The sequence below is a fragment of the Gordonia sp. B8661-1 genome (assembly GCF_059427765.1).
On sequence record NZ_JCAHRL010000004.1, the window covers coordinates 227,363 to 283,966 of the forward strand.

A 56,604-nucleotide genomic window follows, 5' to 3' on the forward strand; every position below is an offset into this window, starting at 1 on the left:
GGTACCGGGGAACCGGCCGGACGCGCGCGTGGCCGCCAACGACACCCCAGTCAGCGCTCCGCTCATCCGAGCGCTGAAAGTGCTGGCGTGCAACGGCATTCGCGCGACGGGCAGCTGGGGCATCCCAACACCGACGGCTTCGGGCAGGAGCCCGCGCAGGTCATGCCGATCAACGACAACGTCCGGCTGGGCGAACGGCTCGGGGTGGAACACGTCGGGCCGTCGCGGACCAGCCCGTTGTTCTCCCTGTCCGGGATCCGGGGTGCCGTCGCGGATTCGCTGACGGCCACGGCCGGCTTCATCCGGGAGCGGATGACCGGCGACTACGAGGTCGACGAATTCGGATTCGATCCGCACTTCACCGAGACGGTGTGGTTGCCCGCCGTCCGCCAGGTCTACGACAAGTGGTTCCGGGTGGAGGTGACAGGTGTCGAGAACCTGCCCGTCGAGGGTGGTGCACTACTGGTCGCCAATCACGCGGGGACGATCCCGATCGACGCCATCATGACCTCGGTCGCGGTCCGCGACCATCATCCGACCAACCGCCATCTGCGAATCCTGGCGGCCGACATGGCTTTTGACACACCGGGTATCTCCGAGGTGGCACGCCGCATCGGCGCCACCCTCGCATGCACCGGTGACGCCGATCGTCTGCTGCGCGCCGGTGAGTTGACCGCAGTCTGGCCGGAGGGCTTCAAGGGCATCGGCAAGCTGTACAAGGACCGCTACAAGCTGCAGCGGTTCGGCCGTGGCGGTTTCGTGACCACCGCACTGCGCAACGCGGTGCCGATCGTCCCGGTGTCCATCGTGGGTTCCGAGGAGATCTATCCGATGCTCGCGGACCTGAAGCCGCTCGCCAAAGTGCTTGGGCTGCCGTACTTTCCGGTGACACCGACGTTCCCGTGGCTGGGTCCGCTCGGCGCCATTCCGCTGCCGTCGAAGTGGCATATCCATTTCGGGCGGCCCATCGAGACCGGGTCCTACGACGAGTCATCCGCCGACGACCCGATGGTGGTCTTCGACCTCACCGACCACGTACGCGAAGAGATCCAGCAGACACTCTTCCGGATGCTGAGCCGGCGGGGCAGCGTGTACTTCGGCTGAGCGCTCACCCCGCTGAGTGGAGTAACGGCGGTCTCGATACGGCTGCTCGCTGCGCTCGCGGCCTACTCGACCAGCGGGTGAGTAGCGGCCGAGCCGCCAGGCGAGGTCGTGTATCGAGATCTCTGGTGAGGCGGCGATAGAGTGGCGTCCAACGATCCTCGACAGAGATGAAGGGATGCTTGATGCGCGCCGTCACCTGTCAAGCCGGAGAACTCGAAGTCGCCGAACGTCCGACCCCGACCCCCGGTCCCGGTGACGTCCTCATCCGGGTGATCCGCGCCGGTATCTGCGGTTCCGACCTGCACGCGCGCTCGCACGCCGACGCGAGTGCGGATGTCGCCGCGGAGGTCGGCTACGACGGTTTCATGCGGGCGGCCGAGTCGGTCGTCATGGGGCATGAGTTCAGCGGCGAGGTGGTGGCCTACGGCCCGCGCTGCCGCGAGCGCTGGCGGCCCGGTACGCCGGTGGTCGCGGTGCCGATGATCAAGCACGGCGAAGACGCACACCTGACCGGGCTGTCCGCGCAGGCCCCGGGCGCCTTCGCCGAGTACATGCTGGTGTCCGAAGACCTGACCATGCCGGTGCCCGACGGCCTCGATCCGGAACTCGCCGCACTGACCGAACCGCTCGCCGTCGCCCATCACGCGGTGCGTCGCGGCGAGATCGGGCGGGGCGACGTCGCGGTGGTCGTCGGCTGCGGCCCCATCGGCCTCGCGGTGATCCTGATGCTGAAGGCCTCCGGGGTGAAGTCGGTGGTGGCGAGCGATCTGTCGGCGGCCCGCCGGGAGCTTGCCAGTGCCTGCGGCGCCGACATCGTCGTCGACCCGAGGGTCGAATCGCCCTGGGATGCAACGGATCGGCTGAAGAACTACGTGCGCGGGGCGGACGCGCTCTTCGACACCGTGTTCTCGTCGATGCATCTGCTCCGCCGGGTGCCCGGACTGCCCTGGGCTCGCCTGATCCGGCTCGCGGAGAAGGTCGGCGCCACCCCGCGCGGACCCGTCGTCTTCGAATGTGTCGGGGTGCCCGGAATGATCGAGGACATCGCCGCGCACGCGCCGTTCCGGTCCCGCGTGGTGGTCGTCGGCGTGTGCATGGAACCCGATACCTTCCGGCCCGCGATGGCGATCAACAAGGAGACCGAACTGCGCTTCGTCTTCGCCTATGACCCCGGCGAGTTCCACGACACCCTGCACATGATCGCCGACGGCACCGTCGATCCCGCCCCGCTCATCACCGCCACCGTCGGCCTCGACGGCGTTGAGGCCGCTTTCGACGCCCTCGGTGCCGCCGACCGGCACGCCAAGGTACTCATCGACCCGTCGTCGACGGTGGCCGATCTTTAGGGGCGAACCTCCAGCGGCCGACCTCCAGGGGCCGGGCTCGCTCAGCCGCGGCGCATTTGTCGGAGGAGATGACCGGCGGCGCCGGCGCTCGCCGCTCCCGCGCCGATGACCAATGCGGTTCCGGCGCCGTACTTCGCCGCCTTACGGGCGGTGCGGAAGTCATAGGATTCCCAGCCGCGCACCTTCGCCACATCCCGCAGATCCGAGTCGGGGTTGATGGCGACCGCGGTCCCGACGAGCGACAGCATCGGGACATCGTTGTGCGAATCGGAGTACGCGGTGCAGCGCTTGAGGTTCAGCCCCTCACGAATGGCCAGGGCGCGCACCGCATGTGCCTTACCCGGGCCGTGCAGGATGTCGCCGACCAGACGTCCGGTGAAGACCCCGTCGACACTTTCGGCGACGGTGCCCAGCGCGCCGGTCAGTCCGAGCCGGGTGGCGATGGTCTGCGCCAATTCGACCGGAGTGGCGGTCACCAGCCACACCTGCTGCCCCGCATCGAGGTGGCGTTGCGCCAATGCCGCGGTGCCCGGCCAGATCTTGTCGGCGATGTAGTCGTCGAAGATCTCCTCGCCGAGTTCGATGAGTTCCGAGGTCGGGCGCCCCGCGATGAAGGAGAGCGCCTTCTCCCGGCCCTCGGCGACGTCGGCCGCGTTCTCCTTGCCGGTGATCCGGAACTTCGCCTGTGTCCACGCGAAGTCCAGGACGTCGCTGTAGGAGAAGTACTTGCGAGCCGCCAGACCGCGGGCGAAATGCACGATCGACGCGCCCTGCACGAGCGTGTTGTCGACGTCGAAGAAGGCCGCGGCCGTCAGGTCGCGCGGCACCTCGGGCACATCCTCGTCCTCGTCGACGAGGGTGCGTGTCCGCAGATTGTCGACGGCCACCCGGGCGCTGGCCTCACCCGCCAGCGCCTGCCGCAGTTCCTGTGCGGTCTGCCGGAAGCGGCCACCGGTCGCCCGTGCCCGCTCCGACACCCAGGTCGCGACGCGGGAGGCATCGTCCTCGAGGTCTTCTTCCTCGTCCGCGGCGTCGGCGTCGTCCGGGTCGCCGCCGGACGGGTCCATGCGGTTGGCGTGGGCTTCCCAGTCCTCGGCGAGATCGGGCTCATCGCCGGCGGCCGCGATGACGACATCGTCGCCGTCGACGTCGGAATCGGCTGTCGCGCCGATGGATTCGGTATCCGAATCCGCTATGGGCTCCTCATCCGGCGAGTCGGGTCCGCCCGGGTGCTCGACCACTGGTCACCTCCGCACTTCACGTTCCCGCGTCACATCCGTATCGGATGTCAACAGTAGCCACGCACCAGGGTAATCGGTTCGGAATGCGAGGGGTGACACACTGATCGGCGAACGCCGATGAGGAGTCCGATATGTCGCTGACACTGCTGACCCGCGCCCGTTGCTCGATGTGCGACACCGCGAAGGCCGATCTGGCCCGGATCTGCGACGACCTCGGCCTCGGCTTCGAGGAGGTCGACGTGGACCGGGTGGCGGAGTCAGGCGAACCCGCCCTCCGCGCCGAATACGGCGATCGGCTGCCGGTGCTGCTCGTCGACGGCACCGAGCACAGTTACTGGGAGATCGACGAGCCGCGGCTGCGCGACGATCTCGCCTCACGCGCCCCATGATCACCGCTCCGGTGGCGGATCGGGTTTTTGTGCGGTATACGCTGAAACCCATCTCAGACCGCCGGAGCACAGGGAGGGGTGGGTCGTCGTGGTCGATCGAACCGGCCCTGCCCCCGCGGCGACGCTGACGCCCCTGATCGCCGGATCGGCGGACATCCCCGGGCCCGCGGTCACCCGTCTCGCCACCTATCTGCACATCCTGCGGTCGTTCAGCGAACGCGGTGTGCTCGTCGCCTCCAGCGTGCAGCTGGCGACCGCGGCCGGCGTGAATTCGGCCATCCTCCGCAAGGACCTCACCCACGTCGGGGCCAACGGGGTGCGCGGCGTCGGCTACGACGTGGCCCGCCTGACCGCCCGCATCGCCCTGGCCCTGCGCACCGACACCACGCACGATGTCGCCATCGCGGGCGTGTGCGGTCTCGCCCACGCGCTTCTCGGAAGCGCGGGCATCGGCCGGGGATTCCGGGTGGTCGCCATGTTCGACTCCGATCCGGACCTCATCGGCACCCGGGTGGAGGACGAGGGGCCGATGGTCGCCGACCTCTCCCGCATCACCGAGGTCTGCACAGGTCCGGCGGTTGCGCCGGTGGCGATCGGGGTCGTCGCCACGGCTGAGGCGGACGCTCAGCGCGCGGCGGACGCGTTCGTCGCCGCCGGGGTGCGGCAGCTCCTGAACATCACGCCCGCGACGCTCTCGGCGGAGTCCGATGTCGTCGTCCGGCACGTTGATCTAGCCTTGGAGTTGCAAGTGTTGGCCTTCAACGCCATGAGGAGACGGTGACGGCGTGAGTGTTCTGTTGTTCGGGGTCTCCCATCGCAGCGCCCCGGTCGAGGTGCTCGAGCGCCTGGCCGTGTCGGAGCACGACCGTCCGAAACTCGTCGACGAACTGCTGTCGTCACGCTCGATCTCCGAGGCGATGCTCGTCTCCACCTGCAACCGCATCGAGATCTACGCGGTCGTCGACGCCTTCCACCCGGCACTCGAATCGGTCGGCAAGGTCCTCGGTGAGCACTCGGGACTGTCCATCAACGACATGACCCAGCACGCCTACGTGCGGTACTCGGAGGCCGCGGTCGAGCACCTGTTCACGGTGTCCGCCGGCCTAGATTCACTGGTCGTGGGCGAACAGCAGATCCTCGGCCAGATCCGCAACGCCTATCTCAACGCCGATGCCAACCAGTCGGCCGGGCGGGTGCTGCACGAGCTCGCGCAGCAGGCCCTGCGGGTCGGCAAACGCGTCCACTCCGAGACCGGCATCGACCGGGCGGGTGCGTCCGTCGTCTCGGTGGCCCTGCATCGAGCGCAGGCCGTCCTCGGCGGGCAGGCCGCACCGATGCGATCGGCCGTGGTCGTCGGTGCCGGTGCGATGGGCGGACTGGCCACCGCCAACCTGGCGCGCGAGGGCGTGCAGGAGCTGGTCGTCGTCAACCGGACGGTCGCCAACGCCCAGCACCTCGCCGCCAACGTCGCCGCCAATCACGGCATCCGTGTCCGGGGCGTCGGCTTCGACGATCTGCCCGCCGCCATGGCCGAGGCCGACGTGGTGGTCGCGTGCACCGGTTCGATCGCCTCGGTGGTCGGCGTCGGTGCCGTGCACTCGGCGCTGGCAGCCCGTGCCGCCGGACGTCCGCTGGTGCTGTGCGATCTCGGACTGCCCCGCAACGTCGATCCGGCCGCGGCGCGTCTGCCCGGCGTGCACATCGTCGACATCGAGGGCCTGCGCGGCGATTCGGAGACCCAGGCCGCGGAGAACGACGCGGTCGCCGCGCGCTCGATCGTCGCGGGGGAGCTCGCCGACTACCTGACCCACCAGCGGCAGGCGGAGGTCACGCCGACCGTCGCCGCGCTGCGCCAGCGTGCCGCCGACGTCGTCGAGGCGGAGATCCTGCGCCTCGAGACACGACTGCCCGACCTCGACGATCCGCAGCGCGACGAGGTCGCCAAGACGGTGCGCCGCGTCGTCGACAAACTGCTGCATGCGCCGACGGTCCGGGTGAAGCAACTCGCGTCGACGCCCAACGGAGATCACTACGCGGAGGCATTGCGCGAATTGTTCGAACTGAAGCCCGGTGCCGCGGAATCGGTGTCCGCGCCCGAGACCACCGGAATCGCAGGAGACGGATCGTCCGAGCGGGCTGATCGGTGACGGCCCCCGCGGAGCGGGGCGTGATCCGGGTCGGAACCCGCGGATCGCTGCTCGCGACGACCCAGGCCCAGGGCATCGCCGATGCTCTCACCGCCGCCGGTCATCCGGCCGAACTGGTGATCATCAAGACCGCGGGCGATGTCTCGGCCGCCCCGGTCGCCGAAATCGGCGTCGGCGTCTTCACCACCGCGATCCGGATCGCGCTGCGCGAGGACGAGGTGGACGTCGCGGTGCACTCGTTCAAGGATCTGCCCACCGCACCCGAGCCGGACCTGACGATCGCCGCGATCCCGCCCCGCGTGGATCCGCGGGATGCGCTGGTCAGCCGGGACGGACTGGTCCTCGGTGAACTGCCGCCGGGGTCGACGGTCGGCACCTCCGCCCCGCGACGGGCGGCACAGCTTAAAGCATTGGGTCTCGGTTTGGAAATCCGCCCCCTACGAGGCAACCTAGATTCTCGGTTGGGCAAAGTCGCCAGCGGTGAACTCGACGCAGTCGTGGTCGCCCGGGCCGGACTGGTACGGATCGGCAGGACCGAAGCCGTCACCGAGGCACTCGACCCGGTGGTGCTGTTACCGGCGCCGGCACAGGGGGCCTTGGCCGTGGAGTGCCGCTCCGACGATGCCGAACTGGTGAGAATACTCGCCGAGTTGGACGACGAATCGACCCGTGCGTCGATCACCGCCGAACGTGAAGTGCTCGCGACCCTGGAGGCCGGGTGCACCGCACCGATCGGGGCGATCGCCGAGGTGGTCGAGTCGATCGACGAGGACGGGCGCATCTTCGCCGAACTGTCGCTGCGCGCGGCGGTGGCGGCCGAGGACGGATCCGACGTGATCCGCGCTTCGGTGGTGGGCCCGGTCGATCGTGCCGCACAACTCGGCAGTGAACTCGCCGCCGAACTGCTGGATCTGGGAGCGGGAGCGCTCGTCGGTCGCGGTTCGTAAGCCTAGCGGCGCGTGATGCGCCCTCGGTGAGCGGGCCGGTGTATCGCGGGCCTGCCACCTTCGGACTCCGGTGCAGAGAACTGCAGCTCCCCAGCGGAGCAGGAGAGTGCGAACACATGAGCCGTACGAAAAAGGTCAATCCGGGGCGGATCCTGTTCGTCGGATCGGGTCCCGGGGATCCCGAGCTGTTGACCGTGCGCGCACGAAACGTCATCGAGAAGGCCACCGTCGCCTACATCGACCCCGATGTGCCCGCCGGTGTGGTCGAGATGATCGGTGCCGTCCATCTGCCGCCACCCGAGGACACCGCGCGCTCGACGAAGCGCGCCGCCAAGAGCGCCGAACCCGCCGACGCGGATGCCTCCGCCGATGCCGAGGACGACGCCCAGGCGTCGATCGTGCATCCCGCGCTCGGGGATCCCGCCGAGGTCGCCAAGACCCTCGTCGCCGCCGCCAAGGCGGGCGACGACGTCGTGCGGATCGTCGCCGGTGACCCGATGACCACAGATTCCGTGCTGGCCGAGGTGACCGCCGTGGCGCGGTCGTCGGTGCAGTTCGAGGTGCTGCCCGGCCTGCCGGCCGCGTCGGTGGTGCCCAGCTACGCGGGTATGCCGCTCGGCTCGGGACACACCGAGGCCGATGTGCGCGGCGAGGTTGACTGGGCCGCGCTCGCGGCCGCGCCCGGACCGCTGGCACTGCACGCCACGTCCGGACATCTCGCCGAGACGGCCAGCGCACTCACCGAGCACGGACTGGCCCCGCAGACCCCCGTCGCCATCACCGTCAACGGCACCACGTGCGCCCAGCGCACCATCGAGGCCACCCTCGCCACCCTCAACGAGCAGGGCAACGCTCTGGTCGGACCGCTGATCCTGACCGTCGGCAAGGTCGTCGCCCAGCGCGGCAAGCTGTCCTGGTGGGAGTCCCGCGCCCTGTACGGCTGGACCGTGCTGGTGCCGCGCACCAAGGATCAGGCAGGCGACATGAGCGATCGTCTGCGGTCGCACGGCGCCATCCCCAAGGAGGTGCCGACCATCGCCGTCGAGCCGCCCCGGAGCCCGGCGCAGATGGAGCGTGCGGTCAAGGGACTCGTCGACGGTCGCTACCAGTGGGTGGTGTTCACCTCCACCAACGCGGTCCGCGCCGTCTGGGAGAAGTTCGCCGAGTTCGGTCTCGACGCACGTGCGTTCTCCGGCGTGAAGATCGCCTGCGTCGGCGAGGCCACCGCGGACAAGGTGCGCACCTTCGGCATCAAGCCGGAACTCATCCCGTCCGGGGAACAGAGCTCCCTCGGTCTGCTCGACGACTTCCCGCCCTACGACGATGTGTTCGATCCGGTCAACCGCATCCTGCTGCCGCGCGCCGACATCGCCACCGAGACGCTGTCCGAGGGGCTGCGGGAACGTGGCTGGGAGATCGACGACGTCACCGCGTACCGCACCGTGCGTGCGGCTCCGCCGCCCGCCGAGACCCGCGAGATGATCAAGACCGGCGGCTTCGACGCGGTCTGCTTCACCTCCAGCTCCACCGTCCGCAATCTCGTCGGCATCGCCGGGAAGCCGCACGCGCGCACCATCGTCGCGTGCATCGGCCCCAAGACCGCCGAGACGGCAACGGAATTCGGCTTGCGGGTGGATGTGCAGCCGGAGGCGGCGTCGGTGCCCGAACTCGTGGACGCGCTCGCCGAGCACGCCGCACGACTCCGCGCCGAGGGAGCACTTCCCCCGCCGCGCAAGAAGTCTCGCCGTTCCCGCTCCTGATGTCGTGCCGAGGATCGAGGTGATCGTATGGGGCCACTGATCCGTCCGCGTCGTCTGCGGACGACGCCCGCCATGCGACGACTGGTCGCCGAGACCGTCCTGACGCCGAGCGACCTGGTGCTGCCGATGTTCGTCGCCGACGGCATCGACGATCCGCGGGAGATCTCGTCGATGCCCGGCGTCGTCCAGCACACGATGGAGTCGGTGCGGACCGCAGCGGACGAGGCGGTCCGTTCCGGTGTCGGCGGACTGATGATCTTCGGTGTGCCCGCGCCCGCCGACAAGGACGGAATCGGTTCGGGCGCCGACGATCCCGAGGGTGTGCTGAACCGGGCGCTCCGCGTGCTGCGTGACGATCTGGGTGACTCGACGGTGCTGATGGCCGACACCTGCCTCGACGAGTTCACCGACCACGGTCACTGCGGGGTGCTGACCGACGACGGCCGCGTCGACAACGACGCGAGTCTCGAGCGATACGTCTCGATGGCGCTGGCCCAGGCCCGCGCCGGGGCGCACCTGCTCGGGCCCAGCGGCATGATGGACGGTCAGGTCGCCGCGATCCGGGCCGGACTCGATGCCGAGGGATTCACCGACACCGGCATCCTGGCGTACGCCGCCAAGTACGCGTCGGCCTTCTACGGCCCGTTCCGGGAAGCGGTCGGCTCCACGTTGCAGGGGGATCGCCGCACCTACCAACAGGATTCGGCGAACCGGGTCGAAGCCCTCCGCGAGGTGCAGCTCGATCTCGACGAGGGCGCCGACATCGTCATGGTCAAACCCGCGATGAGCTACCTCGACATCGTCCGTGACATCGCGGAGATGGCCGATGTCCCGGTGGCCGCCTATCAGATCAGCGGCGAGTACTCGATGATCACCGCCGCCGCCGAACGCGGGTGGATCGACCGCGACGCCGCGATCCTCGAATCGTTGGTGTCGATCCGCCGGGCGGGCGCATCGATCATCCTCAGCTACTTCGCGACTGAGGTCGCACAGAGGTTGTCGTGAGCCGGTCGAGCTGCTGAAAACATCCTCGAGAGAGGTCTTCGAGGGCAATATGCCCTCGGTGACCCCTGACGACGACGTTTTCAGCAGAGGAGTGCAAACGCCACGATGTGCCGGTCGCGCACGGCCTTCATTACCCTGGTGACCATGTCCGTACCGTTCGATCCGACCGCTTCGCAGGCCCCCGAGCCGCGGGAACGCCCCCAGCGACCGGATGCGCTGTCCATCGCCGGCGAACTCTGGGTTCTGGTGGTCATCACGCAGATCGTCGCGCTGTTCGGCCAGTACCCGACGCTGCGCGACAGCTGGGACGAACGTGTACGCGGCCTGCCCACCGATTCGCAGGAACAGCGCGACCAGGTCGACATGCTGTCGTCGGGCGGTGTGCTGATCGGATCGCTGGTGTTCATGGTCGTGGTGCTGACCGCACTGACGATCGCGGTCATGTTTTTTACGCGTAACGGTTACAACGCCGCCCGTATGGTGCTGGCCGCGGCGGGATTCTTCATCGCGTTCAACCTGCTCTTCGGCCTGTTCGGATCGGTGGAACCGGCGTGGGTGATGATCCCGATGATCGTCAGCGGAGTCGCTGCCGGTGGTGCATCGGTGCTGCTCATGCGCCGAGAATCGGAGCAGTACTGCCGCGATATGGCCGAATTCCGTCGCTCGTCGAAGTCGCCGTCGTGGCCGCCGTACGGTCCGGGCGGTCCCGGACAGCCGTACGCACCGGGTTCCGCGTACTCCCCGGGATCGACGCCGCAATGGTCGTATGGTGACCCACAGCAGTCCGTTCCACCACGACAGCCCGCCGATCGGCCGCACACCGAAGGAGACGATGCGCGGTGACGACTCCCAAGAAGCGCGACGCGGACAGGCCCGCCCCGGATACCGCCGTCCGCCCGAAACTCGTCGTGTGGGCGTATCGCTGCTGGGCCGCCTCCGGCGTACTCCTCATCGCTCTCGGCGTGGCCACGATCGTTCTGGGTGCCATCTCGACGACCGGCCCCGTTCTCGAACCGATCGGCTTCGGCGTGATCATCGTGGTCGTCGGCGCCGCCTATCTGCTTCTCGGCGGCAAGGCGTTCCTCGGTGACATCCGATGGCGGTCGTCGCTGTCCGCGCTCACCCTGGTGGCGGTGATCCTGTTGCTGATCCTGAGCTTCGGCGATTCCGTCATCGCCTTCGCGCTGCTGGCCGCGTTGATCGGCCTGTTCGGCTCGCTGCTGGCCTATCGGCCCGAGGCCGAACAGTGGTACAACGGCGCCCCCACATGACCGAGCGGGGCGACGAGAGCGCAGTGGAGCCCACCGACGGCGACCGCTCCGCCGAGCGATTCGGGGAATCCGCCACCGAGGAATCCGGCACCGAGGAATCCGGCACCGAGGAATCCGCCACGGAGGAATCTGGCACCGAGGAACCCACCACCCACGAACCCGCCGATGAGGCGGCCGGTGATGAGTCCGGCGACGAATCCGAGGACGCCGCGACCGACGAGGTCACCGAACCCGTCGACGAGGGCGAACTCTTGTTCTACGAACCCGGTGGCAGCTGGTGGGTCGTCGCCATCGGGCCGGTGCTGGTCGGCGCGGTGCTGACGATGGAGATCCTCGGCCCCGGCCGCGTGCACTGGCTGGTGCTGGGGATCTTCGCGGTCCTGCTGATCGGTTTCTCGGTCGTGCAGGTGCACGCCGCGCGGACGCATGTGACCGTGCGTCTCACCGAGGGGACACTTCGGCAGGGCACCCGTGTGCTGCCGCTCTCCGAGATCGCGACGGTCTACCCGGAGAACACCGGCGGCGAGGCGAAGACGTGGGAGAGTGCCCGCGCCCTCGGTGAATTGCCCGCGGTCCCGAGACGCCGCAAGGGCGTCGGCGTGAAGCTCGCCGACGGCACCATCGCCCAGGCCTGGGCACGCGACGTGGACCGCTTCCGGCAGGAACTCACCGAGGCGCACCAGGCGGTGGCGATGGGCCTGCCGCCTCGTGGGGGCCGCGCCGCGGATCAGTGAGCGGGGTCTCATACCCGACGGGCTCGCTGCGCCCATCAACCATCACACTGAGACCAGCGAGTCGGGCCGGGTTGGTCGTTGCGCTCGTTCGTCGCTACTCGACCGGCGGGTCGGGGTGGTCGGTGCGTGCGCGCTCGCCGTGAGGTGCCGAGCGTTCGGCCATCGCGGCGAAGATCTGCGTCCAGTGCTCACGCAGGGCGCGGTGTCCCATGAACAGCCCGAGGTGTCCGGCCTCGCACAGTTCCTGACGGATGTCCGCCTCGGGGGTGCCGACGTGATCGGCGAGTGCGAACATCTGCACGGGCGGGGTGATGTGATCGTTGGTGCCGGCGAGCAGGTACAGCGGGCAGGTGATGCGCTCGAGGTGCACGTTCTCGCCGTCGACGACGAGATCGCCGCTGATGAGCTCGTTCCGGACGAACAGATGCTCGACGATCCACAGGTAGAACGCGCCCGGCACATCCTGGGCCCATTCGAACCAGTTGGTGAAATCGATGTGGCGCTGCACGTACTGCTCATCGCCGATGTTGCTCCACAACTGAGCCAGGCGGTTGTACTCCTGCCCGGGTTCGAGCATCTTGAACCCGATGATCTGGTTGCGGCCCAGGTGATTTCCCTGTCCGGCGGCGACCAGTCCGCGATAGAACGCCATCTCCTCCCGCGGTGCCAGACGATGGAGCCATTCCTGGATCGCGGACACGCCGGCGTGGAAATCGATCGGCGCACCACCGGCCGCGAGGACGTTCACCGCGTCCGGACGCAGCGCCGCGTAGATCGTCGCCAGCCAGCCGCCCTGACAGTCGCCGACGAGGTTCACACGACCGCCGAGTTCGGCCACGGCGTCGTCGATGATGTGGATGTAGTCATCGATGGACGAACCGCTCGTTTCGTCGGTCGCGGGCAACCAGTCGAAGCAGTAGAGCCGGCTCAGCCCGCTCTCGCGCGCGGTGTCGAGCTGGCTCTGATCGGTCGAGTAGTCGACGATCGTCGAGGCGTGACCGGCCTGCGGCGGAAGCACGATGGTCGGTACGAGTGCGGGGTCGGCGTCGTCGGCGGAGGCGTCGAGGAGTCGCGCCTGCGGCCACTCGCGCACGACGCGGTGCTTCGTGGCCCACGTCGGGGGTGTGCGGGTGGTGGTCGCGCGCAGGAACTCGGCGGCGTCCTCGGCGAACGTCAACGGGGTGAGGCCGCGGGGGCTGCTGCTCGCGGCGCGAAGGTAACCGGCCCAGCCGCTCACCGTCGACGACCAGAGGTCGACGGGCAGGTTGAACCATTGCAGTGTCTGGCTCGCGGCGGTGGGATCGGTGGGCGGGGTGTTGACGAAGGCCATGGATATCCGTCTCGGTCGGAGTGTCACAACGCAAAGTCCCGAACCCCGTCCGGGCGCCCGTTGTCGGGGCCGGAACGACGGTCCGGGATTCTGCTTGTGCGGTCGGGTGCCGCGTGGGCGACTTACTTGAGGGCGTCGCGGGCCGCGGTGGTGAAGGCGGTGCTGACCTCGGTGATGAACGAGGTGTGCGCCTTGGCCAGGGCGGAAACCCAGTCGAGCTGGCTGGCGTCGGCGGCCTTCTGCTCCAGGTCGACGAGGTTCGCGAGGGTCTTCTCGTAGGCGTCGAGCGTCGCGGTGCCGTTCTGCTTGGCGGCGTCGATCAGCTTCTCGTTGAGGGCGCGAATCCGCTCGGCGGACTCTTCGACGTTGGTGCTGAAAGCAGCGGTGGTCTTCTCGAACTGTGCGGCGGTGTCGGACATCGACTTCCTCTTCTGTCGGGGTCTGTGCGGTACGTTAGCTAGGTTAGCACGCATCAGCTAGCGCTAGCAAGGGGTAGCTATCACAGCTAACAGCTATCGCAGCTAACAGACGGAATCGCCGGTCGGGGCTCACGCCGTCTGCCGGACGTAGATGCCCGGGGCGTCCTCGAGTGGTGGGAAGTCGGCCGAGCCCATCGGCGGCGGTGCGACCATGTCGCCCGCGCGTTCGCCCGACCATCGGGCCCAATCCGACCACCACGAGCCCTGGTGATGCTCGGCGACCTCGCGCCAGCGCACCGGATCGCCGGGGTAGGCGGTCACCTCGCTCACGTCGTACCACGCCTTCTTCGACGGCGGATTGACGATTCCGGCGATGTGGCCGCCCGAGGACAGCACGTACCGCACCTCGCCGCCGAGTAGACCGGTGGCCGCGTACGACGCCATCCACGGCACGATGTGATCGTTGATCGCGCCCACCACGTAGGTGTCGTTGGTGACCGCGCCCAGATCCAGCTGGACATCGTCGATGACGAAATCGCCGGAGGCCAAGAGGTTTCGCCCGTACAGACGATTCAGATAGTCGCCGTGCATGGCCGCGGGCATGCGGGTGGCGTCGTCGTTCCACGCCAGGATGTCGAATGCGGTCGGCGCCTCGCCCATCAGCCACCGGGTCGGGATGTACCGGAAGATGAGATCGCGGGCGCGCAGCAGATCGAAGGTCAGCGCCATGTCCTGTGCCTTCAGGAATCCGGTCTCCCGCATCCGCAGACCGATACGGTCCAGGGACGGTGCGTCGACGAATCCGCTCAGCTCACCGGGATTCGAGTAATCGAGCATCGTATTGAACAGCGTCAACGATCCGAGTCGCGGGTCGTCGACGGCCGCGAGATAGGCGGCACACATGGTGGCCATGGCACCGCCCAGACACAGACCGGCCACGTCGATGGTCTCGGCCCCGGTGATGTCGCCGACGACCTCGAGGGCCGATTCGATGCCCTGCGTGAAGTAGTCGTCCATGGTGAGATCGCGCATCGACTCGTCGGGATTGCGGTAGCTGATCATGAACACGGTGTGTCCCTCGCGGATGGCCATCTCCACGAAGCTCCGGTTCTGCGCCAGGTCCATGACGTAGAACTTGTTGATCCACGGCGGACTGCACAGCAACGGATTCCGGTGTACCTGTTCGGTTTGCGGCGAGTACTGGATCAGCTCCATCAACTCGTTGCGGAAGACCACGCGGCCCGGCGTGCAGGCCATGTTCTCGCCCAGCGTGAAGGCGTCGCGATCGACCTTCAGTGGGGTTCCGCCCCGTTCGCGCACATCCGACCACGCGAGTTTCGCGCCTTCGACCAAACTCTTGCCGCCGGTCTGGAAGGCGCGCACCGCGACGTCCGGGTTGGTCAACGGGTAGTTGGTCGGGGCCAGTGCGTCGAGCATCAGGTGCACGGCGGTTTTCGCCTTGAGGTCGGCCAGATCGCCGCGTGATCCGGCGGCCAGCACGTCGTCGACGAACCGGGTCGTCACGCCGTAGGTCTGCTGGATACCGAAGTACAGCGGATTCTGTTGCCACGCATCGGATCCGAACCGGCGGTCGGCGGCGGCGGGTTCAGGGCCGCCGGCGCTCACCACCCGGGCGGCGGTGGCCAGCGGGATCTGCGCGGCCGATGACACGGCGCGGGCGGTCGCGGCGCCGAGCGCCACCGGATTGGTCAGTGCCCGGCCGAGTGTGGTGACCGTTGCCGATCCCCAGCCGAGCGGATCCCACTTGGACAGTGCGCGCTGCCCGAGCGCAGGCAGGACGTTCGCCGGTGCGGCAACCGCCTTGGCCGCGCGCTTCGGCGCCGACCGCTTGGTCCTCGACCGGGACTTCGTCGGTTCGGCCGATCGGGGTGCGGACATTTCCGTCGCGTCACCGTTCGGCGCTTCCGGCGACGGATCAGGCTGCGGCGGTGTGTTTGTCGCGCCGTGCGCAGTGGTGGAGCGGCGTGGGCGTCGTGACGATGCCGACGACGGCGTGCGACGTACGCGTCCGGCGGCGGGTTCTTCGGTGGTGGTCATCTCATTCCCCTCCTCGGTAGTAGCGGAGCAGTCCTTCGGCGACGCAGACGGGGCGCTCCTGCCCGTCGACCGTGAAGGTGCCGCGATAGGCGAGTTGCAGTCCGCCGGAGACCTCGTCCACCGAGGCGATCTCGGCCGTCATCCGGACCTGGGAATCGACCGGGACGGGTGCGGGGAAGCGGACCTTGTTCAGGCCGTAGTTCACCACCGACGCGGCGTCGCTGACGTCGAGGAGTTGCCAGAGCAGGGCGGGACCGAGTGACAGGGTCAGATATCCGTGGGCGATGGTGGTGCCGAACGGCCCGGTGGCGGCTCTCTCGGGATCGACGTGAATCCACTGATGATCGTCGGTGGCGTCGGCGAAGGTGTTGATCCGGTCCTGCGACATCAGCACCGGCCCGGAGGGGCCGAGGGTGTGGCCCACGAGTCCGGTCAGTTCATCCAGCGTCACAACGGTTTTCGTGACGGAGGCGTCGGTGTCGGTCATGCTGTCCTCCCACTGTCGGGGGCGGATGCGGTGGCATCGGCCCGTTCCTTGAGCACGTTCTTGCGCACCTTGCCGGTGGCGGTCTTCGGTAGATCGGTGACGAACATGATCGAGTCCGGCGCCTTGAACTTGGCGATGTGTTCCTTGACGTGATCGATCAGTTCGTCGGCGGTGGTGTCGCTGCCCGCGGCGCGCACCACATAGGCCATCGGCCGTTCACCCCAGCGTTCGTGCGGGACCCCGATCACGGCGGCGTCGGTGACCGCGGGGTGGCGCATCAGGGTCTGCTCGACCTCGACGCTGGAGATGTTCTCGCCGCCGGAGATGACGACGTCCTTGGCCCGGTCGACGAGTTGCACGTAGCCGTCCGGATGCCGCACACCGAGGTCGCCGGTGTGGAACCAGCCGCCGTCGAATGCGGCCGCGGTCGCCTCATCGTCCTTGAAATAGCCTGCCATCACGGTGTTTCCGCACATCACGATCTCGCCCTGGGTGGTTCCGTCGGCCGGGACGTCGACCAGTGGGGAGCCGGGCTCACGTTCGGTTTCGACGACCCGCATGTCCATCGCGGTGAGCATCCCGATGCCCTGCCGGGACAACTGTGCGGACAACTCGGTCGGCGGCAACTCCGACCAGCCGGGCTGCCATTCGCAGATGGAATAGGGGCCGTACACCTCGGTGAGCCCGTAGACATGGATGATCCGGGCGTGCAGCCGATGGAAGCGCTCGATGACGGCCGGATTGGGCGGGGCGCCCGAGGTCACCACGGTCACCGGCGGGTCGAGCGGATGCGCCTGTTCGGCGGATCCCATGATCGCGAGCACCGTCGGGGCGCCGGCCAGATGGGTGATGTGTTCGGTGTCGAGTAGATGCCACAGGTCGGGTCCCCGGACCGCGGGCATGCACACCTGTGTGCCGCCGACGGCAACGACGGCCCACGCGCTGCACCATCCGTTGCAGTGGAACATCGGCAGCGTCCACAGGTAGCGGGTGTCGACGGTGAACTCCTGGTGGACGACCTGCCCGAGAGAGTTCAGATATGCGCCGCGGTGGGTGTAGACGACGCCCTTGGGATTGCCGGTGGTGCCGGAGGTGTAGTTGAGCGAATACATCGACGTCTCGTCGTCAACGGTCCAGGGCAGCGGGTCGTCGGAGCCGCGTGCCAGGAAGTCGCTGTACGACGTCGTCGGAATGGCATCGACGACCGGCTGCGAGCCGTCCTGCTCGGGCAGCACGATGACCTCCGCGCCGTGCTCACGCAGCGCTTCGCCGTGTGATTCGACGAGGTCGGCGTGCGCGAACACGGTCGCCGCCTCGGCGTGGTCGAGGATGTAGGCCACCTCCTCGGGGGACAGGCGCGTATTGATCGTGACGAGGACGCCGCCACCGAGTGCGACCGAGAAGTGTGCGAGCGATACCTCCGCGGAGTTGAGCGCCAGATACGCGACACGGTCGCCCGGCCCCACGCCGGATGCGCGCAGTGCGTGCGCGTACCGGGTGGCCGCGTCGGCCATCTCGCGATAGGTGAACCGGCGTGGCCCGTCGATCAGCGCGTCCTTGTCGGGGTGGGCGAGAGCGGCGCGTTCGAGGAATCTCAACGGCGTCAGCGAGGTGTCGAGACCGGTCATCACAACTCCTGTCGAAAGTGAGGTGTATCACATTCGACTATGGACGCGATCGACGAAGGTCGGCAACGTGACGAACCCGAAAGCCGTACGAAAGTAGGGGGTGCGCCCGCCCAAGGGCGGGCGCGACCTGCGGTCAGACGGCTCCGCGTTCTCCTGCGATGATCACCGCCTGCCAGCGGGAACGCGCGCCGAGCTTCTCCATCAGCTTGCGCACATGCCATTTCACCGTCGACTCGGCGACGTTCAGGCGGGCGCCGATCTCCCGGTTCGACAGGCCCTCCGCGACGAGTGCCAGGATCTCGGTCTCCCGGTTGGTCAGCGTGATCTCCGGACGATCCGCACGGTCGACCCGGCGGGCGGCGAGGCTGCGCCGGACGCGGGGATCGATCACCTCGTGCCCGCGCAGCGCGCGGCGCAGTCCGGCGGCCACCGCCGCGGTGGAGGTGTCCTTCAGCAGGCATCCGGCGGCACCGGCGGCCAGGCATTCCTCGATGAGCACGTCGTCCTCGTGGGCGGTGAACAACACCACCGGTCCGCCCACTCCGCGGTCGCGCAACTGCCGGCAGGTCTCCGCGGCCGACGGCGGCTCGGGAAGATGCAGATCCAGCAGCGTCAGGTCCGGCCGGATGCGGACGGCCAGCGTGATCGCCTCGCGGGTGCGCCCCGAGGTCCACACGTCGCAGCCCGGGAACACCGACGTCAGGATCGCGGTGATACCCGTCAGGGCGACGGGATGGTCGTCGACGGTGAGGATCTTCATCGCGGCAGGTCCAGTCGTACGACGGCGACGGCCTGCTCCTCGTCGGGCAGGAGGCTGACCCGCACGGTGCCGCCGGCATGGGCGGCGCGCGCGGCCAGCAGATCCACACCGGATCCGGGTTCGGGGGTGATGGAGGCATCGGACGGTGCCGGAGACTGCACGCTGAGCACCACGCGCCGGTCGTCGACGATCAGCGCGGCCGCGACGTCACGTGCACCCCCGTGCCGGACCGCGTTGCGGACCGCTTCCCGGGCGACGTCCGCGACGAGACCGACGGTGTCCGGACCGAGTTCCGACACCGGCCCGCGTACCGCCCAGTGCACGGTGGTGCCGGGATCCTCGGCGGCACGACGGATCTCGTCGAGGACGTCGGCGCCATCCGGGACCGCGGTATCGGTACGGTCCGCGAGGTCGGCGAAGGTCCGGCGCAGATCGACCCGTCCGGAGCGGGCGAGCCCGACGATCCGGGCCAGGGCGGCATCGGCCTGCCCGGCGTCGGCCAGTGTCGTCTCGGCGTCAGAGGCGATGGCGAACAACACCTGGGCGACCGTGTCGTGCAGGCGAACCGCGAGGCGACGGCGTTCGTCGGCGACGGCCGCACCGGCCGACGTATGCGGGGCGACGCCGAGTTCATGCTCCAGCGTTGCGGCGATGCCCTCCAGCCGCCCGAGCAGGCGATCGTCCAGGGCGCCCGGGGTCCGATTGCCCGCATAGACCAGGAGTGTGGTGCCCGACGGGCCGACCACCGGTACGCACGCCAACCCTCGCAGTCCTTCGGCGCCCACCTCGCGGCGATAGTCGTCGGAGATCTGATCGGACAGCAGATAGTTGCCCAGCCGTATCGGCTCGCCACCGGCCACCACCAGCGCGGCCATGCCGGAGCCGGGCCGGATGCGCAGTGAGCGGAAGTCGGCCGAACGGGCGCCCGCGTGTCCGGCCATCACGAAGTCCCCGGACGGATCGAGCCGGGCCACCGACACCACATCGACGCCGAGGGCGTCGCGTACCCGTGCCGCCACCGCATCGAGCGCACGGGAATCGGGCGTTGCCGCCCCGCTCGCCGAACCCACCCCGTTCGTCGATCTCACCGCCACTCACCTTCCACCCCGAATGACCAGTCTTTCGCACTCACGGGCGGCGCGTCATCAAGTCGGACGGAATCGGCGAGACCCGATTCATGGTGCACGCGGACCCGTCGCGGCGGGACCCTACGATGAGGGGTATGTCCGAGCCGACGCACGACCTGCCCCGATCACTCGGCGCGATCATCCGGCGCCAGCGGGAATTGGGGGAGCTGTCGATGCGGCAGCTCGCCTCGATGGTCGGCATCTCCAATCCCTATCTGTCCCAGATCGAGAACGGTTTGCGCGCACCGAGCGATCAGGTGCTGCGCAACATCGCGATGTCGCTGGGAGTGCCGGTCGAGGACCTCACCGAGGAGGGGTCGGGCGACGACGAATCCGCCGAACTGATGTATGCGACGATCCGCGCCGACCCGTCACTCAGTGCCCGGCAGCGCCGCGCACTGATCGAGGTGTACGACGCCATGGTGACCGCCACGCGAGCGGAACGCGACGCGGACTGAGTCTCGAGTAGCGGCGGGCTCGCTGCGCTCGCTCGCCGCTACTCGACCGCCGGAATAGGCGGGCTCGCCGGCCAACCGCCGATCGAGTAGCGTGCGAGCGCAGCGAGCCCGCGTATCGAGATCAGCCCGCGTATCGAGATCAGAAGTCTCAGCCGTGCTCGAGCATCGGTGCGACCATCAGGTTCTCGGGAACACCGAAGGCGTCGACGAGCACACGGGCGTGCGGGCGCAGTTCCTGGCAGAGTTCGTTGACCCCGCGCCGGATCGCCTTGGCGCGCTCCACCGAGATGTGCCGGTGCATCAGGAACCAGGAGAGGTCGTTCTCGAGCGCGGAGTACACGTACAGGTCGCACACCTTGCCGAGAAGTTCTGCCGCGGAGCGCGAATCGCAGTCCTCGATCGCCTCGATGAAGGCCTCCAGGACGAGGCGTTCGGTGCGGGCGTGACCGACCGCCAACAGGTGATCCTGGGCGTTGTTGAACACCTCGAAGGCGTCGCTGTCGTCATCGTCGTCCGCGGCCCGGCGCAGGCGCTGCGCGCATGTCCGCACCAGGTGATCCTCGCGGTTGCGGAACAGTCGGACCTGGGTGGCGCGGTCGGTGAGGCTGGAGTTCTCCGGATCCTCGTCGGAGTCGTCGAGGAGACTCTGGATGACCTGACGCACCGCGGTCTTCTCGGCGACGACGTCCTTGGCCATGTTCGCGAAGAACCGCACCCAGCCGCCGGCCGAGAGGCCGCGCAGATCCTCGGAGTAGGCGCCCAGCGTCTCCTTGCCGACGAGCTGGGTGAGCACGGTGTTGTCACCCTCGAAGGTGGTGAACACGTCGATGTCGCCGCGCATGATGGGCAACTGATTCTCGTCCATGTAGCCGGCGCCGCCGCATGCCTCGCGGCACACGTTGATGGTGTGCGAGCCGTGCCATGTCGCGTACGCCTTCAATCCTGCTGCGGCGCTTTCCAGGAGACGCTGGCGGGCGTCGTCGTGTTCGGCGGCCGACTGCACCTCGTCGAGTTCGGCGGTGAGCTCGTTCTGTGCGAAGGCGATCGCGTACGACTTCGCGATGAGCGGGAACAGCTTTCGCTGCTGTGCGAGGTAATCGAGGATGAGGACCTCGCCCTTCTCGCCGGGGGCGTCGAACTGATGGCGGATCAGGCCGTAGCGGGTGGCCAGCGTCAGCGCCTTGCGTGCGGCGACGTTGGCGGTGCCGCCGATGCTGATGCGGCCGCGAATGAGGGTGCCCAGCATGGTGAAGAACCGCTTGTTGGGGTTCTCGATGGGGGACGAGTAGGTGCCGTCGGGGGCGACGTCGGCGTACCGGTTGAGCAGGTTCTCACGCGGGATGCGCACCTGATCGAAGATGATGCGGCCGTTGTCGACTCCGCGTAGCCCGCCCTTGTATCCGCAGTCGCTGGTCGTGACACCCGGCAGGTCGGCGCCCGCCTCGTCGCGGATGGGGACCACCAGGCAGTGCACGCCGTGACCGGTCTGCTCCTCGTCGGGGCCGCCGGTGATCAGCTGCGCGAACACCGCCGCGTAGCGGGCATCCTGTGCGGCGCCGCCGATGTAGTCCTTGCGGGCCGACGGTTTGGGGGTGTTGATGACGAATTCCTGCGTGGCCGCGTCATAGGTGGCGGTGGTCTCCAAAGCCTGCACATTGGAGCCGTGACCGGTCTCGGTCATCGCGAAGCAGCCGAGCAGTTCGAGGTCGATGGTCGGCCGCACGTACTTCTCGTGATGTCGTTCGGTGCCGAGGTTCTCGACCGCGCCACCCCACAGTCCCCACTGGACGCCGGCCTTCACCATCAGCGAGAGATCGGCGAAACCGAGCATCTCGATGCCGGTCACCGAACCACCGATGTCCCCGTCGCCACCGTGGTCGGCCCCGAAACCTGCTGCGGCGAAATGCTCTTTGGCGAGTTCGCGCATCACACCCATGACGCGGGCGCGGTCCTCGGCGATGTCCAGTGCGGGGTCGGGCAGCAGATCCGAGCGATCGGTCAGTGCGCGTACCTTGTCGCGGACGGCCCGCCACGGCCCGTCGAGGCTGTAGCGGAGATTGTCGACGAGGAGCGCGCGGTCCTCCGCGGACAGCTCCTGGAGATCGTCGGGAACCTTGGTATCCGGATCGTCGGTGACGTGGTCGGCGGGAGTCTCGGCAGAAGTGGCCATGACCCCACCGTAGAGGAACTACGGTGACCGGCGCCCCCACTTCCGGGGGTGGTGCATCGCACTCGCGCTTTCTAGTGTGGCGAGCGACGTCGGTTTCGTGGCGTCTGCTCGTCGGCCCCACCGGAGGAACCCATGTCCGTCACCATGCCCGGCGCCGTCATCGGCACCGCCAATCGCAGCGAGAACAGCCCCCTGCGTTTCCTGGAACGGTCTGCCGAGGTGTTCCCCGACAAGGAGGCGATCGTCTACGGCGGTCGTCGCTGGACCTACGCGGAATTCGCCGACGAGGCACAGCGTATGGCAAAGCTGTTGCGCACGCACATATCTGAGGGCGATCGCGTCGCGTTCCTGACGCCGAACGTGCCGGAGATGCTCATCGCGCACTTCGCGGTGCCGCTCGCGGGCGGCGTGCTCGTCGCTCTCAACTCGCGTCTCGCCGGACCCGAGTTGGTCTACATCCTCGAGCATTCCGAATCCGTCGCCCTGTTCTTCGACTCCGAGTTCCGCGACACCGTCGCCGGCATCGCCGATCAGGTGCCCGGCGTCACGCAGTTCGTCGAGATCGTCGACGACGAATTCGGTTCCCCTGTCGGCGATGTCGAGGCTTCCGGCATCGACGGGCTGGTCGACTACCGCGACTATCTGCGCCGCGCCGACGACCTCGATGCCGCCCCGCTGCCGTGGACCGTCGACGACGAGAACCGGGTCATCGCACTCAACTACACCTCGGGCACGACCGGAAAACCCAAGGGCGTCATGTACACCCACCGCGGTGCGTACCTGAACTCCTTCGGCGAGACCTTCCACAATCAGTTCACCAACTCCACGCGCTACCTCTGGACGCTGCCGATGTTCCACTGCAACGGCTGGTGCACGCCGTGGGCCGTCACGCAGGCGGCCGGCACCCACGTCTGTCTGCGCGCCGTGCGTGCCGAAGCCGTGTGGGACGCCATCGACGACCTCGGCGTCACGCACATGTGCGGCGCTCCGACGGTCTGTACGACCATCGCGGGATCGCCGCGCGCGCATCGGGTGGACCGGCCGCTGCGCATCACCACCGCCGGTGCGCCGCCGTCGCCGACGGTCATCGGACAGCTGGAGGCCCTCGGCGTCACGGTCGTGCACGTCTACGGCCTCACCGAGGTCTACGGCCCGTACACGATCTGCGACTACCAGGAGGCCTGGGACGATCTGCCCGCCGCCGAACGCGCCGCCAAGCTCTCCCGGCAGGGCGTCGGCATGGTGCAGGCCGAGCCTGCGCGGGTCGTCGACGAGCAGATGCGCGACGTGCCCGCCGACGCGGAGACGATGGGCGAGATCGTCCTGCGCGGTAACAACGTGATGGCCGGTTACTACAAGGATCCGGAGGCCACCGAGCAGGCCTTCGCGGGAGGCTGGTTCCACACCGGCGATCTCGGCGTCATGCACCCCGACGGCTACATCCAGCTCAAGGACCGCGCCAAGGACATCATCATCTCCGGTGGCGAGAACATCTCCACGGTCGAGGTGGAACAGGCTCTGGTGAGCCATGATTCGGTGCTCGACGTCGCCGTGATCGGCGTCCCGGACGAGAAGTGGGGGGAGCGGCCGCGTGCGTACGTCCTCCTGCAGCAGGGCGAGACGCTGACTGCCGACGAACTCATCGACCACGCACGAAAGCTGTTGGCGGGTTACAAGATCCCGCGGGACATCGTCTTCGCCGACGATCTGCCGCGCACGCCCACCGGCAAGGTCCTGAAGTTCGAGCTGCGCCAGCAGGTGAAAGGGCAGCCCTCCGCCTAATCGGGTTCGGCCGACTGCCGGTGGTAACCACGATCTCAGCACTGTCGATGACGGTATCGCGGAGGTTGCTGGTGGAACGGCCGGACTCCGGGGCGATACTGAACGCATGGCACCCAGTGACTCCGGCGCACAGGATCGGACCGACTTCCGGCTCCGCGTGGTCACCGAATCGATCCGGTTGTTCACCGAACAGGGTTACGAGTCGACGACGGTCGATCAGATCGCGGCGGCGGCGGGGATCTCCCGGCGCACCTTCTTCCGTCAGTTCGGGTCCAAGGAGGACGTGATCTTCGCCGATCACGAGGCCCTGCTGGCGATGGTGGCGGAGCGATTGCCCGCGCAGGAGCCGGCGGACGGTCATGACCAGGGCGATCCATGGGCGGAGGTGTGCGCGGCGACGGAGATCGTGTTCACGCATTTCCTCGACACCCGGGAGCTCGCCGTCAGCCGTCTGCAGGTGGTGCAGAAGGTGCCGGCATTGCGTGAGCGTGAGCTCGTCACCACCTACCGCTACCAGCGGATCTTCGAGGATTATCTGCGGCGACGCGTGCCCGGCGAGTCCCGGGTGCGCGTCGTGGCGTTCGCCGCCGCCATCACGTCGGCGCACAACTATCTGCTGAGGTCGATGGTCCGCGGCGACGAAGGTGCGACGCTCGACCGCCTGCGTGCGGAGACCGGTCGCATCAGACTGGCACTGAGTGCCGAGTCGGGCTCGCCGGAGAGCGCCGTGTCGGTGCTGAGTTATCCGCCGGGAACACCTCCTGACGCGATTGTCCGTGCAGTTGCCGCAGAACTCGGCGTGGCGCCACCCCTTGGCACCGAGTGCCGTGATCGGCTAGACTGAGGCTCGAAGGGCGGTCACACCGCGTCCTCGACACGTCGTCAAAGGAGTTCCCTCATGGGTTTCGGTAACCCGGATTTCGATCTGTTCCAGCTGCCCGAAGAGCACGTCGCGCTGCGCGAGGCGATCCGTTCGCTCTCCGAGAAGGAGATCGAACCGTACGCGGCCGACGTGGACGAGAATGCCCGCTTCCCCGAGGAGGCCCTGAAGGCGCTCGTCGGATCCGGGTTCAACGCGATCCACGTGCCCGAGGAGTACGGCGGCCAGGGGGCCGACTCCGTCGCAGCCTGCATCGTCATCGAAGAGGTCGCACGTGTCGACGCGTCGTCGTCGCTGATCCCGGCCGTCAACAAGCTCGGCACGATGGGGCTGATCCTCAACGGTTCCGAAGAACTCAAGCAGCAGGTCCTCCCGGGCATCGCCTCGGGCGAGGCCATGGCGTCCTACGCGCTGTCGGAGCGCGAGGCCGGCTCGGATGCGGCGTCGATGAAGACCCGCGCCCGCAAGGAGGGTGACAACTGGGTGCTCAACGGCACCAAGTGCTGGATCACCAACGGCGGCAAGTCGACCTGGTACACCGTGATGGCCGTGACCGATCCGGAGAAGGGTGCCAACGGCATCTCCGCGTTCATGGTCCACAAGGACGATCCGGGCTTCACCGTCGGCCCGCTGGAGAAGAAGCTCGGCATCAAGGGGTCGCCGACCGCCGAGCTGTACTTCGAGGACTGCACCATCCCGGCCGATCGCATCATCGGCGACGAGGGCACCGGTTTCAAGACTGCGCTGCAGACCCTCGATCACACCCGTCCGACCATCGGCGCACAGGCCGTCGGCATCGCACAGGGCGCACTCGATCAGGCCATCGCCTACGTCAAGGACCGCAAGCAGTTCGGCAAGCCGATCAGCTCGTTCCAGGGCGTCGAGTTCATGATCGCCGACATGGCGATGAAGGTCGAGGCTGCACGGCTGATGGTCTACACCTCGGCGGCCCGCGCCGAGCGCGGTGAGAAGAACCTCGGTTTCATCTCGTCGGCCTCGAAGTGCCTCGCGTCCGACGTCGCGATGGAGGTCACCACCGACGCCGTGCAGCTCTTCGGCGGCGCGGGCTATACGCGTGACTTCCCGGTCGAGCGCATGATGCGCGACGCCAAGATCACCCAGATCTACGAGGGCACCAACCAGATTCAGCGTGTCGTCATGAGCCGCGCACTGCTGCGCTGATCTCGATACGCCGCCTCGCTGCGCTCGGTGGCTACTCGATCGGCGGTGGGACGCGGTTTCCTCTGATCGAGTAGCGCGCGAGCGTAGCGAGACCATGCTCAACGATTTCGGCCCCGCTCATCCAATCGGGTGAGCGGGGCCGAAATGTTTGCGCGTATGTGTCAGGCGTAGGCCGGGACGAACTCCAGGCGGGCGCCCTGCTGCTTCGCGGCGGCACGGAAATTGCCCATGGCCCGCTGCATGTGGAAGCCGTTGGTGACGATCACGGCACCGGTCGCGCCGAGGCCCTTGAGCATCTTCACCGTGTTCGCGGCGTTCTGCACCGTGCTCATCGACTTGCCCTCGTTGAGCATCTGCCAGATCGGCACACCGCGGTTGATGAGTCCGATGTTCATGAACTGGGCCTCCGACACCGGCAGCCACCAGCTCTCGCCGCCGGAGACGATGACGCGGTTGAACGGATGCTGCCGGGCGAGCTTGGCGCCGACGTTCATACGCGCCTTGAGAATGTCCGGAGCCTGTCCGAGGGTGCCCACCTTGGCACCGAGCACCACGATGTAGCGGGTGGGCGGGCTCGCCCAGAGGAACAGGCTCTCGCGCTTCATCAGGTCGCCGGCCGACGATCCGAAATCGACGCTGCCGGTGCTGCTGCCCGCCGAGGGAGCGGCCTGTGCGGCGCTCCCGATCCCGAAGGTGGTGACCAGTGCGGCCGTGACGGCGATGACGGTGGAACGGAAACTCAGACGCATGAGTCCCGAGTGTACTGACCGTGGCAAACCACACCAGTCCCTCCCGTGGCACGGAGTCACGGGAGGGTGGGGCACGATCAGGTCAGCGCCACATACTTGGTGATGAGGTATTCGTGGATGCCCTCCGAGCCGCCCTCGCGCCCGAGGCCGGACTGCTTGATCCCGCCGAAGGGCGCCGCGACGTCGGAGATGACTCCCCGATTGACCCCCACCATGCCGGATTCCAGACGTTCCGCGACCCGCATGCACCGGTCGAGGCTGCGGCTGTAGAAGTACGCCGCCAGGCCGAACTCGGTGGAATTGGCCGCGGCGATCGCATCCTCCTCGGAGTCGATGCTGCTGATGATCGCGACCGGACCGAAGATCTCGCCCCGGGTGACCTCCGCGTACGGGTCGACTCCGCCGACGACGGTCGGCGGGTAGAAGTAACCCTTGCCGTCGGGCACGGTGCCGCCGAGCAGGAGTTTCCCGCCGTCGGCCACCGCCTGCTCCACGGCCGCGGCCACCTTGTCCCGCTGATCGGCGTTCACCAACGGCCCGAGTGTCACACCCGGCTCGTGGCCGGGGCCCATCCGGACCTCGGACATCTTCGCGGTGAGCTTCGAGGTGAACTCCTCGACGACCCCGGACTGCACCAGGAACCGGTTCGCGGCCGTGCACGCCTCGCCGCCGTTGCGCATCTTGGCCGCGAAGGCCCCCTCGACCGCGGCATCGACGTCCGCGTCGTCGAAGACCAGGAAGGGTGCGTTGCCGCCGAGTTCCATCGAGGTGCGCTGCACCTGATCGGCGGCCTGTGCCAGCAGCTTGCGTCCGACCGGGGTGGAACCGGTGAAGGACAGCTTGCGGACGCGGTCGTCGGTGAGGATGGTGGTCGACACGTCGCCGGCATGGCTCGTCGGCAGCACGGACAGCACACCGGGCGGCAGTCCCGCCTCGGCGAAGATCCCGGCGAGCGCGAGCATCGTCAACGGTGTCTCCGAGGCGGGCTTCACCAGCATCACGTTGCCCGCGGCGAGTGCCGGGCCGATCTTGCGTGTTCCCATCGCGAGCGGGAAGTTCCAGGGCGTGATCGCCAGACAGGGGCCGACCGGCTGATGCGCGACGAGAACCCGTCCGTTGCCCGACGGCGCGGTGGTGAACCGGCCGTCGATGCGGACCGCCTCCTCGGCGAACCAGCGGATGAACTCCGAGCCGTAGGTCACCTCGGCGGTGCTGTCCGGCAGTGCCCGGCCGAGTTCGAGGGTCATCAGGAGGGCCAGGTCGTCGGCGCGGTCGACGATCAGTTCATAGGCGGAGCGGAGGATCTCGCCACGTTCCCGCGGAGCGGTGTCCGCCCAGGCGGGAGCCGCCGCGACGGCCGCATCGAGGGCGGTCCGCGCATCCTCCTCGCCCGCGTCGGCAACCGACGTCAGGGTCTCCTCGGTGGCCGGATCACGCACCTCGAAGGTCTGCCCCGAGGCCGCCGGGGTCGAACGGCCGTTGATCCAGAGTCCGGTCGGGACACCGTCGAGAACGGCCTGTGGATCGAGAATCTTCTTGTCGCTCATGGATATTCACATCCTTGGATCGCGAGAGCGCGCCGGGGGTCCACCCGGGCAGGGGCCGCATGCCCCGATGACCAGTCTTCGCCAGGATGATGTGACGCGCAACGAACGACCGTCTCCGGCCCGGCGCGCTAGCCTCGATGAGATGAGAGGACCCGGGCAGATGCTGCATCCCGCGGGTGTGGTGTCGGGGATCGTCGCGGCGATCCTGATCCTGACCACCGGCTGTGCGACCGGGGGACCGGAGGGCGGTACGACGGCCACCCCGGCCGGTACGTCCGTGTCGACGACGAGTACCGATGCGAACGCCCCGAAGCTCCTGGTGAACCTCGGTGACAGTTTTGCCGCCGCGGTCGGGGTACGTCCGCTGGTGGCGGATTCGCCGGTGCTGTGCCAGCGATCGGCGTCGAACTACGGTCATCTGCTCGCCGACCGGCACGGCCTGCGACTGCGGGACGTCACCTGCGGCGGCGCGGCCACCTCCGACTTCGTCGATGCCCAATACGACGGTGTGCCACCGCAACTGGATGCCGTGACACCCGACGCGGACATCGTCACGGTGATGGTCGGCGGCAACGACGGCGACGTGTACACCCGTGCGATCACCGAGTGTGCCGATGCGCGCGCCGACGATCCGGACGGCGCCCCCTGCCGGGACCGCCACGGCAGCGAGTTCACCGACCTGGTCGTCGGTGAGACGGCGCCGGCGCTGCGCCGCACGCTCGAGGCGATCCGGGCACGCGCACCGAAGGCCCGGATACTGGCCGTCGGCTACCCGTGGATCCTCCCGCCGACGACCGGGTGCGCGCCGGAGATGCCGGTCGCCGGCGGTGACATCGGATATCTGCGCGACCTGCAGGCCACCCTGAACCGGGTGGTCGCCGACGCGGCACGCGCCGTGGACGCCGACTTCGTCGACATGGCGGGGCGGTCGGTCGGCCACGACGCCTGCGCGGGTCCGGGGCGTCGCTGGATCGAACCCCGGCAGGGGGCGACCGGTGCGGCGCCGGTGCACCCGAACGCCGACGGTCAGCGCGCCATCGCCGATGCCGTCGACGCGGCGCTGTAGGTGGCCGAGCCCACAGCGGTGCTGACCGATTGGTTGATCGGCCCACGGATTTGGAACACTGGATGACGTGACCCCACCCGATACCGCCGCCGCGACGTCCGCAGAACTCTTCGCCCGCGCCGCACAGGTGACCCCGGGGGGAGTGAACTCGCCGGTCCGCGCGTTTTCCGCGGTCGGTGGGACCCCACGATTCATCGCCTCGGCGCAGGGCTGTCACCTGACCGACGTGGACGGCAACGACTACGTCGATCTCGTCTCCTCCTGGGGGCCGATGATCCTCGGCCATGCACACCCGGCCGTCGTCGACGCCGTGCAGAAGGCGGCGGCCGGCGGACTGTCCTTCGGGGCGCCGACCGAGGCCGAGATCGAGCTCGCCGAGGAGATCATCGCCCGCGTCGACCCGGTGGAGCGGGTCCGCCTGGTGAACTCGGGCACCGAGGCCACGATGTCGGCGATCCGGCTGGCGCGCGGCTACACCGGGCGCAGCAAGATCATCAAGTTCTCCGGGTGCTATCACGGGCATGTCGATGCCCTGCTCGCCGACGCCGGATCGGGCGTCGCGACGCTCGGGCTGCCGACCTCGCCCGGTGTCACCGGCGCCTCCGCGCACGACACCCTGGTGTTGCCGTACAACGACCTCGCCGCGGTGGCCGCGGCCTTCGACGAGCACGGCGACGACATCGCGGCGGTGATCACCGAGGCCGCGGCGGGCAATATGGGTGCCGTCGCACCGGTCGACGGATTCAATGCCGGACTGCGCGACCTGACCCGCAAACACGGCGCGCTGCTCATCATCGACGAGGTGATGACGGGATTCCGCGTGAGCCCGGCAGGCTGGTACGGCATCGACGGGGTCGGCGGAGATCTGTACACCTTCGGCAAGGTCATGAGCGGTGGTCTACCCGCCGCGGCGTTCGGCGGCCGCGCCGACGTGATGGAGCGACTGGCGCCGACCGGCCCGGTGTATCAGGCGGGCACCCTGTCGGGTAACCCGGTGGCGGTCGCGGCCGGACTGGCCACGCTGCGCCACGCCGACGCCGACGTGTATCACCGCCTCGACGCCAACTCCGACCGCCTGGCCGGGTTACTCGGCGAGGCGCTGTCCACGGCCGGGGTCGCCCATCGGGTGCAGCAGGCGGGAAACCTGCTGAGCGTGTTCTTCACCGACCAACCCGGACCGGTCACCGACTACGACGGCGTCAAGGCCACCGAGACCTGGCGTTTCGCACCGTTCTTTCACGCACTTCTCGAGCGGGGGGTGTACGCGCCGCCGAGTGCGTTCGAGGCGTGGTTCGTCTCGGCCGCCCTCGATGACGACGCCTTCACCCGTATCGCCGATGCACTCCCGGCCGCAGCCGCGGCCGCCGGAGCAGCCACCAACACTTCCGCAGGGGCGTGAGACCACCGATGACCACCAACACGATCGTCCACATGATGCGTCACGGCGAGGTGCACAATCCAGACGGCATCCTGTACGGACGTCTGCCCGGATTCCATCTGTCGGGAACCGGCCGCAAACAGGCCAAGCAGGTCGCGGACGCACTCGCCGATCACGACATCACCGCCGTGTTCGCGTCGCCGCTGCAGCGGGCGCAGGAGACCGCGACGCCGATCGCCGCGGCCCACGAACTCTCGATTCTGACCAACGACGAACTCATCGAGGCCGACAACGTCTTCGAAGGTCTCAAGGTGTCGGTCGGTGACGGGGCGCTGTCCCGGCCGCGGCACTGGCCGAAGCTTCGTGACCCGTTCACCCCGTCCTGGGGCGAGCCGTACATCCAGCTCGCACACCGGATGCTCGCGGCGGCCAACCAGGCGCGCGACGCCGCACGCGGCCACGAGGCGGTCTGCGTCAGCCACCAGCTGCCGGTGTACACCCTGCGCCGGTTCCTCGAAGGTCAGCGGCTGTGGCACGACCCGCGTCGCCGGCAGTGCTCGCTGGCCTCCCTGACCAGCCTCATCTACGAGGACGACGCTCTGGTCGACATCATCTACTCGGAGCCGGCCGGCGCGTCGGACCCGATGGTGACGGGTGCGTGAGGCGTTGTCCGATCGGTCGGGACGGGCACGTCCGGTACTTGCTCTGGTGGCGTCGCTGATCGTGGCGCTCGGGTTCGTCGCGGGCTGCGGCACCGGTGACGACGCCGTGACCCAGGGCGGCACGTTCCAGTTCGTGTCGCCGGGCGGCAAGACCGTCATCGACTATCCGGAGGCCGAGCGTAAGAAGGTCGCCGAACTGTCCGGCCCGAATCTGCTGACCGATCAGGATCTCGCACTGTCGGATCCGGAGTTCGCGGACAAGGTCGTCGTCGTCAATGTGTGGGGCTCCTGGTGCGGTCCCTGCCGCGGCGAGGCCGACGACCTCGAGACGGTCTTCGAACGCACCCGGGATCTCGGTGTCGATTTCCTCGGTATCAATCTGCGCGACGACCGCGACTCGGCACGGGACTTCGTCTCGGATCGCAAAGTCGGCTTCGACTCGATCTACGACTTCAACGGCCTCACGCTCGCCGCGCTGACCACTCCGACCTCGGTCGTCCCGACGACCGTCGTGCTCGATCGGCAGCACCGGCCCGCCGCGGTGTTCCTCAAGGCGATCACCGCCGACGAACTCGAGGCGACGGTACGCCGGGTCGCGGGCGAACAGCCCGTCGGCGCACCCGCCGCCGAATCGGGTGGTGTCGGTACGCCATGACGATGGTGCAGCTCGTTCCGCAGGCGTCGATCGGCGAGACCTTCGCGTCGACGGTGTCCAGTGGACCGTTGCTGCTCGCATTGGCCGCCTGTGTACTCGCCGGGCTGGTGTCCTTCGCGTCACCGTGCGTGGTGCCGCTCGTGCCCGGATACCTGTCGTACCTGGCCGGGCTGGTCGGTGCCGAGGCGCCCGCCATCCGGGTCGGCGAACCCGCCAAACGCGGACGCTCGCGCGTTGCCCTGGCGGCGGCCCTGTTCGTGCTGGGATTCACCGTCGTCTTCGTCGCCGCGACCGCCACGGTCTTCGGGATCACATCCACCTTCGTCGTGAATCGTGAAGTGCTGCAACGGATCGGCGGGGTCGTCACCATTCTGATGGGGCTGGTGTTCATCGGCCTGGTGCCGATGCTGCAGCGCGACGTGCGATTCGAGCCGCGGAAGATCTCCAACATCGTGGGTGCTCCACTACTCGGCGCGGTGTTCGCGCTGGGCTGGACCCCGTGTCTGGGACCGACACTGGCCGCGGTCATCGCCACCGCCAGTGGCACCGAGGGGGCGACCGCCGCCAAGGGGGTGGCGCTGATCGTCGCCTACTGTGTCGGCCTCGGCATCCCGTTCGTCGTGCTGGCATTCTCGTCGGCGTGGGCGCTGCGCAGTCTGGGCTGGCTGCGTTCCCATGCCCGCACCATCCAGATCATCGGCGGCATCATGCTTCTCATCGTCGGGGTCGCCCTGGTGACCGGTCTCTGGGATCAGTTCATCGTCTGGGTCCGCGACGCGTTCATCACCGATAGGCAGTTGAGTATATGACCGACACCGTGACCGAATCGGCGCCCGCACCGGGTCCCGCGCCGGACCGGAAGCAGCCGCACTGGGCGAAACGCCGTGTGCTGTGGCCGCTGCGCAACCTGTGGCGGTCGCTGACGTCGATGCGCACCGCGCTGGTGCTGCTGTTCCTGCTGGCACTCGCCGCCATCCCGGGTGCGCTGCTGCCGCAGCGCTCGCTGAACGAGCAGAAGACGCTCACCTACATCTCCGACCACGGCTGGGTCGGCGAACTGATGGATCGGGTGCAACTCTTCGACGTCTTCTCCAGCGTCTGGTTCACCGCCATCTATGTCCTGCTGTTCATCTCGCTGGTCGGCTGCCTGACCCCGCGAATGATCGAGCACTTCCAGAGCCTGCGGGCCAAACCCGTTGCCGCACCGCGTAATCTGCGGCGCCTGCCGCGGCACGTCGAGATGGTCGTCGACGGCACGCCCGAGGAGGTCGCCGAGCGCATCTCCGGCAACCTGCGCGGGTGGCGACGCATCACGACCACGCGTCCGGCACGCGGCGGCGACGGCGAGATCGTCGAGGTGTCCGCGGAGAAGGGTTACCTGCGCGAATTCGGCAATCTGGTCTTCCACTTCGCACTGCTGGCGCTGCTCGTGTCGATCGCTGCCGGGAAGATGTACGGCTACGAGGGCACTCGCACCCTCGTCGCCGACGGTTCGGATCAATCCAGCATGTGCAATACGTCCACGGCCCTCTACGACTCCTTCCGTGCGGGCAATCTCGTCGACGGCACCGACCTGAATCCCTTCTGCGTCAAAATCGACAGCTTCGAGGCGACCTTCCTCCCGAACAACCAGCCGGATATGTACACCTCACAGATCCGGTACACCCAAGACATCGCACAGCGTGACACGGATACGTGGAAGCGTCAGACCATCCGCATGAATGAGCCGCTGCGGGTCGATGGGGACCGTGTCTACGTGCTCGGCAATGGTTTCGCGCCGACATTCACGGTGACCTTCCCGAACGGTCAGAAGCGCACGCAGACAGTGCCGTTCGTCCCCGACGAGATGAGCACGATGCTGTCGTCCGGTGTCGTGCGCGTCGACCCTCCGGCCGGGATGTATCCCGACGAGGACAAGCGTCGAGAGCATCAGGTCGCAGTCGAAGGTCTCTTCGCCCCGACCGCGGCGTTCCAGGGCACCTTGCTGTCGTCGTCGTCGCCGGCGCCGAAAAACCCGTTCGTGGCAATCCGCATCTACGAGGGCGACACCGGCCTCGACACCGGCAAACCGCAGAATGCGTTCACTCTGGATCAGACATTGGTGCAACAGGGACGGCTGCAGCAGCGGGCCCAGGTGAACCTCGCCCGCGGGCAGGAACACACACTCCCCAACGGCACGGCCGTACGATTCGACGGCTACCAACGGTGGGTCTCCATCCAGGTATCCCACGATCCCGGGCAGAACTGGGTGCTGATCTCGGCCATCGCCATGCTCGCCGGACTCCTGGTGTCCCTGCTGGTACGGCGCAGGCGCATCTGGGCCCGGCTCGTCCCGGACGCCGATGACCACGGAGACGGAAAACGACGTACTGTAGTAGAGATTGCCGGCCTGGCTCGGACCGACCAGGCGGGATGGGGCGAGGGATTCGTCGACCAGGCACACGCGCTGGTCGAGGAGCCGGGGCAACCCGGCGGGCATTCCCGCTCGCGCCGGATGCGGCGTTTGTGAGCCCGTCGCGGCTCCCCGGAAGAATGACAGCCCCGGAAGAATGACGGCGGACAAGACGCCGAGAACGGAGAAGGCACGCACATGAACACCGGTGCGGAGCACATCGACGAGACGCTGGCCCGATACTCGGATTGGCTGTTCGGCACGGCCATCACCGTGTACGTGGTGGCCATGATCCTGTTCTTGGCGGCGCTGGCAAGCGCCCGGGGCCGCAAACTGGAGGCCGCCGAGGCCAAGCAACTCGTCGGCGTGGGCGGTGCTACGGGCGGATACGACCCGTCGGTCGACTACCGGAATCCGACGACTCCGCCCGACCGCGTTCCCGGCCGGATCGACTCCGCGCCGCGCCGGACCTTCGGCGACCGCCTGGGCAATATGGCGTACCCGGTGGCGATCGTCGGCCTCATCGCGCACCTCGCGTCCATCGTGACCCGCGGCCTGGCGACCGAGCGTGCGCCGTGGGGCAACATGTACGAGTTCATCTCGATGACGTGCGCGGCCTGTGTGATCGCCGGACTCGTGGTGCTGCGCAAGCGCGAGCAGCGTGCGCTGCTGTCCTTCGTGCTGCTGCCCGTCACCCTGCTGATGTTCATCGCCGGTCGATGGCTGTACACGCAGGCCGCTCCGGTCGTGCCGTCGCTGAAGTCCTACTGGCTGGCGATCCACGTCTCGATCATCTCGGTCTCGTCGGGCGTGCTGCTGGTCTCCGGCGTCGCCAGCATCCTCTACCTCGTCAAGATGCGGTGGGGCCGCAACGATCTCGAGACCGCCGGCGATACCGGCGGCAAGGGATTCGTCGGCGGCGTGCGGCGGGTCATCGCGCACCTGCCGTCGGCCGAGGCCCTCGATCGCCTCGCCTACAAGTGCGTGGTGTTCGGCTTCCCGCTCTTCGGTCTCGGTGTCATCTGCGGAGCCATCTGGGCCGAGGCAGCCTGGGGCCGCTACTGGGGCTGGGACCCGAAGGAGACCGTGTCCTTCATCGCGTGGGTCATCTACGCGGCATACCTGCACGCCCGTGCCACTGCGGGCTGGCGCAACAATTCGGCCGCGTGGATCAACGTCGCCGGGTTCGTGGCGCTGCTGTTCAACCTGTTCATCATCAACCTGGTGGTGTCCGGGCTGCACTCCTACGCGGGGCTCTGACCCGTCCCGCGCGTCGATTCAGGCGGACGGGAGTTCCCGGTCGCCCCCGGTGACGCCGTCACTCGATGACTGCGCCTTGACCATCTTCAGGACGTCGATGATCACGTCGATGGTGTCCGGGCAGAGCTGGGCGACGTCGACACCCGACAGGTGGGTGCCGGTGGACGCCAGCATCTGCACGTAACTCTGCTGCTGGCGGACCCGGTCGAGATCCTCATGCGGATTGGTGAGGAAGTAGGTGACGCTCACCTCGAACGCACGGGCGATCGCCTCGACGGTCCGGAACGACGGCGTGCGGGCCTTACCGGTACGCAACTGCGATATGTAGGCGTCCGACAGTGAATAGCCGAGTAGGTTCGCACGCTCGGCGATCTTCTTGCCGGTGTACGGGACCCCGTTCTCGTCCCGGGAGTGCTCGAACAGATAGCCGAGCTTCGCGGCGAAGCTGATGTCTTCGGTCGGTGTGATGCCGGGCGTGGCGAGGCCAGGCTGTGAAATGTCGGTGGTCAACGTCGATCATCCCCGAATGTCTCGTTGAAAATTTTCTCTTGTGCACCACCCCGCACAAGTCCCCGGCGTGATGGGACACGAGCCTACCGCACACCCCGGCGAGTCCGGGGGTGCCGTTCGGGACTGTCGCGCCTGAGTTTCCGGCGACGATCAGTGATCGTCGGAGTCGGACCCATTGGGTCCGCGGGTACGCCGGTCGAGGTCGCGAAGGAACGCCGCATCATCGTCGGGTCCGCGAGGGCCGGGCGCCCGGCGCTGAGGGGACTCCCGCTGCTCGTCCCCGAGCCGGGGACCGAAGGCACGCCACATCAGGTAGCCGACTGCGACAATGCCGATCACCGCGAATAGATAAGTCATGCGCACCTCCGCACTCCAGAGTACGTGAGGGAGCGCCGCCCCGACGGCGTGCCGCGGTTCGTGGGTGGAACGAGGCGGAGATCAGTGAGTGCGGCGGTTCAGCAGTTCGACGACGTCGGACTCGCGGAATCGACGGTGCCCGCCCGGGGTCCGGATGGAGCCGAGGAGGCCGGAACTCGCCCACCGTGCGACCGTCTTCGGATTCACGCTGAACATGGCCGCGACCTGACCGGGGGTGAGGGTGTGCTGGCTGGCCAGTCCCGGAGTGATCATGGCGTTCGAATCGATGACGGTCATGGTGATCCTCTTCTCTGAGATTTCCCGACTGCCGAATCTCTGTCCGACCGTTGGCCCGGCCGTCGCTGTGGCCGGATCGTGTGCGAATCCACTGCTTTCACTCTCATGAATACACGCCGAACCATTAGGTACTCGAACAGTCAGGAATTGGTAAAGAGAGTGCAAAAACCGCAAACCGGACATCGACCGGTTCGGATGCCGATCTCCGCGCCGGTAGTCTGAGGCTGTGAGTGACGCGGGAAAACAGAAGGATACGGGCGGAACTGCGCCGGCGCACGACGGACCGCAGCCCGGCACGCCGTCGAGTGGCGGGGTCTGGGGCCTCGTCGGAGCGGTCGCGCTGTACACCCTCGCGCGCCTGGGATTGGTCGTCGTGGTCGCCGCGATCATCATGGGCGTCGGAAAGCTCGCGGGGGTCGACGTGCCGCTGCTGGTCGCAGCGGTGTTCGGTGTACTGATCGCCTTGCCGCTGGGCATGTTCCTCTTCAAGACCCTGCGCGTGAATCTGAACACCCGCATCGCCGCCTTCGACGACGAACGCCGCCGTCGCCAGGACGACCTGCAGTCACGCCTGCGCGGCCGCTGAGATGGACGCGACCCGGATCGTCGACCGACGAGCCGATCGGTCGTGGGCCGACAACGCCGTCCGGCTGATCGAGGCCGATGCCCGACGTAGCGCCGACACCCATCTGCTCCGCATGGATCTGCCGGCCTGGTCCCGCTGGCTCGACGACGACGGTCGCGAGACCGGCGTCGATCTCTATCTGAAGGACGAGAGCACCCACCCGACGGGCTCACTCAAACATCGCCTGGCCCGGTCGCTGTTCCTGTACGCGCTGTGCAACGGCTGGGTCACCGAGGGCACCACCGTCATCGAGGCGTCGTCCGGATCGACCGCGGTCAGCGAGGCGTACTTCGCGAAGCTGATCGGGGTGCCGTTCATCGCGGTGATGACCGCGAACACCTCTCCGTCGAAGACCGCACTCATCGAGAAGGAGGGCGGGCGTTGCCATTTCGTCGAGCGAGCCGGTGACGTCTACGACGAGGCACTCCGGCTCGAAGCCGAACTCGGCGGGCATTTCATCGATCAGTTCACGATGGCCGAACGCGCGACCGACTGGCGCGGCAACAACAACATCGCGGAATCGATCTTCGCGCAGCTCGCCGACGAAGAACATCCCGTGCCCAGCTGGATCGTCGTCGGTGCGGGGACCGGTGGTACGTCGGCGACCCTGGGGCGCTATCTGCGCTACCGCAGACATCCGACCTGGCTTGCCGTGGTGGACCCGGAGAACTCGGTGTTCCTGCCCGCCTACGAGTCCGGTGATGGATCGCTGACCTCCGAAACCGGTTCCCGCATCGAGGGTATCGGGCGACCGCGGGTGGAGCCGTCGTTCGTCTCGCAGGTCATCGACCGGATGATCGGTGTGCCCGACGCCGCGTCGATCGCGACGGCCCGGTGCGTGTCCCATCGGCTCGGCCGACGGGTCGGCGCCTCGACCGGCACGAACCTCTGGGGTGCGTTCGGAATCGTGGCCGAGATGGTCGCGCAGCGGCGTGCGGGGAGTGTTGTGACGCTGCTCTGCGATTCCGGGGATCGTTATGCGAGTACATATTTCGATGATGACTGGCTGACGGGTCAGGGCATCGATCTCACCGGCTCGACGGCGGTACTCGACGAGTTCCTGGTGAGCGGACGGTGGACCGCGGACTCGGTGGACTGATCGGGGTCCGCGCTCACGCGTACAAGCGCACCCAGTCGACGAGCATGGATGCCGGGAGTGCGCCGGGTCCGACCGGACCGGGCCACATGCCGCCGGCCGCGACGTTGAGCACCACGAAGAACGGGCCGTCCATCACCCACGCCGAGTCCGGCCCCAGGTCGGCAGGCGTCACCCGCATCAGCCTCCGGTCGTCCATGCCGATCTCCACGACTCCGGGGCGCCGTGACACCCAGTAGGTGTGGAATCCGTCGGCGTCGGCAGGGGAGAGATCGCTCTGTTTCTGCACCTTCCACGGAACCTCGTCCGAGGCATCCACCCGCGGGACGATGACGCCGACCGAATTGCGCTCACGCGAATTGACCTGTTCGTACACGTCGATCTCACCGGAGCGTGGGTAACCGATGTCGTTCAGGTTCGATCCGAGCAGCCAGATCGCCGGATGAATGCCCTGTCCCTGCGGCATCCGGGCGCGGACGGCGAGGAGTCCGGACGTCATGTCGAGGCGGCCGAGTGTGTCGATGCGGGCCGACGAGATGGTCGTGCCCTCACGATGTGCGGTGATCCGGAGGTGTCCGGAACCATCCAGCGACACGGTGTCCGGTGTCGCCGTGTAGATCTGCTTCTCGTCATTTCCCCATCCGCCGCCACCGGTCCGGATGTTCCACAGACGAGCCGTCGGCAGTGCGCCGGACGGGCCCGCGAATTCGTCACCCGCGACGAGACCGAGGTTCGCACGGCGGGACAACAGATCATCCTCGGTGTTACGTCCCTCCGCCGCGGCGGACAGGCCGGCGACGGCGATGAGGACGGTGACGATCAGTGACCCGCCGATGAGCCACCGTGATCGTGTCGGTTCGTCGGTTATGTCGTCAGTCATGTTGTTGCTCACCATGGTTCATCGTCGGAGGGAATGTGGTGATAGCGGAACACGATGGTGTCGGGGTCCTCGTGCTCGCGCCGCCAGTCCGGATTCTCATCGAGGCGGGCGACGAACGAGGCGATCGCTCCGGGGCGGAAGTAGCCGAAATGATCGCTGTACACCGACATCTGGCGGGGCACGACCAGACGGACGCCGCCGCCCGATGAACGACCCATGTTGGCGAGTGACGTCATGTCCGCGTCGGACGGAAAGGTGTTGCGCGGAAATGCCGGGGGGCGGTCGTATCCCGGATTGGCCTCGACGATCCGCACGTAATCCTCGCTGGGGCGTTCCGGCCAGCCGGCCGGCGCCAGCGTGAGGATCAGGGTGGCAGGCTCGGCCTTCGCGAGCATGGAGCGGCTGAGATCCACCTGCTGACGCGTGATGACGTTGAATCCCCAGCCGCTGTAGAAGCCGTACAGCGAGCCCATCGTGACCAGGCAGACGAGTGCGGTGACCACCATCGTCCGCAGTCGTGGTCGCTCTCCGTCCCGCGATGTCCGGACCGGCACGAGCGTCGTGACGGCCGAGCCGATCACCATCGCGCATCCGACGAGCGACCAGAGGTAGACCCGGAAGATGGCCTCGCCGCCATAGCTCTGTCCGCCGAGCAGCAGGACCGGGGAGAAGGCAATGATCGGCAGCGCCCAATCGTGGGATCGTCGGCGCCACAGGTAGATGACGGCCGCCACCGCGGAGAACCAGATCGTGAACGCAACCCCACGGTCCACCGTCTCGGTCACCGTTCGTGCGACTGATTCACTCGCTGCGCCACCGATATTGGTTTGCGCGTTGGTGAGCGGATTGGAGCCGGTGAACAACCCGTAGTGCATGACGGTGCTCAGCCGGGGGACGACATACGCGAGCCAGACCGCCGCACAGGCGATCACCAGCCATCGGGGACGTATGCGATCGATCACCGTCAGCAAGACCGCACATGCGAGTACCCAGATCGGCGTCAACTGATGCGTCAGGGTCAGCGCCGCCATCACGGGGATCGCGAAATAGGCTGTTGCCGGGGACATTCGGGAACCGGCGAGCACGGTGATCACCGAGAGCGCCAGAACCATGGCGATCGCCTGTGGCGAGTAGTAGTCCTGGCCCACCCAATTGGCGACCTCCACGATCAGCACTGCGAGGAGCGCCGCCCGCGGTGACAGCCGGAGTGCCCGCGCCAAACTCCACACCACGGCAGCGATCACCAGGTGAATCACCGGTGTGAACCAGTGCGCCACGTCGACCGGGTCCACGCCCGTGGCGCCGCTGAACACGGCGGCGCCGGCGAAGAATCCCGGCCAGCGGCTGTAGATGTCGACGTGCGAGGGCGGGAGCCCGCCGGTGTGCATCACGTAATCCACGAGCCCGATGTGCTTGTACGTCCAGGAGTACAGCGGTACCTCGGTCAGCACGCTCACCGGGAGCCGGATCGCGAGGATCGTGGCGACGATCGCGGGGGCGGCGAGACCGAGATCGTCCCGGATGATGCCCCACATCGAGATCGTCACCAGGATCAGGACGGATACCGCGACGATGAGTCCACCGGGAGTCGCGAGGAGCCCGAACACGCCCGCCTGTCGCGGCGGGGCCGGCACGATGCCCGCGCACCACAGGATGATCGGTGGCACCAGGATGAGGAGGTGACGGCGCAGAGTGTGCACGACATCCGTTGTGGCCGACACTGATCGAACGGGCACCGCGGCGACCGCGTCCGGGGTGCGGATGCAGGCCATGCCACCGGAGATGATGCAGACCCCGGCGAGGAGCAGGATCGTCGCGGTTGCCGAATACTGCCGGATCCACAGGAGACATGAGGCGAGTGCGATCGTTGCGCCGAGCCCCAGGGACGGCCACAGGCCCCACCGCAGGAACGCCGGCATGCGCACCCGGCAGGTGAGAGCCACGCCGATGCCGACCACGAGCATGGGGCCGAGAAGGATGAGCCGCGCGCCGGCGGGCAGGACCGGAATCGTCGAGGCCGTCGCCAGCAGACCCGACACCAGTGCCAGTGCCGGTGCCCACCACGGCTGGCGGTCGTCGCGTGCCGGTGTCGGCGTCGCGGAGTCGTCGGTCACCGAGGTCGGTGTGGCGATGATCCACCTCCGGATTCGGAGCCGACCGGATGGGCCAGTTGTACCGGGAACTGTTTGAAGGGCGCCTTCTTCCGGCCCTGGGCGCGCGCGGCGAACAGCGCCGCGGGTCCGGCGAGAAGCCCGGATCGTTCGGCTTGTGCCGCGTCGGCCACCGCCGGATCCGCATCGTCGGGCAGCGGCATCTGGCCGCCGGAACCGGTGAGCACCGATCGCGCCAGATGGCCGATCGCGTGGCGGCAACGCGCAAATGCGAGCGGCGCGAGTTCCCGGTCGGTGACGACCTTGGTCATCCAGGCCCCCAGGCCGAGTCCGTACCCGCGTGCCTGTGTGAGCAGTTGGTCGTCGTCCTCACGGTGCTGATGCCAGACGATGGCATCCGGCTCGAACGCCAGCGAATGCCCGGCGGCCAGGGTCCGGACGAACCAGTCGATGTCCTCGCCCCCACGGGTCGGCGCGCCCGCCCCCAGCGCCTCGTCGAACCCGCCCAGCGCGAAGGCGATGTCACGCCGGACCGCGAAGTTGGCGCCGGTGCCGTAGTCGGCCACCCGGAACGGGAACAGGTGGCCGTGGTTGCGGCCGTCGGCCAGCCGGAACAACCGGCGCCGTACCGAGGACGACCAGCCGACGCGCTGATCGAACACCGTCTGCGCGACCGTGCGCAGTTGTGCGGCGGGCACGAGTCCGGTCACACAGCCGACGTCGGGGTCGGCGAAGGACCGGACCAGGCAGGTCAGCCAGTGCCGATCGGCGATGACGTCGTCGTCGGTGAACGCGACGATGTCGTGACGAGCCGCCTCGAGCGCCCGATTGCGGGCCGCGGCGAGGCCGGGTACCCCGGCATGAACGACGCGAACCCGTGGATCGTCGTGGGTCTCGGCGAACCGGTAGGTGTCCAGGGATTCGGCGGCATTGTCGACGACCAGCACCTCGAAGTCCGGATAGTCCAGGGCGAGAAGGGATTCGACGACCCGGATGAGCGCGGATGTGCGATCTCGCGTGCACACGGCGACCGTGACGGGCGGAGGCGGCGCCACCGCCCGTGGCGGATCGTCGCGTCTTCGCAGTGGCAGTCGCCCCGCTTCCCGGGCGATCTCGCGGCCGATCAGTGTTTCGTCGTCGACGCCGACCTCGATGAATCCGCATACCCGGGTGCCGTCCCGCACAAGCAGTCTGGCCCACTGGTACCCCTGTGCGTGCTCCGCGACGACCGTCTCGGCGAAGTCGTTGCCGAGCTGGATCTCGCCGACCCAGCGGGCCGTCGGTGAATGTGCCTCACCGGCCGGCATCGTGGGCCGGAGCCGTTCGATGGTCACGATTGTTCTCCTTTGTGCGATGCGGTCATGTACTGGCCAGAGGTGAGGGAGTCGGTGGGGCCGACGACGCGGCTGGGGCGGAGTTGCGCAGTCCCCACCAGCCGATCGTCCCCAGCACCGCCGAACCGATGGCGAGACCGGCGGCGGCGCCGCGGGCCCCCCACACCTCGGTGCACAGGCCCAGGGCCGGGATCGAGACCATGCTCGCGACGATGTTGACCACCAACAACTTTCGGGTTTCCAGGGATGCGCGTAACACCGCCGACCAGATGGTGAATCCGATGCGACAGAACGAACCGAGGCAGAGCAGGGCAAGTGTCGTCCACAGAACCCGGTCGTCGTAGCCATCGCCGAAGAAGCGGAACATCATGGGCGCCAAGGCGATCAGTATCAATGCCGCTACCGCCAGGACCGTCCATACCACCAGTCCGGCCATCCGGCGAACCATGCGTGCCGGGTCGTCGGCGCGGGGTAGATGCTTGGTGAGTGCGGTTGCGGTGCCGATCGACACGAAGTCGAGGCCCTGCGAGACCGGCAGCATCAGGGCGAGTGCCGCGCCCTCTTCGGGGCCCGCCAGCCAGGTCACCAGGAACGGGGCCGCGAGGAGCGGACCCATCAGGATGACTCCGGCCGCGCTGTCGCGGACCGCGAAGACGCTGAGGGAGCGCAGGCCGTGGTCCCGCGTCCGTGAGCGGGCGGGGAGGTCGTGGTCCGTCGTGCGGTGGACGAGGACGGCGGACGCCGCGATGGCGAGAGCGGCAGCGAGGAGGGTGGCGAGGACTGCCTGATCCGGGAATGCCAGCACACCGAACAGCGGGAGCAGTGCGATCTTGAGGAGGGCGCTCGCGAGGTTCAGGAGGGGGAGCCGACGGGCCTGCGCCAGCGCGGTGAGCATCGCGTCCTTGACCGCGAAGAGCGCCATCAGCACGGCCCCGCCCGACACGGCGAGCATCCCGCCGGGAAACGAACTGCCCATGGTGGCGACGGCGACGAGACCGGCGACGACGCCGGCGACCGCCGACCCCACCACGGTCATGCTGACGCCGTGCCGCAGCAGGCGTCGGCGAGCGCGATCGCCACTGGTCGGGATCATCGCGGTCAGGGCATTGGCCGGACCGGACGCGGCAATGGCGCCGGCCGTCGTCATCAACGACAGCAGTGCGGTCTGCATCCCGAGTTCACGGGGCTCGATGGTGCGTGCCGCGACCACCCAGAACACCACTCCGGTGCCCGCGGTGAGCATCGACGTCACAATGATCGCGACGGAGTCGCCTCCCACGTCCCCGAACAGTGCGAAGCGAAGTCTCGGCGCGCGAGGCCGGTTCATGGCCCACCGCCACGGACTGCGCGGAGTAGATCCGCGTTGTGATCGGCCTGATCGGGCAGTCGGTGGTGCCGTGCCGCATGTGCGCGGGCGGCGCGCCCGAAGGTCCGGCGCATGCTCTCGTCGGCCAGCAGAACAGTGACGGCCGCGGTGAGAGCGTCGACATCCCCCGGGGCCACGACGATTCCGGAGTGCTCGTCGAGCACGATGTCGCGGACGCCCGCGGCCTCGTAGGCGACCGCGGGCACACCTGTGGCGGCGGCTTCGATGAGCCCCAGCGGCATGCCTTCCACCAGTCCGGTGTGTACGTACAGGTCGGCCATGCGCAGGAGATCGGCTATGTCCGAGCGTCCACCGAGCAGCCGGATCCGGTCGCGCGGCAGTCCGGCGACCGCGGTGCGGATACGGGCCGCGTACTCGGGGTGGTCACTGGTGGTGCCCGCGATCAGCAGCAGGGCGTCCGGCGGCAGGTGCCGCGACATCGTGACCAGATCCTCGATGCGTTTCGTCGGATCGATTCTGGTGCACGCCACCAATACCCGGGCCGTATCCGGGATACCGAGGCGACGGCGAATGGTGGTGCGCGCCCGATCGGCCGCGGGACTGAACACGTCGGTGTCCACGCCGTTGGGAATGACCGTGATCCGGGAGCGTGCTCGCCGTCCGGATGACGCCGCCACCGACTCGCTCACGGCCACGGCGTGTCCCGCCGTGGCGATGGCGGCATCCCGCAGTCGGCGGCCGATTCCCGGCATCGGTGTCTCGTGCAGGGTCAGGACCGTGGGCAGACGGGCGATGCGGCCGGCCAGCGCCGCATCCAGGTGAGTCCAGTGGGCATTCGCCATGATCACGTGGAAACCACCTGCGCGCGCCGCCGCAGCGATCAGCCGGGGAGTTGTCATCGAGCGTCGCACCTCGGTGAACGCCCGCGCCGCGCTGATCGTCGTCCCGTTGCGGATCGTCCGCGAGGTCGGCAACGCGAGGGGGATGACGGGCGCGTCGATGGATCGCCAGTGATCGAACTGCTCGAGGTGCGGTGGGCAGGCAAGAGTGAGTTCCACGCCTCGGGCGGAGAGCAGGGGCGCCAGCCGCAGCAGATACCTCTGTGCTCCCCACAGTCCGGGCCCCTGATCGAGGACGAGCACCCGAACCGTCGCGTCATGACCATCCGGGGTATCCGAAAGTTTGCGTGCGAATGGTCGTCCCACAAAAGAATGGTCTACGAATGGACGAACCACGAATTATGCTTCTCTCCGGTGAATTTCTCGATTGATCAGATGGCGTTCGGTGTGGCAAACCGTGTGATCGCCGGTAGCCATCGGCGTTCCGTCGGACGGGGCGAAAGAATGCCGGTCAGGCGGGCATCTCGTTCGTCGAAGATGGTGCGCAGGACACGAATTCCGTCGCTCACCGCGTTGAGATTGCTCTCGCCGTGTATGCGATCCCGTTCGTAGCTCGCGATCTCGTGTACGCGCAGGCCACCACGGGTGACGCGGATGTTCATCAGTGTTTCCACCTCGAATCCGTCACCCCATTGTGGGCCGGCCAACGCAGGGTCGGGGAGTGCGATGACCGGGAGGCAATGACGCCAGAACGCGTTGTAGCCGTAGCAGAGGTCGGTGAATTCGGCAGCATAGAGCCTATTGACGATGGTATTGAGGGCGAGATTGCCGAGTCGGCGCGTCCGGGTGATGTCCGCGCTCCCGCCGCGATAGGTGAATCGCGATCCCTTGGCGAAATCCGCGCCGTCGCGCAACGCCTGGACGAACTGCGGTATCTCGGCGGCGTCGGTGGAACCGTCGGCGTCGATCATGACGATGATCTGACCGGAGCATTCTTGAAATCCGCAGGCCAGGGCGTTGCCCTTGCCTTTGCGCGTCTGTGTCACGATCCGCGCATCCGGCCAGAGATCGCGGGCCACGTCGCGCGTGCCGTCCGTCGAATGTCCGTCGACGACGATGATCTCGCCGATGCCGTCCGGCATACGACGGGCTACGTACGGGAGATTCTGCGCTTCGTTACGAGTCGGAATCACGACACTGACGTCTGAATTCTGAAATGGCATCGCAAATTCTCCCAAAGGCTTTTGCATACGGTAGTAAATCAGCTGCTTCGCAAGAGATCGTGTGCTGTTTTTCGGTTTACCGCAACCGATAGCGCGTATCCGGAGAGGAATTTGTGGACGGCGACCATGTGTCCTTGCGGTGGAATTCAGTCCTTCGGCGCGCGAATTTCGGTGAATTTCGGGTATTTGCTTTCGGATGAGAATTGTCGACCGTGTGTCTATGTGATCTATGCCACGCGGGCCTCTCCGATCGCCGGTCCGGTCCGAGGTTTTGTCATACTCGGCGTGTGAATCGGAATTCGTCGATGTCCGAGCAAATCTCTGTCGTCATCTGCGGGTACACCAGGAGGCGCTGGGACGATATCTGCACGGCGATCAATTCGGTGGTGGAACAGCGTGTCCCGCCGGGTGAGTTGCTGGTCGTCATCGACCACAATGAGCAACTCCGCTCTGAGGTCGGAGCTTATGTCGCGACGATCTCGTCGCCCTTTCCCATCCGGGTTCTCGACAGTGCGGGGCCGCGTGGGCTGTCGGGCGCGCGCAACACGGGGGTGGAGGCGGCGGCCGGGCAGGTCGTGGCGTTTCTCGATGACGACGCGGCAGCGGCGCCGTGCTGGGTCGAGCTACTCGCCGGCGGATATCGCGATCCGGACGTGCGTGGCGTCGGGGGCCGCGCGGTGCCGAGCTGGCCGGACGCCGGACGTCCGCGCTGGTTCCCGACCGAGTTCGACTGGGTGATCGGGTGCAGTCACCCCGGCCAGCCGTCGAGGCCGGGAGCGGTGCGGAACTTCATCGGCGCGAATATGTCGCTGCGGCGATCCGACATCCTGGCCGCCGGGGGCTTCCACACCGGCCTCGGTCGCGTCGGCCGGATTCCGCTCGGGTGCGAGGAGACCGAGTTGTGTATCGCGATCGGCCGACGGAACCCGGATGGACGGTTTCATTACGATCCGGACGCCGTTGTCCGGCATCGCGTCTCCGACGACCGGGTCAGCCCTCGTTACTTCCTGCGACGGTGCCGGGCCGAAGGGGTATCCAAGGCCGCGGTGACGCGATTGGTCGGCAGCGGGGACGGCCTGTCCAGCGAACGCGACTATGTGCGCACGGTGTTGCCGTCGGGGATAGCGCGCCGGCTGGCGGGGATCCTCGGCAGTTCTGTTGGAGCGGTGGATGATTCGGATGATCGGTGGAGCCTGGCCATGCAGATCGCGATGATCGGGTCCGGCCTGATGGCCACAGGTGCGGGGTATCTGCAGGGCCGACTAGTATCGGCGCATGGTGGACAATTCCAACCGGCGGGTGGTGGTCGAGGCCGTCGATCTGGTACGCGAATACCAGATGGGGGATCAGCGGGTCCGGGCTCTCGACGGCCTGAATCTCACCCTTGACGGCGGCCAGTTCGTCTCGGTCGTCGGCCCCTCGGGGGCAGGCAAGAGCACACTTCTGCACATGCTGGGCGCGCTCGATGTGCCGACCTCGGGGACGATCTCGGTCGACGGCGTCGACCTGGGGTCACTCGGCGACGCCGCATCATCGGAGTTCCGGCGCAATCGTGTCGGCTTCGTGTTCCAGTTCTTCAACCTGATACCGACGATGTCGGCCTGGGAGAACGTCGCGCTGCCCCGACTGCTGGACAATCAGTCGCTGCGCAAGGCCAAACCCCGCGCCATGGAACTACTCGAACGGGTCGGACTGCGCGAGCGGGCCGACCATCGGCCTTCGGAGATGTCCGGCGGGCAGATGCAGCGGGTGGCCATCGCCCGCTCGCTCATCATGGACCCGACCATCCTGCTCGCCGACGAACCGACGGGCAATCTCGATTCGTGCACCGGGGAATCCGTTCTGGAGCTTCTCGCCGAGGTCGCCCACGACACGCCGGACCGGCTCGTGGTCATGGTGACCCACGACGCGCAGGCGGCAGCGATCGCCGACGCCACCGTCACCGTCCGTGACGGGCGGGTCGCGTGAGCAATCCGTTCACGTCGATCCGGGCCGGGTTATCGCGGATCCGTGTACTGAATCTCCGGGAGATCCGTACCCACCGACTACGCGTGTTCACCTCGCTCAGTGTCGTGATGGTGGCGTCGGCCCTGCTGATCGCGGTGATCAGCACCTACGGTTCGCTGACCGAATCGGTGCGGCAGGTCAACGCCGCGATCACCGGAACGGCACAGGTCGAGGTCGCGGGCATCTCCGACACCGGAATCGACGAGTCGCTCGTCGGCGAGATCAGAGCCGGTGCCCCGGAGGCGGAATCGGTGGTGCCCATGATCCGCGACACGATCGCGGTGGAGGGGCGCAAGATCGCCCTGCTCGGTTCCGACTCCCGTGTCACCAGCCTTTCCGATCAACTGCGACAAGCGGTCTCGGCGCAGGGCGGTTCACTCTCGCAGGACGACCTCGCGGACGGATTGATCGCGGGTTCCGGCACCGGGCTGCGTGAGGGGCAGCGGCTCGTGATCAACGGCGTGCCGGTCCGCGTGGTGTCGGTGGTCGACGACGAACAGTCCGCGATGCTGAACAAGGGCAACTTCGTGTTCGCCTATCAGCAACTCGCACAACGGCTCACCGACATGGACGGGCGGGTCGACTCGGTGCTGATCGTGGCGAAACCGGGCGCGGACATCCCGGACCTGCGGGCCACGGTGAGCCGGATCGCCGATGGCCGGGCGGTGGTCGTCAACCCGGACTTCCGGGCCAAGCAGGCCGAGGTCGCTGCCGGGATCACCAGGGACGCCACACTTCTGGTTGCCGCGATCTCGCTGGTGATCGCGGCTTTCCTCGTCTTCAACACGATGAACATGGCGGTGGCGTCGCGGCGCGAGTCGCTGGCCATGATGCGGGCGCTCGGTGCCCGTCGCGGGCATCTGGTCGGTGACCTGCTCGGTGAATCGGCGCTGTTCGGGCTCGCCGGTGGCATCCTCGGCGTGCCGGTCGGAGTACTCGCCGGCCGGTGGGCGGTGAGCCGTGTGCCCGAGGCGTCGTCGGAATCGATGACCACGATGGTGAGCTATCACCTCGCACCGTACGTGCCCGTGATCGCGGTCCTGGCCTGCGTACTCGCCTGCGTGGCCTCCACGGTGCTGGCGGCGCGATCGGTGTTCGCGGTCTCGCCGGTCGAGGCGATGGTGTCCGCGGAGGTGGCCGACGATGCGGCCGGGCGGCGGTGGACGACCTGGGCCGCGGGTGTTCTCGGACTCGCAATGCTCGTCGGCTCCTGGTTCATCGCCACCGGTGTACCCGGGCGGCCCGCCATTCTCGCCGGCATCGTCTACGCAGTCGGTGGTCTGCTGGTGTGCTATGCCCTGGCCGGTCCGTTCGGCCGGGCGGTGGCATGGGTGGCCGGACGATTCGGCGGTCCGGGACAACTCGCCGCGGTGAACGCCGAACGAGCACCGCGGCGTGCCTGGGCGACCTTGATGACCGTGGCCGTCGCGGTGGCCGTCGGCATGGGGACCTCGGGTGCGCTCGACAACATGGTGTCCTCGGTCGGCTCCTCGCTCGACGGACTCGGTGATCCCGACTTCTACGTGTCGACGACCGGGAGCGACGAGATCCCGCAGGGGTCACCCCTGCCCGCGCCGGTGAAGGATCAGGTCATGCAGGTCCCCGGGGTTGCCTCCGTGATGGGCGCGCAGTGGGCCGGGGTGAACGTCGGTGAGGCACGCATCCTGTTGAACGGTCTCACGCCGGGGTCGTCGGCGCCGTTCATGAAGAAGACGAATCCGCAAGCGCTGCACCAGGTGCTGGCCGGCGACGGCGTGGTGCTGTCGCGCGTGCTGGCGCGCTCGCTCGGCCTGTCGGTCGGGGACACGCTCACCATGGCCACCCCGACCGGATATCACTCGCTGACCGTGCGGGACACCGTCGACTACGTCGCCGTCGACTCGGGCACCGGGGGTATCGCCAACAAGCTCCTGGGCGAATGGTTCGGCAAGACCGGGGACACCTACCTGCAGGTCTTCGTGAAGCCGGGAGCCGACCGGTCGGCGGTCCGTGCCGAACTCGAGCGAATCGCCATGGCCAACCCGACGGCGAGAGACCTTCCGCTGCATGTGTATTCGGGTGCCGAGGCGCTCGATGCGACACGGCAGCAGGTGGAGCAGGCCGGTGCGTTCACTGTCGCAATCCAATGGATCGTCGCGGGCGCGGCGGCGCTCGCCCTGCTGAACACTCTGCTGCTCTCGGTTCTTGAGCGGCGGCGTGAGCTGGGGGTGCTGCGCGCGATGGGGGCGTCGCGGCGCTTCATCTCGAAGATGATCGTCGCGGAGGCGGGAGCCATCGCGATCGTGGGCTGCGCGGTCGGTGTGCTGATGGGTGGTGGCCTGCATCTCGTCTCCGACAAGATCCTCGCCGCGACCACCTCGATCGACATCGTCTACGAGCCGCGGCCGTCGGTGCTGCTCTTCGTCGCGGTGGCAGGCGCACTCTGCGTCATCGGGGCGTTGATACCGGCGGTACGCGCCGCCCGGATGAACATCACCGAATCCATCTCGAACGAATAGCCCTACCGCTGCTTGCGGACGGTGCGGAGCCCGCCGTCCGACGAGTATGTCAATAATTCTTGACATCGCCAAGATGTCAACATAACCTGACAGCATGCACGGCGAAGCTGACCATGACCAGAATCCGTCGGAGCCGAGCGGGGACGACCTCGCCGGCGCGGCGGCCGGTGACGATCCCGCCCGCGGGTTGGCCGCGGTGCGCGCACTGCGCACGCTGGCGGACCGGCTGGAAGACGTTCAGGTGGCCAATGCCCGCGCCAACGGATGGAGCTGGCAGGCGATCGCGGATGTCCTGCAGATCAGCCGCCAGGCCGTGCATCAGAAACATTCACACCGTGAGGCCCGCTGAGCGGGCCGGAAGGAGAGCCGATCATGTTTGATCGATTCCACCGAGAAGACCGTATGCTGCTGGCATTCGCCATGCAGGAAGCCGCCGACCTGGGACATTCCCGGCTCGGCAACGACCATCTCGTCCTGGGCATGCTGTGCAATGCCCGCAGCCCGCTGTTCGGGCTGCTCGGCGAGCAGGGCCTGACCCTGGACTCCGCGCGTGAGGTGGTCCGTGCCCATCACGACGAGAATCCTGAACCCGCCGACGACGCACAGTCGGACGGCGACACCGCCGCGCAGCGCTACGAGGAGGACCGGGAAGCGTTGCGCGGCATCGGGATCGACCTGGACAAGGTCCGTGCCGCGGTTCGTGACCGCTTCGGCGACGATCTTTCCGAGGGCTGGGCCGAGAGGTCGTCGCGACGTGATGGTCGCAGCCGCCGGCCCGGCGGTCCATGTGGCCCCGACGGTCACCACCGCGGTCATGGCCGTGGTCGTGGACACCGAGGCCGTGGCCGGGGTCCGTGGGGGCCTGAGGGTTTCGGCCCGGATGAGGGCGATCCACGGATGCGTGGACCATTCGGCGAGGGCGGCCCGTGGGAGCCGGGACGTGGCCGTCGTGGCCCGCGTGGCCGCGGGTCGCGACCGCGTTTCGCCCCGGAGACCCGTGATGCGCTGGGCGTCGCCGTCGAGATCGCGCGCGAGCGCGGCGATCATCGGCTGCGTCCCGAGTATCTGCTGATCGGGATCATCGACGTCGCCGACGATGCGTCGCGTGCGCTGATCGAGTCGGCCACCTCCACCGAGGCGCTTAAGGCGGCTGTGCTCGCGAGCCTGCCGGATACGCCCGCCGAGGTCTGATCACCGAGACGAGAACGGCCGGTCGACACGAAAAGTGTTGACCGGCCATTTCTTCGGCGTGTGCGACATCAGGACAGAACGAGTCCCACTGCCGTGGCGATCGCCCAGACCAGCATCGCGAGGCCGGTCGCGCCGATCGCCGGAATGAGTCCCGGACCGAGCGCGCCGGTCCGGACGGGCTGCTGGGCACGCACCACGAGCGGTGCGGCGAGCAGTCCGAGCAGCGGCCACGGTCCCACGGCGAGCAGGGCGATACTGATCACCAGGGGAGCGACGACCAGCGCGAGGAACAACCATCGGGTTCGTCGGTCGCCGAGTCGGACCGCCAGTGTGACCTTGCCGGAGTCGGTGTCGCCGGGAATGTCGCGAAGATTGTTGACGACCAGGACCGCCGACGAGAAGCAGCCGATCGCGATCGCGGAAGCGACTCCGGCCCAGTCGATTCGATCCGCGAGTACGTACTGCGTGCCGAGGACCGCGACGAGGCCGAAGAACACGAACACCGCGACCTCACCCAGTCCGGCGTAGCCGTACGGACGTTTGCCGCCGGTGTAGAACCAGGCCCCCGCGATACAGACCGCGCCGACGGCCACGAGCCACCAAGCAGTCGTTGCCGCCAGTACCAGTCCGCAGATCGCGGCGACGCCGAAGCAGCCGAAGGCCGCGCGCTTCACCGCGCCGGGCGAGGCGGCGCCCGAGCCGACGAGCCGCATCGGACCGACCCGGTCGTCGTCGGTCCCGCGGATGCCGTCCGAATAGTCGTTGGCGAAGTTCACGCCGATGATCAGCGCCAGCGCGACGGCCAGTGCGAGAACGAACTTCCACCAGTCGATGTCACCGAGACGAAGGGCCGCGCCCGTAGCGACGACGACGGGAGCTATCGCGTTGGGAAGTGTGCGTGGGCGTGCGCCCGAGATCCACTCTTTACCGGTTGCCACACCACGATCCTTGCATGGCGACAGATCGCGGGCCGCGGACTGTGGGATGCACCGCACCAAAAACCCGTGCGCGCGCACTCGTCATCCGTCCCGTGGCGCCCACCAGCAGCTTCATCGAATCAGCGAAAGGTGCTCCCGCACACAGTTACTCGGCAGGGCCCTCGTAAGGGTAAATGTGCGTGTGGTCGGTTGCGTGAATGCCTTTGCATCACGTAAATTCTGGGCTTGCCGGAGTTTATTTCCATGCATCTGGATCGGTGGGCCGGGTGCACATGTTGGGGAACATGCAGGACGCTCCGGGGGATACGGGAAATAACTCACCTGGGGGGCCTTGTGGCTGCACGTCGCTCGTACGCGCACGCAGAAGCAACTGATCCGCAGCACACGGATCATCGCGGACCGAACTCGGTCGCGCGCGGTCCGGTTGTGCGCGACACCGTCCGACGGCACCTCCGGGAGGCTGCCGACACTCCCTCGCGCGGCTGGATGGATCGTTATCTGGTCGGAATCGCGATCACCGACACCCTGGTGGTCGCCGGTGCGGTCTTCACCGCCCAGTTACTCCGTTTCGGTTCCGACGCGTCGACGTCGACCTTCGGCGGCGGCCTGCCGGTCACCGTCGTCTCGGTGTGCCTGGTCGTCGGCTGGCTCGCCTCGCTGCGTATCAACCAGACCCTCGACCGACGCATCATCGGTGCGGGCCCACGCGAATACAGCCGGATCGTCACGGCCTGCTTCTCGGTCTTCGGCCTGCTGGCGATCCTGGTTCTCGCTCTCCGGCTCGATGTCTCCCGCGGCTACTTCGCGATCGCATTGCCGCTGGGCACCGTCGCGCTCCTGCTGTCGCGCTGGGCGTGGCGCAAGCGGCTCATTCGTCAGCGCACTCGCGGTGCGAATCTCGAACGTGTGCTGGTGGTCGGTGAGTCGGCCAGCGTCGAACACCTCGTGGAACGTGTACGGCTCAGTCCCACACTGGGTTTCGACGTCATCGGTGCCTGCTTGCCGGTGGCCGAGGCGTCGCGGACCGAGAAGCTGTCGCTCATGACCGGTGGTGACGTACCCGTGTTCGGCGACTTCGACGACGTCGCGCTCGCGGTGTCGGCATCGGGAGCGACCACCGTTGCGGTGACATCGGCTCAGGCGCTCGGTCATCGCGCGATGCAGGATCTGTCGTGGGATCTGCAGGGGATGGACGTCGAGATGATGGTGTCGCCGGGCGTCACCGACGTCGCGGGACCGCGCATGATGCTGCGTCCCGTCGCCGGGCTGCCGCTGCTCCACATCGACAAGCCGAGTTATCAAGGGGCCATTCGTTTCTGGAAGGCCCTCGTCGACCGCGTGGGTGCCGCGCTCGCTCTCGCGGTCATCGCGCCGGTGCTCGCGGTCATCGCGATTGCCATCAAGATCGACACCCGCGGTCCGGTCTTCTATCGGGCCGAACGAGTGGGGCTCAACAACGAGACGTTCCCGATGTGGAAGTTCCGTTCGATGGTGCGCGACGCCGACAACCTCCGCGCCGGTCTGCATGATCGCAACGACGGCGCCGGCCTGCTCTTCAAGATGCACGATGATCCACGGATCACCCGGGTGGGCAAGGTGATTCGTGCCTACAGTCTCGATGAGTTGCCGCAGCTGTTCAACGTCGTGAACGGCACCATGAGTCTGGTCGGCCCGCGTCCGCCGCTGCCCGCCGAGGTGGAGAAGTACGACGGCCGGGTTTCGCGCCGCATGCTGGTCAAGCCCGGTATGACGGGCCTGTGGCAGGTCTCCGGTCGGTCCGACCTGCCGTGGGAGGAATCGGTTCGACTCGATCTGTCGTACGTGGAGAACTGGTCGGCCATGCAGGACGCCGTCATCCTGTGGCGCACGGTCCGCGCGGTGCTGTCCAAGGACGGCGCGTACTGACGCTGCCGCTCAGCCGTGGATGCCGAGCGCCCGAAGGGCGCGGCGGTCCACTTTGCCCGGACCGCGCACCGGCAACTGTGCGATCTCGATGAACTCCCGCGGTGCCGCATAGCGATCGAGACGCTCGATCACGAACTCCCGCAAGCGATCCGGCTGAATCACGCGGTCGGGTGCGGGCACCACGAAGGCCACGACGCGTTCGCCGAGCCGGTCGTCGGGCAACCCGACCACCGCACAGTCCGCGACAGTGGGGTCTTCGGCGAGCACCGCCTCCACGACCTGGGGGACGACTGTGAGGCCCCCGGTGGAGATCGCCTCGTCCGCACGTCCCACGATCGTCAGTGTTCCATCGTCGGACAGTCGCCCGAGATCGTCGGTGCGGAACCAGCCGGCATCGGCGAAGGCCGGATGATCGGGACGATTCCGATAGCCATGTGCCACAGTGGGTCCGCCGAGCAGAACACGCCCCGTACCGTCGGGCGACGGCTCCTCGATGCGCACCGTTACACCGGGCAGCGGCCGGCCGTCGTAGACGCATCCGCCGGCCGTCTCGCTCATGCCGTAGGTGCGGACGATGGGTACCCCGGCGTCGATCGCCCGGTGCTGGAGCGCCACCGGAGTGGCCGCCCCGCCGATGAGGAGTGCGTCGAGGCCGCGCAGCGCGCGGACGGCCTCCGGGCTGTCGAGGGCTTTGCGCAACTGCATCGGCACGAGCGAGGAGTACCGGCGGGGGCCGTCGAGGTCATCGGCGCCGCGGGCGAAGGCGACCGGATCGAAACCTTCACGGAGATCGATGACCGCCGGTGTGAATCCGGCGCCGAGAGCCCGCAGCAGCACCTGGATTCCGGCGATGTGATGCGGGGGCATGGCCAGCAGCCAGTTGCCCTCGCCGCCGAGGTGCTCGTGCGTCGCGCGGGCGGAGGCGAGCAGGGTGTCGGGAGTGTGCTGAGCGCCCTTCGGGGTTCCGGTCGTCCCGGAGGTGGACACCACAAGTGCCACCTCGCCGTCGATCGCGGAGCCCTCACCCAATGCGGCGCAAAGGTCGTATGCCGCAGACGGATCGGTGGGAACCGGTAGTGCGGCTTCGGCGCCCTTCAGGACGCCGAGTAGCCGGTCACGCGCGTCGAGCACGCTCGGGTCCGCCGGAAGTTCCAGCGCGCGAAGAACTTTCCGTTCTGCGTGCGTGGTCGGGCGGTTCAGGATTCGTCCTCGTCATCATCCCGCCGCGTCGACTCCGGTGGTGGGCCGAGTGGGTGAAGATCGAATGGCCAGCCCGCCGATTCGAGGTGCGTGCGCACGCGTGTCACATCGTCCTCATGCGGCAGTTCCTGCGTGACCTTGGTGATCTTCACCCCGGCGTCGATCTTCGAGATGACACCCGGAGTTTCGGGAGTCTCGGCGATCAGGTCGTCGGACACCCGACGGACCTCGTCCTCGGTCAGCTGTCGACGCAGCAGTGCGACCAGCGGAATGTAGTCGCCCTGGGGCACACCGTCGGGGTATCCGGCACGCAGCCAGTCCACGATCCGCGC

At 67.8% G+C, this 56,604-nt stretch carries 52 protein-coding genes and 1 pseudogene (2 of these 53 only partly in view); 30 read left to right on the forward strand and 23 right to left on the reverse strand.

Features of this window, described 5'->3' with window-relative positions; genetic code table 11:
• Both AC4JJG_RS11185 and AC4JJG_RS11190 read left to right on the forward strand, forming a co-directional pair.
• On the forward strand, positions 1-1,104 hold the 3' portion of the coding sequence (locus AC4JJG_RS11185; RefSeq protein ID WP_495401386.1) for a lysophospholipid acyltransferase family protein. 66 nt of this gene lie to the left of the window's left edge; only the last 1,104 of its 1,170 coding nucleotides appear in the window; the start codon falls outside the window, past its left edge; it ends in the stop codon at positions 1,102-1,104.
• 182 nt (positions 1,105-1,286) lie between these two features.
• Positions 1,287-2,450 carry a zinc-binding dehydrogenase gene (locus AC4JJG_RS11190; RefSeq protein ID WP_495401252.1) on the forward strand — a complete coding sequence of 388 codons (1,164 nt, stop codon included), beginning with the start codon at positions 1,287-1,289 and terminating at the stop codon, positions 2,448-2,450.
• A gap of 41 nt (positions 2,451-2,491) precedes the next feature.
• On the opposite strand, the gene AC4JJG_RS11195 is transcribed toward AC4JJG_RS11190, so the two are convergent.
• Positions 2,492-3,517 carry an HAD family hydrolase gene (locus AC4JJG_RS11195; RefSeq protein ID WP_495401387.1) on the reverse strand — a complete coding sequence of 342 codons (1,026 nt, stop codon included), beginning with the start codon at positions 3,515-3,517 and terminating at the stop codon, positions 2,492-2,494.
• A gap of 305 nt (positions 3,518-3,822) precedes the next feature.
• Between AC4JJG_RS11195 and AC4JJG_RS11200 the strand changes: the two genes are divergently transcribed.
• From AC4JJG_RS11200 to mce1N, 9 genes are all read left to right on the forward strand, one after another.
• Positions 3,823-4,080, forward strand: a complete 258-nt coding sequence (locus AC4JJG_RS11200; RefSeq protein ID WP_495401253.1) for a glutaredoxin family protein — start codon at positions 3,823-3,825, stop codon at positions 4,078-4,080.
• Between the two features lie 88 nt (positions 4,081-4,168).
• The gene (locus AC4JJG_RS11205) at positions 4,169-4,861 is read left to right on the forward strand and encodes a redox-sensing transcriptional repressor Rex (RefSeq protein ID WP_495401254.1); all 693 of its coding nucleotides are present in this window, start codon (positions 4,169-4,171) and stop codon (positions 4,859-4,861) included.
• A 4-nt stretch (positions 4,862-4,865) separates the two neighbouring features.
• Positions 4,866-6,227, forward strand: a complete 1,362-nt coding sequence (locus tag AC4JJG_RS11210; RefSeq protein WP_495401255.1) for a glutamyl-tRNA reductase — start codon at positions 4,866-4,868, stop codon at positions 6,225-6,227.
• A gap of 20 nt (positions 6,228-6,247) precedes the next feature.
• Positions 6,248-7,174 carry a hydroxymethylbilane synthase gene (hemC, locus tag AC4JJG_RS11215; RefSeq protein ID WP_495401256.1) on the forward strand — a complete coding sequence of 309 codons (927 nt, stop codon included), beginning with the start codon at positions 6,248-6,250 and terminating at the stop codon, positions 7,172-7,174.
• 116 nt (positions 7,175-7,290) lie between these two features.
• On the forward strand, positions 7,291-8,934 hold the full coding sequence (locus AC4JJG_RS11220) for a bifunctional uroporphyrinogen-III C-methyltransferase/uroporphyrinogen-III synthase (RefSeq protein WP_495401257.1): 1,644 nt from the start codon (positions 7,291-7,293) through the stop codon (positions 8,932-8,934).
• Positions 8,935-8,961: 27 nt separating this feature from the next.
• A complete protein-coding gene (gene hemB, locus AC4JJG_RS11225) occupies positions 8,962-9,939 on the forward strand; it encodes a porphobilinogen synthase (RefSeq protein ID WP_495401258.1) in 978 nt (325 codons plus the stop codon).
• 144 nt (positions 9,940-10,083) lie between these two features.
• A complete protein-coding gene (locus tag AC4JJG_RS11230; protein ID WP_495401259.1) occupies positions 10,084-10,782 on the forward strand; it encodes a hypothetical protein in 699 nt (232 codons plus the stop codon).
• Positions 10,779-11,210, forward strand: coding sequence for a hypothetical protein (locus AC4JJG_RS11235; protein ID WP_495401260.1), 432 nt, complete (start codon positions 10,779-10,781; stop codon positions 11,208-11,210). The genes AC4JJG_RS11230 and AC4JJG_RS11235 overlap by 4 nt, the downstream gene beginning before the upstream one ends.
• Positions 11,207-11,944: a transport-regulating membrane protein Mce1N gene (gene mce1N, locus AC4JJG_RS11240; RefSeq protein WP_495401261.1), complete on the forward strand. Its 738-nt coding sequence runs from the start codon at positions 11,207-11,209 to the stop codon at positions 11,942-11,944. The genes AC4JJG_RS11235 and mce1N overlap by 4 nt, the downstream gene beginning before the upstream one ends.
• A 94-nt stretch (positions 11,945-12,038) precedes the next feature.
• Here the strand turns inward: mce1N and AC4JJG_RS11245 are convergent, their stop codons facing one another.
• The 7 genes from AC4JJG_RS11245 to AC4JJG_RS11275 all read right to left on the reverse strand — a co-directional run bounded on the left by AC4JJG_RS11245 (position 12,039) and on the right by AC4JJG_RS11275 (position 19,714).
• Positions 12,039-13,274, reverse strand: a complete 1,236-nt coding sequence (locus tag AC4JJG_RS11245; RefSeq protein ID WP_495401262.1) for an alpha/beta fold hydrolase — start codon at positions 13,272-13,274, stop codon at positions 12,039-12,041.
• A 122-nt stretch (positions 13,275-13,396) separates the two neighbouring features.
• Positions 13,397-13,693 carry a hypothetical protein gene (locus AC4JJG_RS11250; RefSeq protein ID WP_495401264.1) on the reverse strand — a complete coding sequence of 99 codons (297 nt, stop codon included), beginning with the start codon at positions 13,691-13,693 and terminating at the stop codon, positions 13,397-13,399.
• 129 nt (positions 13,694-13,822) lie between these two features.
• Positions 13,823-15,751, reverse strand: coding sequence for a PHA/PHB synthase family protein (locus tag AC4JJG_RS11255; protein WP_495401265.1), 1,929 nt, complete (start codon positions 15,749-15,751; stop codon positions 13,823-13,825).
• Between the two features lies 1 nt (position 15,752).
• Positions 15,753-16,238, reverse strand: coding sequence for a MaoC family dehydratase (locus AC4JJG_RS11260; RefSeq protein WP_495401267.1), 486 nt, complete (start codon positions 16,236-16,238; stop codon positions 15,753-15,755).
• Positions 16,235-17,866, reverse strand: a complete 1,632-nt coding sequence (locus tag AC4JJG_RS11265) for an AMP-binding protein (protein WP_495401268.1) — start codon at positions 17,864-17,866, stop codon at positions 16,235-16,237. The genes AC4JJG_RS11260 and AC4JJG_RS11265 overlap by 4 nt, the downstream gene beginning before the upstream one ends.
• Positions 17,867-17,999: 133 nt before the next feature.
• Positions 18,000-18,626, reverse strand: a complete 627-nt coding sequence (locus tag AC4JJG_RS11270) for a LuxR C-terminal-related transcriptional regulator (RefSeq protein WP_495401270.1) — start codon at positions 18,624-18,626, stop codon at positions 18,000-18,002.
• A complete protein-coding gene (locus AC4JJG_RS11275) occupies positions 18,623-19,714 on the reverse strand; it encodes a GAF domain-containing sensor histidine kinase (protein WP_495401271.1) in 1,092 nt (363 codons plus the stop codon). The genes AC4JJG_RS11270 and AC4JJG_RS11275 overlap by 4 nt, the downstream gene beginning before the upstream one ends.
• A gap of 134 nt (positions 19,715-19,848) precedes the next feature.
• Here AC4JJG_RS11275 and AC4JJG_RS11280 point away from each other — a divergent pair, with 134 nt between their 5' ends.
• A complete protein-coding gene (locus AC4JJG_RS11280) occupies positions 19,849-20,211 on the forward strand; it encodes a helix-turn-helix domain-containing protein (protein ID WP_495401272.1) in 363 nt (120 codons plus the stop codon).
• 148 nt (positions 20,212-20,359) lie between these two features.
• Here AC4JJG_RS11280 and AC4JJG_RS11285 read toward each other — a convergent pair whose 3' ends face one another.
• Complete coding sequence (locus tag AC4JJG_RS11285; RefSeq protein ID WP_495401273.1) at positions 20,360-22,381, reverse strand: acyl-CoA dehydrogenase family protein; 2,022 nt, start codon at positions 22,379-22,381, stop codon at positions 20,360-20,362.
• Between the two features lie 132 nt (positions 22,382-22,513).
• Here AC4JJG_RS11285 and AC4JJG_RS11290 point away from each other — a divergent pair, with 132 nt between their 5' ends.
• From AC4JJG_RS11290 to AC4JJG_RS11300, 3 genes are all read left to right on the forward strand, one after another.
• The gene (locus AC4JJG_RS11290; protein ID WP_495401274.1) at positions 22,514-24,163 is read left to right on the forward strand and encodes a long-chain-fatty-acid--CoA ligase; all 1,650 of its coding nucleotides are present in this window, start codon (positions 22,514-22,516) and stop codon (positions 24,161-24,163) included.
• A 106-nt stretch (positions 24,164-24,269) separates the two neighbouring features.
• On the forward strand, positions 24,270-25,007 hold the full coding sequence (locus AC4JJG_RS11295; RefSeq protein WP_495401275.1) for a TetR family transcriptional regulator: 738 nt from the start codon (positions 24,270-24,272) through the stop codon (positions 25,005-25,007).
• Positions 25,008-25,061: 54 nt separating this feature from the next.
• Positions 25,062-26,225: an acyl-CoA dehydrogenase gene (locus AC4JJG_RS11300; protein WP_495401277.1), complete on the forward strand. Its 1,164-nt coding sequence runs from the start codon at positions 25,062-25,064 to the stop codon at positions 26,223-26,225.
• A 161-nt stretch (positions 26,226-26,386) separates the two neighbouring features.
• On the opposite strand, the gene AC4JJG_RS11305 is transcribed toward AC4JJG_RS11300, so the two are convergent.
• Positions 26,387-26,974, reverse strand: coding sequence for a YdcF family protein (locus tag AC4JJG_RS11305; RefSeq protein WP_495401278.1), 588 nt, complete (start codon positions 26,972-26,974; stop codon positions 26,387-26,389).
• A gap of 77 nt (positions 26,975-27,051) precedes the next feature.
• Positions 27,052-28,521 carry an NAD-dependent succinate-semialdehyde dehydrogenase gene (locus AC4JJG_RS11310; RefSeq protein WP_495401279.1) on the reverse strand — a complete coding sequence of 490 codons (1,470 nt, stop codon included), beginning with the start codon at positions 28,519-28,521 and terminating at the stop codon, positions 27,052-27,054.
• 142 nt (positions 28,522-28,663) lie between these two features.
• On the opposite strand from AC4JJG_RS11310, the gene AC4JJG_RS11315 reads away from it, so the two are divergent.
• The 7 genes from AC4JJG_RS11315 (at position 28,664) to ccsB (ending at position 35,934) form a co-directional block, all read left to right on the forward strand.
• Entirely contained in the window at positions 28,664-29,587 is a 924-nt protein-coding gene (locus AC4JJG_RS11315) for an SGNH/GDSL hydrolase family protein (protein WP_495401280.1), read from the forward strand.
• A 67-nt stretch (positions 29,588-29,654) separates the two neighbouring features.
• The gene (gene hemL, locus AC4JJG_RS11320) at positions 29,655-30,986 is read left to right on the forward strand and encodes a glutamate-1-semialdehyde 2,1-aminomutase (RefSeq protein ID WP_495401281.1); all 1,332 of its coding nucleotides are present in this window, start codon (positions 29,655-29,657) and stop codon (positions 30,984-30,986) included.
• An 8-nt stretch (positions 30,987-30,994) separates the two neighbouring features.
• Positions 30,995-31,627, forward strand: a complete 633-nt coding sequence (locus AC4JJG_RS11325; RefSeq protein WP_495401282.1) for a histidine phosphatase family protein — start codon at positions 30,995-30,997, stop codon at positions 31,625-31,627.
• A complete protein-coding gene (locus tag AC4JJG_RS11330; RefSeq protein ID WP_495401283.1) occupies positions 31,620-32,282 on the forward strand; it encodes a TlpA family protein disulfide reductase in 663 nt (220 codons plus the stop codon). The genes AC4JJG_RS11325 and AC4JJG_RS11330 overlap by 8 nt, the downstream gene beginning before the upstream one ends.
• Positions 32,279-33,091 (forward strand): cytochrome c biogenesis CcdA family protein, encoded by an 813-nt coding sequence (locus AC4JJG_RS11335; RefSeq protein WP_495401284.1) that lies wholly within the window; start codon positions 32,279-32,281, stop codon positions 33,089-33,091. The genes AC4JJG_RS11330 and AC4JJG_RS11335 overlap by 4 nt, the downstream gene beginning before the upstream one ends.
• Positions 33,088-34,791, forward strand: a complete 1,704-nt coding sequence (gene resB, locus AC4JJG_RS11340) for a cytochrome c biogenesis protein ResB (RefSeq protein WP_495401285.1) — start codon at positions 33,088-33,090, stop codon at positions 34,789-34,791. The genes AC4JJG_RS11335 and resB overlap by 4 nt, the downstream gene beginning before the upstream one ends.
• Before the next feature lie 81 nt (positions 34,792-34,872).
• Entirely contained in the window at positions 34,873-35,934 is a 1,062-nt protein-coding gene (gene ccsB / locus AC4JJG_RS11345) for a c-type cytochrome biogenesis protein CcsB (protein WP_495401287.1), read from the forward strand.
• 18 nt (positions 35,935-35,952) lie between these two features.
• Here the strand turns inward: ccsB and AC4JJG_RS11350 are convergent, their stop codons facing one another.
• The 3 genes from AC4JJG_RS11350 to AC4JJG_RS11360 all read right to left on the reverse strand — a co-directional run bounded on the left by AC4JJG_RS11350 (position 35,953) and on the right by AC4JJG_RS11360 (position 37,098).
• Positions 35,953-36,444: a helix-turn-helix domain-containing protein gene (locus tag AC4JJG_RS11350; protein ID WP_495401288.1), complete on the reverse strand. Its 492-nt coding sequence runs from the start codon at positions 36,442-36,444 to the stop codon at positions 35,953-35,955.
• Positions 36,445-36,594: 150 nt separating this feature from the next.
• Positions 36,595-36,801: a hypothetical protein gene (locus AC4JJG_RS11355; protein WP_495401290.1), complete on the reverse strand. Its 207-nt coding sequence runs from the start codon at positions 36,799-36,801 to the stop codon at positions 36,595-36,597.
• A gap of 81 nt (positions 36,802-36,882) precedes the next feature.
• The gene (locus AC4JJG_RS11360; protein WP_495401292.1) at positions 36,883-37,098 is read right to left on the reverse strand and encodes a BldC family transcriptional regulator; all 216 of its coding nucleotides are present in this window, start codon (positions 37,096-37,098) and stop codon (positions 36,883-36,885) included.
• Positions 37,099-37,324: 226 nt separating this feature from the next.
• Here AC4JJG_RS11360 and AC4JJG_RS11365 point away from each other — a divergent pair, with 226 nt between their 5' ends.
• A complete protein-coding gene (locus tag AC4JJG_RS11365) occupies positions 37,325-37,684 on the forward strand; it encodes a DUF4229 domain-containing protein (RefSeq protein WP_495401293.1) in 360 nt (119 codons plus the stop codon).
• 1 nt (position 37,685) lies between these two features.
• Positions 37,686-38,822, forward strand: coding sequence for an L-cysteine desulfhydrase Cds1 (gene cds1 / locus AC4JJG_RS11370; RefSeq protein ID WP_495401294.1), 1,137 nt, complete (start codon positions 37,686-37,688; stop codon positions 38,820-38,822).
• Between the two features lie 13 nt (positions 38,823-38,835).
• Here cds1 and AC4JJG_RS11375 read toward each other — a convergent pair whose 3' ends face one another.
• The 6 genes from AC4JJG_RS11375 to AC4JJG_RS11400 form a co-directional block, all read right to left on the reverse strand.
• Entirely contained in the window at positions 38,836-39,699 is an 864-nt protein-coding gene (locus AC4JJG_RS11375) for a glycoside hydrolase family 16 protein (protein ID WP_495401295.1), read from the reverse strand.
• A gap of 8 nt (positions 39,700-39,707) precedes the next feature.
• The gene (locus tag AC4JJG_RS11380; RefSeq protein WP_495401296.1) at positions 39,708-41,813 is read right to left on the reverse strand and encodes a hypothetical protein; all 2,106 of its coding nucleotides are present in this window, start codon (positions 41,811-41,813) and stop codon (positions 39,708-39,710) included.
• Positions 41,810-43,144: a glycosyltransferase family 2 protein gene (locus AC4JJG_RS11385; protein ID WP_495401297.1), complete on the reverse strand. Its 1,335-nt coding sequence runs from the start codon at positions 43,142-43,144 to the stop codon at positions 41,810-41,812. The genes AC4JJG_RS11380 and AC4JJG_RS11385 overlap by 4 nt, the downstream gene beginning before the upstream one ends.
• A 25-nt stretch (positions 43,145-43,169) precedes the next feature.
• Positions 43,170-44,471: a polysaccharide biosynthesis protein gene (locus AC4JJG_RS11390; protein WP_495401298.1), complete on the reverse strand. Its 1,302-nt coding sequence runs from the start codon at positions 44,469-44,471 to the stop codon at positions 43,170-43,172.
• A complete protein-coding gene (locus AC4JJG_RS11395) occupies positions 44,468-45,676 on the reverse strand; it encodes a glycosyltransferase family 4 protein (protein ID WP_495401299.1) in 1,209 nt (402 codons plus the stop codon). Before AC4JJG_RS11395 ends, AC4JJG_RS11390 begins: the two co-directional genes overlap by 4 nt.
• A 65-nt stretch (positions 45,677-45,741) precedes the next feature.
• The gene (locus tag AC4JJG_RS11400; RefSeq protein WP_495401300.1) at positions 45,742-46,560 is read right to left on the reverse strand and encodes a glycosyltransferase family 2 protein; all 819 of its coding nucleotides are present in this window, start codon (positions 46,558-46,560) and stop codon (positions 45,742-45,744) included.
• A gap of 278 nt (positions 46,561-46,838) precedes the next feature.
• Between AC4JJG_RS11400 and AC4JJG_RS11405 the strand changes: the two genes are divergently transcribed.
• From AC4JJG_RS11405 to AC4JJG_RS11425, 5 genes and pseudogenes are all read left to right on the forward strand, one after another.
• Positions 46,839-47,921 carry a glycosyltransferase family 2 protein gene (locus tag AC4JJG_RS11405; protein ID WP_495401301.1) on the forward strand — a complete coding sequence of 361 codons (1,083 nt, stop codon included), beginning with the start codon at positions 46,839-46,841 and terminating at the stop codon, positions 47,919-47,921.
• Positions 47,809-48,501 carry an ABC transporter ATP-binding protein gene (locus AC4JJG_RS11410; protein WP_495401302.1) on the forward strand — a complete coding sequence of 231 codons (693 nt, stop codon included), beginning with the start codon at positions 47,809-47,811 and terminating at the stop codon, positions 48,499-48,501. Before AC4JJG_RS11405 ends, AC4JJG_RS11410 begins: the two co-directional genes overlap by 113 nt.
• Positions 48,498-51,038: an FtsX-like permease family protein gene (locus tag AC4JJG_RS11415; RefSeq protein ID WP_495401303.1), complete on the forward strand. Its 2,541-nt coding sequence runs from the start codon at positions 48,498-48,500 to the stop codon at positions 51,036-51,038. Before AC4JJG_RS11410 ends, AC4JJG_RS11415 begins: the two co-directional genes overlap by 4 nt.
• 94 nt (positions 51,039-51,132) lie before the next feature.
• Positions 51,133-51,404, forward strand: a pseudogene (locus tag AC4JJG_RS11420) (helix-turn-helix domain-containing protein); the annotation flags it as partial.
• 6 nt (positions 51,405-51,410) lie between these two features.
• Entirely contained in the window at positions 51,411-52,229 is an 819-nt protein-coding gene (locus AC4JJG_RS11425) for an ATP-dependent Clp protease ATP-binding subunit (protein WP_495401388.1), read from the forward strand.
• A gap of 68 nt (positions 52,230-52,297) precedes the next feature.
• Here the strand turns inward: AC4JJG_RS11425 and AC4JJG_RS11430 are convergent, their stop codons facing one another.
• Complete coding sequence (locus tag AC4JJG_RS11430) at positions 52,298-53,167, reverse strand: 1,4-dihydroxy-2-naphthoate polyprenyltransferase (RefSeq protein WP_495401304.1); 870 nt, start codon at positions 53,165-53,167, stop codon at positions 52,298-52,300.
• A gap of 486 nt (positions 53,168-53,653) precedes the next feature.
• Between AC4JJG_RS11430 and AC4JJG_RS11435 the strand changes: the two genes are divergently transcribed.
• Positions 53,654-55,072, forward strand: coding sequence for a sugar transferase (locus AC4JJG_RS11435; RefSeq protein WP_495401389.1), 1,419 nt, complete (start codon positions 53,654-53,656; stop codon positions 55,070-55,072).
• Positions 55,073-55,081: 9 nt separating this feature from the next.
• Here AC4JJG_RS11435 and menE read toward each other — a convergent pair whose 3' ends face one another.
• On the reverse strand, positions 55,082-56,203 hold the full coding sequence (gene menE, locus AC4JJG_RS11440) for an o-succinylbenzoate--CoA ligase (protein WP_495401305.1): 1,122 nt from the start codon (positions 56,201-56,203) through the stop codon (positions 55,082-55,084).
• Between the two features lie 65 nt (positions 56,204-56,268).
• Positions 56,269-56,604: the 3' portion of a DUF3349 domain-containing protein gene (locus AC4JJG_RS11445; RefSeq protein WP_495401306.1), read on the reverse strand. It continues 21 nt past the right edge of the window; only the last 336 of its 357 coding nucleotides appear in the window; its start codon lies off the right edge, out of view; the stop codon is at positions 56,269-56,271.

What these genes read in the sequence shown, in the direction of transcription:
- AC4JJG_RS11190 (WP_495401252.1), top strand. Translation starts at nt 1,287, where the DNA reads ATGCGCGCCGTCACCTGTCAAGCCGGAGAACTCGAAGTCGCCGAACGT.
- AC4JJG_RS11195 (WP_495401387.1), bottom strand. Translation starts at nt 3,517, where the DNA reads ATGGACCCGTCCGGCGGCGACCCGGACGACGCCGACGCCGCGGACGAG.
- AC4JJG_RS11200 (WP_495401253.1), top strand. Translation starts at nt 3,823, where the DNA reads ATGTCGCTGACACTGCTGACCCGCGCCCGTTGCTCGATGTGCGACACC.
- AC4JJG_RS11220 (WP_495401257.1), top strand. Translation starts at nt 7,291, where the DNA reads ATGAGCCGTACGAAAAAGGTCAATCCGGGGCGGATCCTGTTCGTCGGA.
- hemB (WP_495401258.1), top strand. Translation starts at nt 8,962, where the DNA reads ATGGGGCCACTGATCCGTCCGCGTCGTCTGCGGACGACGCCCGCCATG.
- AC4JJG_RS11230 (WP_495401259.1), top strand. Translation starts at nt 10,084, where the DNA reads ATGTCCGTACCGTTCGATCCGACCGCTTCGCAGGCCCCCGAGCCGCGG.
- mce1N (WP_495401261.1), top strand. Translation starts at nt 11,207, where the DNA reads ATGACCGAGCGGGGCGACGAGAGCGCAGTGGAGCCCACCGACGGCGAC.
- AC4JJG_RS11245 (WP_495401262.1), bottom strand. Translation starts at nt 13,274, where the DNA reads ATGGCCTTCGTCAACACCCCGCCCACCGATCCCACCGCCGCGAGCCAG.
- AC4JJG_RS11250 (WP_495401264.1), bottom strand. Translation starts at nt 13,693, where the DNA reads ATGTCCGACACCGCCGCACAGTTCGAGAAGACCACCGCTGCTTTCAGC.
- AC4JJG_RS11255 (WP_495401265.1), bottom strand. Translation starts at nt 15,751, where the DNA reads ATGACCACCACCGAAGAACCCGCCGCCGGACGCGTACGTCGCACGCCG.
- AC4JJG_RS11260 (WP_495401267.1), bottom strand. Translation starts at nt 16,238, where the DNA reads ATGACCGACACCGACGCCTCCGTCACGAAAACCGTTGTGACGCTGGAT.
- AC4JJG_RS11265 (WP_495401268.1), bottom strand. Translation starts at nt 17,866, where the DNA reads ATGACCGGTCTCGACACCTCGCTGACGCCGTTGAGATTCCTCGAACGC.
- AC4JJG_RS11270 (WP_495401270.1), bottom strand. Translation starts at nt 18,626, where the DNA reads ATGAAGATCCTCACCGTCGACGACCATCCCGTCGCCCTGACGGGTATC.
- AC4JJG_RS11280 (WP_495401272.1), top strand. Translation starts at nt 19,849, where the DNA reads ATGTCCGAGCCGACGCACGACCTGCCCCGATCACTCGGCGCGATCATC.
- AC4JJG_RS11285 (WP_495401273.1), bottom strand. Translation starts at nt 22,381, where the DNA reads ATGGCCACTTCTGCCGAGACTCCCGCCGACCACGTCACCGACGATCCG.
- AC4JJG_RS11290 (WP_495401274.1), top strand. Translation starts at nt 22,514, where the DNA reads ATGTCCGTCACCATGCCCGGCGCCGTCATCGGCACCGCCAATCGCAGC.
- AC4JJG_RS11295 (WP_495401275.1), top strand. Translation starts at nt 24,270, where the DNA reads ATGGCACCCAGTGACTCCGGCGCACAGGATCGGACCGACTTCCGGCTC.
- AC4JJG_RS11300 (WP_495401277.1), top strand. Translation starts at nt 25,062, where the DNA reads ATGGGTTTCGGTAACCCGGATTTCGATCTGTTCCAGCTGCCCGAAGAG.
- AC4JJG_RS11305 (WP_495401278.1), bottom strand. Translation starts at nt 26,974, where the DNA reads ATGCGTCTGAGTTTCCGTTCCACCGTCATCGCCGTCACGGCCGCACTG.
- AC4JJG_RS11310 (WP_495401279.1), bottom strand. Translation starts at nt 28,521, where the DNA reads ATGAGCGACAAGAAGATTCTCGATCCACAGGCCGTTCTCGACGGTGTC.
- AC4JJG_RS11315 (WP_495401280.1), top strand. Translation starts at nt 28,664, where the DNA reads ATGAGAGGACCCGGGCAGATGCTGCATCCCGCGGGTGTGGTGTCGGGG.
- AC4JJG_RS11325 (WP_495401282.1), top strand. Translation starts at nt 30,995, where the DNA reads ATGACCACCAACACGATCGTCCACATGATGCGTCACGGCGAGGTGCAC.
- AC4JJG_RS11335 (WP_495401284.1), top strand. Translation starts at nt 32,279, where the DNA reads ATGACGATGGTGCAGCTCGTTCCGCAGGCGTCGATCGGCGAGACCTTC.
- resB (WP_495401285.1), top strand. Translation starts at nt 33,088, where the DNA reads ATGACCGACACCGTGACCGAATCGGCGCCCGCACCGGGTCCCGCGCCG.
- ccsB (WP_495401287.1), top strand. Translation starts at nt 34,873, where the DNA reads ATGAACACCGGTGCGGAGCACATCGACGAGACGCTGGCCCGATACTCG.
- AC4JJG_RS11355 (WP_495401290.1), bottom strand. Translation starts at nt 36,801, where the DNA reads ATGACTTATCTATTCGCGGTGATCGGCATTGTCGCAGTCGGCTACCTG.
- AC4JJG_RS11360 (WP_495401292.1), bottom strand. Translation starts at nt 37,098, where the DNA reads ATGACCGTCATCGATTCGAACGCCATGATCACTCCGGGACTGGCCAGC.
- cds1 (WP_495401294.1), top strand. Translation starts at nt 37,686, where the DNA reads ATGGACGCGACCCGGATCGTCGACCGACGAGCCGATCGGTCGTGGGCC.
- AC4JJG_RS11375 (WP_495401295.1), bottom strand. Translation starts at nt 39,699, where the DNA reads ATGACTGACGACATAACCGACGAACCGACACGATCACGGTGGCTCATC.
- AC4JJG_RS11390 (WP_495401298.1), bottom strand. Translation starts at nt 44,471, where the DNA reads ATGAACCGGCCTCGCGCGCCGAGACTTCGCTTCGCACTGTTCGGGGAC.
- AC4JJG_RS11400 (WP_495401300.1), bottom strand. Translation starts at nt 46,560, where the DNA reads ATGCAAAAGCCTTTGGGAGAATTTGCGATGCCATTTCAGAATTCAGAC.
- AC4JJG_RS11405 (WP_495401301.1), top strand. Translation starts at nt 46,839, where the DNA reads ATGTCCGAGCAAATCTCTGTCGTCATCTGCGGGTACACCAGGAGGCGC.
- AC4JJG_RS11410 (WP_495401302.1), top strand. Translation starts at nt 47,809, where the DNA reads ATGGTGGACAATTCCAACCGGCGGGTGGTGGTCGAGGCCGTCGATCTG.
- AC4JJG_RS11425 (WP_495401388.1), top strand. Translation starts at nt 51,411, where the DNA reads ATGTTTGATCGATTCCACCGAGAAGACCGTATGCTGCTGGCATTCGCC.
- AC4JJG_RS11435 (WP_495401389.1), top strand. Translation starts at nt 53,654, where the DNA reads ATGGATCGTTATCTGGTCGGAATCGCGATCACCGACACCCTGGTGGTC.